The sequence below is a fragment of the Pseudomonas sp. SMV7 genome (genome assembly GCF_052041995.1).
In the GTDB taxonomy this organism is placed as follows: Bacteria; Pseudomonadota; Gammaproteobacteria; order Pseudomonadales; family Pseudomonadaceae; genus Aquipseudomonas.
The window spans coordinates 1-57,318 of sequence record NZ_JBKGGT010000008.1 but is presented as its reverse complement, the minus strand read 5'-3'; the positions used below and the strand labels follow the sequence as shown (position 1 = coordinate 57,318).

Below are 57,318 nucleotides of genomic sequence, written 5' to 3'. Positions count from 1 at the left end.
TAGCTGAAGCCGACCGGGTCGCTTTCGCCGCCATAATAGTCTTCGTCCACTGGCGGCTCATCGTCGCGATCCATGCCTACGGCAGCATAGGCCGACGGGTCGAATGGCGGCTCGTCGTCATGGGCCGGGGCCGCTTGCATCGGCGCGGGCGCAGGCGCCGGTACAGGCGCGGGCTCAGGCGCTGCCGGTTCCGACTCTTCCCATGGCAGGTCAACCACCTCTGCCACGGCAACTGGCTCCGGCTCGGGCTCGGCTTGCGGCTCGGGTTCGATAACGGGGGCAGGCTCAGCCGGCGGCACAGGTGCATCAACCAGCTGTGGTGCTGGCGCCACCGGCGCGGGTGCCTGCGGCGCTGCAGCCGCAGCGGCAGGTTGCACGGCAGCGGCTGGCGCTAGCGCGGCAACCGCCGGCGCTGCCACCGGGGTTGCTGGATCAGCTGTGGCCTGGCTGATCCCCACTGGCTTTAGCAGCGGCTTCGGCGCGTCGTCGGTGTCGGCCGGGCGGAAGGCCAGCATGCGCAGCAGGACCATTTCAAAACCACCGCGCGGGTCCGGCGCCAGGGGCAGGTCACGGCGACCGATCAGGCCCATCTGGTAATAGAACTGCACGTCCTCGGCCGGCAATGCCGCGGCCAGCGCGAGTACCCGCTCGCGATCGCCCTGGCCGTTGTCCACGGCTTCCGGCAATGCCTGGGCAATGGCCACGCGATGCAGCACATTGAGCATCTCGGCCAGCACGCCAGCCCAGTCCGGGCCCTGCTCGGCCAGGTTGCGCACGGCCTCGAGCAAGGCCCGTGCATCGCCCTCGAGCAGCGCTTGCAGCACACCATAGACCTGGCCATGGTCAAGGCTGCCAAGCATGGCCCGCACATCGGCGGCCAGCACCTTGCCTTCGCCAAAGGCGATGGCCTGGTCGGTCAGGCTCATCGCATCGCGCATCGAACCATCGGCAGCGCGGCCCAGCAACCACAGGGCATCCGTCTCGAACGGCACGTTTTCCGCAGTCAGTACGTGGCTGAGGTGTTCGACCACCCGCTCCGGGCTCATGTTCTTCAGCGAGAACTGCAGGCAGCGCGACAGGATGGTGGCCGGCAGCTTCTGCGGGTCGGTGGTGGCGAGGATGAACTTGACGTAGGGCGGCGGCTCTTCCAGCGTCTTGAGCAAGGCGTTGAACGAGTGCGTCGACAGCATGTGCACTTCGTCGATCAGGTAGACCTTGAAGCGCCCACGGCTTGGGGCGTACTGCACGTTATCCAGCAGTTCGCGGGTGTCCTCGACCTTGGTGCGGCTGGCGGCGTCGATCTCGATCAGGTCGACGAAACGGCCTTCGTCGATCTCCCGGCACACCGAACAGGTGCCGCACGGCGTCGAGGTGATGCCGGTTTCGCAGTTCAGGCACTTGGCAATGATCCGGGCGATGGTGGTCTTGCCCACGCCCCGGGTACCGGTGAACAGGTAGGCATGGTGCAGGCGCTGGTTGTCGAGGGCGTTGATCAATGCCTTGAGCACATGGGCCTGGCCGACCATTTCGCGGAACGAGCGCGGACGCCATTTACGTGCAAGGACCTGATAACTCATCGAAAAACCATCGTAGCCTGATCGAGCGGAAGATCGCTAATGCTAGCGGAGCGGGGGCAAAAATGCACCCCGCGCAGCTCGTCTAAGCTAGAAACTGTGTGTGCTGTCCAGGGAGGATACGCCTTTGCGCAGACTGCTGACCTTGTTGTTGATCTGGAGCTCGCAGAGTCTCGCCGAACAGGCGGTGCTGCGCTTTTCCGTGGCGGAAAGCTGGAGCATGCCGCTGGTGCGCATCGAAGCCGAGCAGCCAGTCGAAGGCTTGCTGTACGACCTCACCCAGGCGCTGGCCAGAGAGGTTGGCGCGCGCCCGGTGTACCACGTCATGGCCCGCCTGCGCCTGCAGGAGGCAATGGAGCAGGGTGATATCGATGTGCGTTGCTATGTCAGCACCCGCTGGTTCGCTAACCCGCCGAAGAATTTTGTCTGGAGCATCCCGTTGATGCACCAGCGCGACCTGCTGGTGGGCCGCCCGGGTGTCAGCCCGCAAATGTCCCTCGGGCAACTGCCGGCCCAGACCCTCGGCACGGTGCTGGGCTACACCTACCCAAGCCTGCAGCCTCTGCTTGAGCAAGGCCGATTGCAGCGCGAAGACAGCCGCAACCAGTTGCTGGTACTGCAGAAGTTGCAGGCCGGCCGCTATCGCTACGCGGTCAGCAACCAGCTGTCCTTGCAGTGGTTCAACCGGAGCCAGCCAAACGGGCAGCGCCTGCAGGCACTGACGGTGCTGGACGAGCAGGAGCTGGGCTGCATGGTACGCAATGACCCGGCGATACCGACCCAGGGGCTGCTGCGGGCGCTGGCGCGGATGAAGCAGTCAGGGGAAATCGAACGGATTGTGCAGCGCTATGAAGGCCTGGGTCATCAGCACGCCATGCCGGTAGCCCAACCATGAGCAGTCCCGCCCCGCAAAATCCCCTTACACCAGCGCCACCAGGGCTGCACTGAGGAACAGCCCTACCCCGAACACTGCGTGCGTCACCAGGCTCCTCAGGCAGTTACGCGCCGGTGCCGGTGTCTTCGAAGCGAAGAAGCCCGCCCCCATCGCCGGTTGCATAAGACACAGCGGCGCCACCACAGTCCCCACACCCACCATCAGCGCCGGCCACAGGGTCGGCGCCAACAACCAGCCTTCGCCGACGATCAACACCAGCAGCAGGGCGAACAGCACGCCGATGGCGTAATGGATCAGCCACCCCCACAGCCGTTCGTGGCGCACCGGCTCCGCCCGGGCAATTGCCTGATGCCGCACCCTTCCCTGCAACAGATGCCCCGCCCAGCGCCCGACCATGGCGAAGTTCGGCGTGGCAACCCCCAGGCGCCGCAGCAACAAGCCCCACCCATCCATGACCAGCGTGGCACCCACGCCAATCGGCAAGGCAGCAGAAAGCATGGCAGTAAACGTCATTGAAAAAGCCCTCGAAGATTGACGGTCGTCACTACGCCGCGCAGCATAGAAGTTGAAGTCAACTTCAAGTCAAGGGCCCGAAATGGACATTGCCGATGTCGCCAGACGTACAGGCGTACCCGCCTCGACGCTGCGTTACTACGAAAAGAAAGGCTTGCTCAAGTCACTCGCCGGGCGCGGTCAACGACGGCAGTTTGCTGCGGATGTGGCAGACCGCTTGGCACTGATAGCACTGGGGCAAGCGGCGGGGTTTTCCCTGGATGAAGTGGGAGCGATGCTGGTGGACCTGCAAGTCGACCGGCAGCTGCTGATCGCCAAGGCTGACGAACTGGATGCACGGATCAGGCGCCTGCAGGCGATGAGCAAGGGCCTGCGGCATGCGGCGCAGTGCCCGGAAGAGGATCACCTGGCCTGCCCGACATTCCAGCGGTTGATGAAGTTGTCGGCGGCGGGGCTTGGAAAAAGGCAGAACCGGTCAACGCCTGTCATGAAACACCCAGGTTAGAGCTAGTGGTACAAACCCGAACCAAATGATGGCTCATTAATATCAATAAGCCATCACTCAGTGTAGAGTGACGCGCCTCCGCACCCAGCTGTGTGCCGAGAACCGTACTCACACTCAGGAAAAGTTGCATGTCCACAGTAAGAAACCTGACCGTCGCCGCACTCATAGCGCTGACCCCTGGTTGCGCTACAGGCCCCAATTCGGTCCAGGAGTCGGAACTTGCCGGCTATCGCGCCAGAAACCTCGCGGTTGAAGAAAAGAACCCTGGGCTTGCTGCCGGCCTTGGCCTGCTTCCAGGTGGCGGTTCCTTCTACGGTCGTGCATACGGCTTTGGCGTGGTCAACCTGCTGCTCTGGCCGCTTTCCATTTTCTGGGACCCGGTGAGCGGGCATGACGCCGCGGAACTCATCAACTATCAGGCCACCAGGGCTCACGTTGCGAGCTTGAAAAAACACGATATGGACGAGTTGGACGCGCAGCTTGAGTCCGATGCGATCGACGTCAAGCGCTACACGCTCGACAAACGCAGGATCGATGAAAAGTACAACCTCTGAGGGCTTCGGCCGAACAGCGCAACGTCCGGCCTGAGGCTGACGTATCCGAGGATACGGCCTGGGTCGGCCTGCCTGGCTTGTGGCGCGGATGGGATGAAGGCCTGTCCGCTGCCGATCATTGTACGGATGTTGGGAGTGTCGGGTTGTCAGCTTGCAGGATGACGCTTCATTCGGGAGATCCTGAATGCCGTCGTAACCGGAAATGCTTCTAGCGAGGCGTCTTGAGGATTCAAGAGCCTGAAATGGAGGCAGCCCCACCAGCCACACCCCGGCACTCGATGTTCCCGCTATGGCTGCTCCCTTCCGGGCCTGACCAGGTGGCATGCAAGCATGCTCGGGAATCAATGCAGGCCTTATGGGGCAAGGGTTTCAGGCTGATGGGGGGGGGGCAGACGTTCTACCCGTGCAGACACTCAGCGCGGTCGCTCAAAACTTTGGGTGTAGCCAGCACTGTCACACTTTGGTGTCACACCCATGGCCTATCTGATCAGACGCAAAGCCGTCTACTACCTGAATCTCAAGCTACCCAAGCACCTCTTCCCGAGGTGTCACACTTTGCGTTTGAGCCTGAACATCAGGCACAGGCAGAGCGCCCTGTTCCTCGCTGCGTCCATCGTCCAACGGCTACACGGCCACCTCAGCGAGCACCCGCTAACAGACCTTCAGACGCTTGGTGGACTATGTTCACAGTGGCGGGACTCAGCCCCAACACCAGCCATTCCCGTAGCACCACGTGCGACTTCGACTAAACAGGGTGAAAGGCCACGCTACACAGCGTCAGCAGGCAGACGACCGTGCAGCACTGGTCAAGGACGCTATTGAACTGTGTGTACTTAAGGGTGCCAGCAGCCTACAGGCCGTGGCTGACTGCCTGATCGCACGGAACATACCCACTGCTCGTGGCGGGCAATGGTCACCCATTGCTGTGAAGCGTGTGATGCAGCGTCTAGGCTTGGCACTGACCAAAGTAATGAGTACCGCTGCAAGCTCGTAAGAAGCTATACCAGCGACGTTCCGGGGCGAACTCATCCGCCCTTTAGATATTCTGAAATCGTACTGTGCGGCCCGTTACGGGCCAACGAGAGGCATTAAGCACCGACCCACACTTGGCTCGATCTAACGGAGCCCTGTAATAATCCCTCCCAGATCCACCGATGATATTTGACGGCAGCTGATGCTCGGTTTGAGAGGTTACATTTTTGGTCACTGCAGAAGTAGCAATCTACCCGGCACACGGGCCTCAGCCATTCTTCGCTTGCTTATCTTTCATTCTCTCGATGGCATCAGGCAAATTCTGGATAAACTTTACCCCCACATAGAACGAACCTTTGCCTACTAACTTTGCCGCAGATGCTGCTCGCTCCATCCCCGTACCATGGGAGAAGTCATCCTTCACCTCTTTCCACGCTTCACCCATCATCTTATCTAGCTTCTCGTTGAATGAAGGCCGGCTCTTCCCACCTTCTTCCAACTCTTCGTGCGCGTCATCATCCATAGTCTCTTTCCTCGGTCGAGCAAGCCCACTGTCATGAGATGAGCTTGCTGCATAGACAATCGGCTGGTATCAGGTCTCTACAGCAGAGATGATCTTTGCCTGCCCTCGCTCCCGCTCCTTAATTTTTTCCTTTGCCTGACTCGCACTGCTAGCCCGCACACTTGCGGTTACTACTGAGGAGCTCGTGCCACGAGTGTAAGTTACTCGGAAATTCTTGTCGCTCATCCCTGCTTCTCCGTGTGATAGCAATATGCCTTGCTGCTTAGATTTATCAGCTTGGATCCAAAAGTGCAATCCCCGCTCCGCGACTTGATCGCGTTACTACCGCAGCGATCTCGTCGAATGGCGCGGCCAAAGCTCGGAGCTATCATTCTCCACATCGGACAGACTCAGCAGCAAGCTAATCACCACCAGTACTCACATCGAGAATACCCATGGATGACGACAAAGCGGCAGTAGCCGCAGACACGCTTGAATTGCTGATGATGAACCAGACAGCCATCCGGGCAGCCTTGGAAGAGCTAACTCTGTGGATCAGCCAGCGGGGCCCGACGCACATCCACACCGACGCGCTCTCAGTGCTACAGACGCTCGATACGAACGCTCAAGGCATCGGCCAAGGTATTCTCGGGTACGCTCACAGCAAGGCTGAGAGAGGGGTTATAGACACAATGAAGCCTCCTGCGGGCAGCTTTTATTTTTTCCGGCATACTTTTGACTTCTGGAAAGTGATGCCGGTCTGACACCGCAATGCCGCTTAACCTCGACCGACATCCAGATGAGTTAAAGTCAGCTACCATTCCATCCCAATAACCATATCACATGTCGTGACGACCTGATTATTGATTACGGCCTGAGCCCTATCTCCAAGAAGCGGAGCCGAGTGCGTTTCCCATTTTACAGGAAGCAATACCACGTTATTTGTTTCTGCATTATTGTTATTCCAACGAGAGAACTTCCGGAATAGCTTATCGCTCCTCATCGACATCCCCGGGGCTTGCAATGAGTATCTTGAACACCTTAGCATCAAAGGACATGGAGCTTCACTCTCTCAAGACTAGGAGAGAAATTGTGAACAACGATACAATTCGCAACATAACGCTCTGACTTCCGCAAAATCAGAGCGCTAAACACTATTCCGACACAACACAAAGTAGTTAACCGCACACTATACGCAGCGCATCAACCTGAAAGAGTCACCGGAGCCCGTCAAAGAGATGCTTAGCAGTCAAAGGCACTCGATCTATTTGACCAGCCTCAAGCACCCTAACGATAGAATGCTGCTGATCACCCTCAACCCGACCGTAGAAAAGGTAATAACGATCCCGCTCGAATGTCTGCCAAGCACGGGACTCAAAAATGTCCAACTCACAGTGACCACTAAGCTCATGCTCTGGAGACTTGAAGTTGAAAAATACTCTGCCGTAAGCACCCTTAACAATTGATGTCGGCTTACCAAAAAACAGGAAACTTTTACCCAAATAAGGCTTTATATTTCGCTGAGCTTTTTCAATCGAAACTATTAGATCATGTAACCGAATGGCATCTTCTTGCCCAAACTGAACAGCAATGTTCAAGCTTACTTGAGCCAACTGTACCAATCGCTTGACGGTCTTGAACCGCCCCGGATTTAGCAGATTTCCGTCTGCGTCGAAGAAATTCTCGAACCCTCCTCTTCCATTTACTGCTGTGCCGTTCTGAGCCTCTTTCCTTTTGGGCTTGGGATAATCGTCGTCATCGTCATCCCCTTCAGGCTCGTCATCGTCTGCAAGGCTCTTCCAACCCGCAAAGGTCACAAGGTTGATCGCTCGCTTTTCTTTGGCAGCTTCATCGCCACCACCTCCCGCGCCACCTTTCTTTCTATGCGGGCAGTCGACCGTATCAAAGCCTGGTAGGTGGAAGTAGAAGGCATCAACCCCATCCTTTCTCTTCGGTGTTTTACGAGGTCGCCTGCTGCACATGACACCGCAATCCGGACAGTAGACTCGCCCGTGGTGCTCATCATCAATGTACAGCTCAGGAGGCAACTTAGGTGAGGCTTTGAGGTCCGCTGGATCTACAGATTCTGGCTGCTGGTCGAGGGGATGGAAAGCAAGGTAAGGGATCGATATCTGCGACATACATTCCTTTGCATTCTGGGATTATACTCGCTGAGTTGAGCTCCGCCGGACAGCAAGTGCCTGCCGCCAGCAACCGAAAATCAACAAAGCGATGACGCGATCGCAACCAGCTGATCGGATTTCAACACCGACGCCGCGACCTGAATAGTAGCTTATTGCCACATAAATTTTGGCAGGTCAACTGCGAGGTTTGAGCGACTACGATTTGGAGTTTGGGCAGGAAGCCCATGAGAAGGTAGAATGGAGCACAGTGCACCACTTAGGTACTACTGCACTGGTCCACTTCGAGATTTTTGAGCGAAAAACCCTTGAGAATTCAAAGGTTTGCGTAATGGAGGCAGCCCCACCAGCCACACCCCGGCACTCGATGTTCCCGCTATGGCTGCTCCCTTCCGGGCCTGACCAGGTTAACGGGTAATCAATGCGGGGGGACCGATGGGGCCACCACTACAGAGCTCGCTGAGCAGCGAGTGGCGCCATTGTACCGGTCTTGGGAGCAGATACAACCTCTGGGGCGAGAAAAAGTCATCATTTCTCAATGACTTGTCCAGGTTGCTGCAGCCTGGCGGGCCTCTTCGCGGGCCCGCCCGCGCCCACAACGGCTGAGCAGGACTTCAAACCACTATGCCCTGCTCGGCCAGGAAGGCGACGAAGGCGTCTTCGTCCAGCACTTTCACCCCCAGTTCGCTGGCCTTGGCCAGCTTGGAGCCGGCCCCCGGCCCTGCCACCACGCAGTGGGTCTTGCCAGACACCGAACCGGCCACCTTGGCCCCCAGGCTTTCCAGCTTGTCCTTGGCAATGTCACGGCTCATGCGCTCCAGGGTGCCGGTCAGTACCCAGGTCTGGCCAGCCAGCGGCAAGCCTTCAGCGACCTTCTTCTCACTGCTCCAGTGCATGCCGAACGCCAGCAACTGCGCTTCGATGGCGCGAGCCAGTTGCTGGTTGGCTTCGACCTTGAAGAATTCACGCACGGCCTCGGCCGGCTTGGCCGCCAGGGCCTGACGCAGGTCGATGCCGTCAGCGGCGATGATCTTGTCCAGGCTGTCGAGCCGGGCAACCAGCTTTTCGGCACCGGTCGGGCCAACCGAGGCAATGTCGAGCTTGGCGATCATCCCGGCGAGGGTGGTGCTGGCCGCGAATTCCGCAGCCAGGTCACCTTCGTCCTGCAGCTGCATGCCGCTATCGAGCAGCTGTTTGATGACCTTCTGGTTGTGCTCGTCTTCGAAGAAGTTGTGAATTTCGTAGGCCACTTCCAGGCCGATGTCCGGCAGGTAGGTGAGCACTTGCGGCAGCGCCTGCTGCACGCGCGCCAGGCTGCCCAGCGAGCGAGCCAGCACCTTCGCGGTCTCCTCGCCGACGTCGGGAATGCCCAGGGCATAGATAAAGCGCGCCAGGCTCGGGCGCTTGCTGGCTTCGATGGCATCCAGCAGCTTGCGGCTGGACACCTCGGCGAAGCCTTCCAGGCCGACGATCTGTTCGAACTCCAGCTTGTACAGGTCTGCCGGCGAACCGATCAGGCCTTCGTCCACCAGTTGCTCGACGCTCTTCTCGCCCAGGCCCTCGATGTCCATGGCCCGGCGCGATACGTAGTGGATGATCGCCTGCTTGAGCTGGGCAGCACAGGCCAGGCGACCGACGCAGCGGTACACCGCGCCTTCGCTGGTGGTTTCCTTGCCTTTGCTGCGCTTGACCAGCTGGGTACGCTCGACCTGCGAGCCGCATACAGGGCATTGACTTGGCACTTGCACCGGGCGGGCATCTTCCGGGCGACGCTCCAGCACCACCTGCATCACCTGCGGGATCACGTCCCCGGCGCGACGGATGATCACCGTATCGCCAATGCGCAGGCCCAGGCGCGCGATTTCGTCCATGTTGTGCAGGGTGGCATTGGACACGGTCACGCCAGCCACCTTGACCGGCTTCAGGCGGGCCACCGGGGTTACCGCACCGGTGCGGCCGACCTGGAACTCGACGTCCAGCACCTCGGTCAGCTCTTCCATGGCGGGGAACTTGTGGGCGATCGCCCAGCGTGGCTCACGAGCGCGGAAGCCCAGCTCGCGCTGCGCAGCCAGGCTGTTGACCTTGAACACGACACCATCGATTTCGTAGGGCAGGCTGTTGCGCCGCTCGCCGATGTCGCGGTAGTAGGCCAGGCACTCTTCGATGCCGGCAGCGTGCCTGAGCTCGCGACTGATCGGCAGGCCCCAGGCCTTGAGCTGCTCGAGGATGCCGATGTGGCTGTCGCCGATGCTCTGCGACACCTGGCCGACGCCATAGCAGCAGAACTCCAGCGGGCGGCTGGCGGTGATCTTCGAATCCAGCTGGCGCAGGCTGCCGGCAGCGGCGTTGCGCGGGTTGGCGAATGTCTTGCCACCGGCCTCGGCCTGGGCGGCGTTGAGCCGCTCGAAACCGGCCTTGCTCATGTACACCTCGCCGCGCACCTCGAGCACCGCCGGCCAGCCCTCGCCCTGCAGCTTGAGCGGGATGTTGCGCACGGTGCGCACATTGGCGCTGATGTCTTCGCCGGTAGTGCCGTCACCACGGGTAGCGCCCTGCACCAACAGGCCGTCACGGTACAGCAGGCTCACCGCCAGGCCGTCGAGCTTGGGCTCGCAGCTGTAGTCCACTGCACCGGGCTGGTCGAGGCCATCGACCACACGGCGGCCGAACTCACGCAGGTCGGCTTCTTCGAAGGCGTTGCCCAGGCTCAGCATCGGCACTTCGTGGCGCACCTGGCTGAACGCGGCCAGGGCCGCGCCGCCAACCCGCTGGGTCGGCGAGTCGGGGGTCACCAGGTGTGGGTGTTCGGCTTCAAGCGCCTTGAGCTCGTTGAACAGGCGGTCGTATTCGGCATCGGGCACGCTGGGCTCGTCGAGCACATAGTAGCGGTAGTTGTGCTGGTCGAGCTGGTGACGGAGTTCGTGGATACGGGATTCGACGGTCATGGGGTTGTCTTCTCTTGCAAAGCAAAAGAGCAGCCTGGGGGCGTCCAGCACCGCCCTCAGGCTGCTCTTTCGTCTGGATCTGTCAGCGCTTCTGGGTCAGCGCACGGCGCTCGAACTCGACGATGCGCTGGCGATAGTGCTCGATGGTCTGGGCGGTCAGCACGCTGCGCTGGTCGTCCTTGAGCTCGCCATTCAGTTCGTGGGCCAGCTTGCGCGCCGCCGCCACCATCACGTCGAAGGCCTGCTTCGGATGACGCGGGCCCGGCAGGCCGAGGAAGAAGCTCACCGCACGGGTGCTGAAGTGGTCGATATCGTCCAGGTCGAATACGCCAGGCTTGACTGCGTTGGCCATGGAGAACAGCACTTCACCGTGGCCGGCCATGCTCTCGTGACGGTGGAAGATGTCCATTTCGCCGAAGCGCAGGCCACTTTCCAGAATGTTCTGCAGCAGGGCCGGGCCCTTGAAGCCACCCTCGTCGCGGGAGATCACGCTGATCACCAGCACTTCCTCGGCCGGTGGCAGCTCCTTGACGCTGTTGTTGGCAGGTGCCGGATTGCTGCTGCGGGTGTTCTCCGCAGCAAAGTCGTCATCGCTGTCGGCAAACAGGTCGGCCTCACGCGGCTCGGCGCTCAGGTTCAGGTCGCCCTGCTGCGCCTCGGCAGCCGCAGTGGCACGCTTGCTGCGCTTGCTGGCCTTGGCCGGCTTGGGTTCGCGCTCGCGGTCACGTGCAGAAGCGCTGAGCGACGGCAGGTCGCTTTCGTCCAGCTCAGGCTCCTTGTGGGTTTCCAGCACCCGCGACGGGCCAAGCACTTCGGCATTGCCCTCTTCGTCCGGCAGGTTGGCATAGCTGCGATCCAGACGGAATTTCAACTTGCCTTTGCCGCCGCGCATGCGGCGCCAGCCGTCGAAAAGAATCCCGGCAATGACAATGATGCCGATGACGATCAGCCACTCGCGCAGACCGATTTCCATGTAATCCCGTGCCTCTATAAAAATATGCTTGAAAACAAAGGGTTCAAAGCCCTTTAACACGTGGCGCCAACTCTATGTTCTGACAGGCGTTTTACCCACGCAAAAAACGAGTGACATTAAGCTAGCACGACCAAAGACAACTTTACACCGTCTGTCGCACATGGCGGGGGCATTTCGCTACAGAATATGCCCCATCGTCGCGTATCAGGCGTCGACCATGGCCATGGCCTCCTCCACATCCACGGCCACCAGCCGTGAACAGCCCGGTTCATGCATGGTCACCCCCATCAACTGGTCGGCCATTTCCATCGCGATCTTGTTGTGGGTGATATAGATGAACTGCACGCTTTCACTCATTTCCTTGACCAGGCGGGCATAGCGCCCGACGTTGGCATCGTCCAGCGGCGCATCGACCTCGTCGAGCATGCAGAACGGTGCGGGGTTCAACTTGAAGATGGCAAACACCAGCGCCAACGCAGTCAGTGCCTTCTCGCCGCCGGACAGCAGATGGATGGTGCTGTTCTTCTTGCCCGGTGGTCGCGCCATGATCGTTACCCCTGTATCGAGTAGATCTTCGCCCGTCAGTTCCAGATAAGCGCTGCCACCACCGAAAACTTTTGGGAAAAGTGCCTGTAATCCGGCATTTATCTGATCAAAGGTATCCTTGAAACGGTTGCGGGTTTCCTTGTCGATCTTGCGGATGACGTTTTCCAGGGTCTCCAGCGCTTCGACCAGGTCTGCGTCCTGAGCGTCCAGGTAACGCTTGCGCTCGGACTGCTGTTCATACTCCTCGATGGCCGCCAGGTTGATCGCCCCCAGGCGCTGGACCCGCGCGTCGAGCTGCTCCAACTCCTGCTCGGTGCCTTGCTCGGTGGCGTCGGCCTCGAGGCTGGCGAGCACGCCCTGCAAGTCGTAGCCATCGGCCAGCAGTTGTTCCTGCAGGGTCTTGCGCCGCACGTCCAGGCCCTGGCACTCCAGGCGCAACTGTTCCAGCTTGCCGCGCAGCAGCAGGGCTTGCTGCTCGGCCTGGGTGCGGCGCTTCTCGGCATCGCGCAACTCACGGTCCGCCTCGTCCATGTGCAGGCGGGCCAGGCGCATTTCTTCGTCGACGCTCATGCGCTGCTCCAGCAGCGCTTCGAGCTTCAGGCGCAATTCCTCCAGTGGCGCCGCGCCCTCCTCCAGGTTCAGGCTCAGTTGTTCCTGGCGCTCGGTCAGGCGTGCGGCCTGCTGCTCCAGGCGCTCCAGGGCCTGCCGGGTGGAATCGTGCTGGGCGCGCAGCGAGCCCAGGCGCACGGCCAGCTGGTGGGCGTGATCCTTGTGCTGGCGGGCCTCCTGGCGCACGCGGTCGAGGCTTTCGCGCAGGGTGTCGCGACGGGCCATCAACTGCTCGCGCTGCTCGGTGTCCTGGGCCATCAGCTCAAGGGCCTCCTGCAACAGCAGGCGCGCTTCGCCCAGTTGCTCGTGCTCCAGGGCGCGCTGCTCTTCCAGTTCAGCCAGTTCTTCCTGCAGGCGTTGGCGCCGCAACTCCACCTGCTCGGCGCGCGCGCGAACGGCTGACAGGCTGGCCTTGAGCTCGCCGTGCAGGCGGTTTTCTTCCTGGGTACGGCGGCGCAGCTGCTCGCGCTGCTCCTCCAGGCCCAGCTGTTGCTCGCGCAGGGCCTGCAATCGCTGCTCCAGCTGCTCCAGGGCCGCTTCCTGTTGCAGTTGTTCGTGGCCCAGGCGTTCGATTTCCTGGCCGCGTGCCAGCACCCCGCCTTCGGCCTCGGCGCCACGGCGTATGCGCAGGAAATGCCGGCCAACCCAATAGCCATCGCGGCTGACCAGGCTCTGCCCGTCACCGAGCGAGGCACGCTGCGCCAGCGCCTGCGCCAGGTCTTCCACCGGTTTGACCTGGCCCAGCCAGGGCGCCAGGCCGATCGGGCCGCTGACCTTTTCCAACAAGCTGCCGGGCAGCGACGCAGCGGCGCCGTCGGCCACCAGCAAATGCAATTCGCCCTGCTCCAGGCTGGCAAAGTCGAGGCGGTTGAAATCGTCGACCCATACGGCCTGCAAGTCGGCCCCCAGGACCGTTTCCACGGCCAGCTCCCAGCCCGGCTCCACGCGCAGCCCTTCTGCCAGGCGTGGCTGCTGCTCCAGGCCTTGGCCGTGCAGCCAGTCGGCAGCCCCTGCGCCCGGCTCCAGCGCAGCTTGCTGCAAAGCCTCAAGCGAAGCCAGGCGGCCGCCCAGGCGTTGCAGCTCACCCTGCGCCTGCTGCTGGGCCTGGGTGGCCTGTTGCAATTGTTGGCGCACGCCTTCCAGGCGCTCGACCCCTTGCTCTTCGGACAATTGCAGTTCTTCGAGCAGCATTTCGCTGCTGGCCAATTGCTCGGACAATTCGAGCATGGCGGCATCCTGCGGGTCGCTGCCCAACTGCTCGCGCTCCTCGCCCAACTTGCGCTGGCGTTCGGCCAGCCGTTCGAGGCTGGCCTCCAGCTGCACCAGGCGCGCCTGCTGCACTTCGGCCTGGCGGCGCGGCTCGGCAGAGCGGCTGTTGAAGCTGTCCCACTGCTCCTGCCAGCCGTGCATGCCCAGTTCAGCCTCTTCAAGCGCGGCGGCGGCTTCTTCGGCAGCGGCCAGGGTCATTTCCTGCTCGGGTTCGAGCATGGCCAGCTCTTCGCCCAGGGTCGCCAGCAGGGTGCGATCGTGGCCCAGGTGCGATTCGGTCTCCAGGCGCGTGCGCTCGGCTTCCTTGAAGTCGTCCTGCAACTGGCGCAGGCGCTGCTGGCCGTGCTGGATGCTTTGCTCGACCCGGGCGATATCGCCGGCCACCGAGTAGAAGCGGCCCTGCACCTGGTTGAAGCGCTCGGACAATTCGTGATGGCTGTCGCGCAGGCGCTCGATACTGGCATCGGCGTTGCGCTGCTCGGCGACCAACGCCTCATGGGCCACGTCCTGGTCGCCGATCACCGCCTCGCGCTGGCGCACCCGCGTGTCCAGGTCGCGCCAGCGCAAGGCCGACAGGCGAGCCTTCAGCTGGCGTTCCAGGGCTTTGTATTCGCGGTACTTTTCCGCCGCCTGGGCCTGCCGCTGCAGGCGTTCCAGCTGGCGCTCCAGTTCTTCGCGCAGGTCGGTCAGGCGCGCCAGGTTCTCCTGGGTGCGGCGGATGCGGTTCTCGGTTTCGCGGCGGCGTTCCTTGTATTTGGAAATGCCGGCGGCTTCCTCGATGAAGTTGCGCAGCTCCTCGGGCTTGGCCTCGATCAGCTTGGAGATCATGCCCTGTTCGATGATCGAGTAGCTGCGCGGCCCGAGGCCGGTACCGAGGAAAATGTCGGTAATGTCGCGGCGACGGCACTTGGTGCCATTGAGGTAGTAGCTGTTCTGCCCGTCACGGGTGACCTTGCGACGGATCGAGATTTCGGCGTAGGCGGCATATTCGCCGACCAGGGTGGTTTCGCTGTTGTCGAACACCAGTTCGATGCTGGCCTGGCTGACCGGCTTGCGGCCACTGGAGCCGTTGAAGATGACGTCGGTCATCGACTCGCCGCGCAGGTTCTTCGCCGAGCTCTCGCCCATCACCCAACGCACGGCATCGATGATGTTGGACTTGCCACAGCCGTTGGGGCCGACCACGGCCGCCATGTTGCTGGGGAAATTGACCGTGGTCGGGTCGACGAACGACTTGAACCCGGCCAGGCGAATGCACTTCAGGCGCATCGGTCAGCCTCGGGCCAGCGCCGCCAGTACCAGTTCGCAGCTGCGCTGGCAGTAGGCGGTGAGCACCTCGCGAATGCGCGGCAGGTCGCGGGCGACCACGGCGTCGAGCAGGCGGGCGAACAGGTCGAGGTAATCGCTCATGCTGGCCTGGCGCTGGTCCAGCGCCAGGTAGTAGGCGCGGCTCATGGCCGGCTGCAGGTTTTCCACGGTTTCCTGCAGGAACGGGTTATCGGCGAACGAATAGGCCGCGCGCATGACCGCGAAACTGTCGGCGACGAAGGCCTTGATGTCGAGCTGCTGATGGGCACGCTGCAGGCGCTGCTGGATGTCCAGGAACGGGCGCAGGTCGGCATCGGTGCGCCATTTTTGCGCGACCGCATTGCCCAGCAGGATGTAGAACTCGCTCATCAGCGCACACAGGCTGCGGACGCCGCGCTCGTCCAGCTCGGTCACGTGGGCACCACGGCGCGGCAGGATCGCCACCAGGTGCCGGCGTTCGAGGATCAGCAGCGCTTCACGCACCGAGCCGCGGCTGACGTTGAGCGCCTGGGTGACCTTCAGCTCCTGGATACGCTCGCCTGGCGCCAGTTCGCCGCGGATGATGCGTTCGGCCAGGTAATCGGCAATCTGCTCGGAGAGGCTGTCCGGGGCCTTGAACGTCATGGTTGTCCTTCAAAATCAGTGAACTGGGCACAAGCAGCGGATTGTAGCGCACTTGCCCGGTAATCGCGCAGAGGGGCCAGGCGGTTTATTTGACCCGCCAGGCAGTGCTGCGCCCGGCGCGATCTATGCTTGGCATATGGGCAATGTGAACCGTTGGGCAGCGACACGATCAATTTCCTGACCTTTGAGTCAGAAAATTATTGACCAGCAGGACAGGTCTTGCTTAGAGTCCGCCCAACAACAATAAAACCATTGCGAGGCTATCCCCGTGATCCAGTTTCTTGTCAACCAGGAGCTGCGTAGTGAGCATGCCCTGGACCCGAACATGACGGTGCTGCAGTACCTGCGCGAGCACCTGGGCAAACCTGGCACCAAGGAGGGCTGCGCCAGTGGTGACTGCGGCGCCTGCACCGTGGTGGTCGGCGAACTGACCCAGGACGACCAAGGCAACGACAGCCTGCGCTACCGCAGCCTCAATTCCTGCCTGACCTTCGTTTCCTCGCTGCATGGCAAGCAACTGATCAGTGTCGAGGGGCTCAAGCACCAGGGACAACTGCACAGCGTGCAGCAGGCCATGGCCGATTGCCATGGTTCGCAGTGCGGCTTCTGCACCCCGGGCTTCGTCATGTCGCTGTTCGCCCTGCAGAAGAACAGCAACGGCGCCGACCTGCACCAGGCCCAGGAGGCCCTGGCCGGCAACCTGTGCCGCTGCACCGGCTACCGGCCGATCCTCGAAGCTGCCGAGCAGAGCTGCCGGCAGCCGTGCCGCGACCAGTTCGATGCCCAGCAAGCCCAGACCATCAGCCGCCTCAAGGCGATTGCGCCGACCCACACCGGCGAGCTGAACAGCGGCGACAAGCGCTGCCTGGTGCCGCTGACCGTGGCCGACCTGGCCGACCTGTACAGCTCGCACCCCGAGGCGCGGCTACTGGCCGGCGGCACCGACCTGGCCCTGGAAGTCACCCAGTTCCACAAGACCTTGCCAGTGATGATCTACGTCGGCCATGTGGCCGAACTCAAGCGCATCGAGAAGACCGCCAGCCATCTGGAAATCGGCGCCGCCACCCCACTCACCGATTGTTACGGCGCGCTGAACGAGGAATACCCCGACTTCGGCGCCCTGTTGCACCGCTTCGCCTCGCTGCAGATCCGTAACCAGGGCACCCTGGGCGGCAACATCGGCAACGCTTCGCCGATCGGCGACTCGCCACCCTTGCTGATTGCCCTGGACGCGCAGATCGTCCTGCGCCAGGGCGAGCGCCAGCGGGTGATGGCGCTGGAAGACTATTTCATCGACTACCGCATCACTGCCCGCCAGGACAGCGAGTTCATCGAGAAGATCATCGTGCCACGCGCCACCTCCGACTGGGCGTTCCGCGCCTACAAGGTTTCCAAGCGCCTGGACGATGACATCTCTGCGGTGTGCGGGGCCTTCAACCTGAGCATCGAAGACGGTGTGGTCAGCGGCGTGCGCATCGCTTTCGGCGGCATGGCGGCCATCCCCAAGCGCGCCCGCGCCTGCGAGGCAGCGTTGCGCGGCAAGCCGTGGAACCAGGCCACCGTCGAGCGTGCCTGCCAGGCCCTGGCCGAAGACTTCACCCCGCTCAGCGACTTCCGTGCCAGCAAGGAATACCGCCTGCTGACCGCGCAGAACCTGCTGCGCAAGTACTTCATCGAACAGCAAACGCCGTACATCGAAACCCGGGTGACCGCTTATGTCTAACCATCACGTAGCCAAGAGCCAGGCCGAGATGGCCGCCCTGTTCAGCCAGGACCTGACCACCGGGGTTGGCCGCAGCGTCAAGCATGACAGCGCCGACAAGCATGTGTCCGGCGAGGCGGTGTACATCGACGACCGCCTGGAATTCCCCAACCAGTTGCACGTCTACGCCCGCACCTCCGATCGCGCCCATGCGCGCATCCTGCGCATCGACACCACGCCGTGCTATGCCTTCGAAGGTGTGCGCATCGCCATCACCCATGAAGACATTCCCGGCCTCAAGGACATCGGCCCAGTGGTGGCCGGCGACCCGTTGCTGGCCATCGACAAGGTCGAGTACTTCGGCCAGCCGGTGCTCGCCGTGGCTGCCCGCGATCTCGACACCGCACGCCGTGCGGCGATGGCCGCGATCGTCGAGTACGAAGAGCTGGAGCCGGTGCTGGATGTGGTCGAAGCACTGCGCAAGAAGCACTTCGTGCTCGATAGCCACACCCACCAGCGCGGCGACGCCGCTGCCGCCCTGGCCACGGCCCCGCACCGTCTCCAGGGCACCCTGCACATCGGTGGCCAGGAGCACTTCTACCTGGAAACGCAGATCTCCTCGGTAATGCCCACCGAAGATGGCGGCATGATCGTCTACTGCTCCACGCAGAACCCCACCGAGGTGCAGAAGCTGGTCGCCGAGGTTCTCGATGTGCCAATGAACAAGGTGGTACTGGACATGCGCCGCATGGGTGGCGGTTTTGGCGGCAAGGAAACCCAGGCTGCCAGCCCGGCGTGCCTGTGTGCCGTGATTGCGCGCCTGACCGGGCAGCCGACCAAGATGCGCCTGCCAAGGGTCGAGGACATGACCATGACCGGCAAGCGCCACCCTTTCTACGTCGAGTACGACGTGGGCTTCGATGACGACGGCCGCCTGCATGGCATCAACCTCGACCTGGCCGGCAACTGCGGCTACTCACCCGACCTGTCCGGCTCGATCGTCGACCGCGCCATGTTCCACTCCGACAACGCCTACTACCTGGGCGATGCCACCGTACACGGCCACCGCTGCAAGACCAACACCGCCTCCAATACCGCCTACCGCGGCTTTGGCGGCCCGCAGGGGATGGTCGCCATCGAGCAGGTGATGGACCACATCGCCCGCCATCTGGGCCGCGACCCGCTGGCCGTGCGCAAGGCCAACTACTACGGCAAGACCGAGCGCAACGTCACTCACTACTACCAGACCGTCGAGCACAACATGCTCGAGGAGATGACCGCCGAACTGGAAGCCAGCAGCGACTATGCCGAGCGCCGCGAATCGATCCGCCGCTTCAATGCCAACAGCCCGGTGCTGAAAAAAGGCCTGGCGCTGACCCCGGTCAAGTTCGGCATCTCGTTCACCGCCACCTTCCTCAACCAGGCCGGTGCGTTGATCCACATCTATACCGACGGCAGCATCCACCTCAACCACGGCGGCACCGAGATGGGCCAGGGCCTGAACACCAAGGTGGCGCAGGTGGTAGCGCAGGTCTTCCAGGTCGATCTCGGCCGTATCCAGATCACTGCCACCAACACCGACAAGGTGCCCAACACCTCGCCGACCGCCGCCTCCAGTGGCGCCGACCTGAACGGCAAGGCTGCGCAAAATGCCGCCGAAATCCTCAAGCAGCGCCTGACCGAGTTCGCCGCACGGCACTACCAGGTCACCGAGGAAGACGTCGAGTTCCGCAACGGCCATGTGCGCGTGCGCGACCAGATCATCAGCTTCGAGCAGCTGGTGCAGCAGGCCTACTTCGCCCAGGTGTCGCTGTCCAGCACGGGTTTCTATCGCACACCGAAGATCTACTACGACCGCAACCAGGCGCGTGGCCGGCCGTTCTACTACTTCGCCTTCGGCGCCGCCTGCGTGGAGGTGATCGTCGACACCCTGACCGGCGAGTACAAGATGCTGCGCGCCGACATCCTGCACGACGTGGGCGCTTCGCTGAACCCGGCCATCGACATTGGCCAGGTGGAAGGCGGCTTCATCCAGGGCATGGGCTGGCTGACCAGCGAAGAACTGGTGTGGAACGCCAAGGGCAAGCTGGTGACCAACGGCCCGGCCAGCTACAAGATCCCTGCCGTGGCCGACATGCCGCTGGACCTGCGGGTGAAGCTGGTGGAAAACCGCAAGAACCCGGAGGACACCGTGTTCCATTCCAAGGCCGTGGGTGAGCCGCCGTTCATGCTTGGCATCGCCGCCTGGTGCGCGATCAAGGACGCCGTGGCCAGCATCGCCGACTACCGCGTGCAGCCCGCCATCGATGCACCAGCAACACCGGAGCGGGTGCTGTGGGGTTGCGAGCAGATGCGCAAGGCGGTGGCTGCCGCGCAACCTGCCGAGCCGGAACTGGAAACCGTTACCCAGTAACGCCGCCGGCCCGCTTCGTGCAGGAACGGCCTTGTGCCGCGCCTACACAAAGCGGACCGCGTTGTCCTGAAGAGGATCTGCATCATGCACCAATGGATCAACGCCCTCGCCGACCACCAGTCCCGTGGCGAAGCCTGCGTGCTGGTCACCATCATCGAGGAGCGCGGCTCGACCCCGCGCAACGCTGGCTCGAAAATGGTCGTCAGCGCCACCGGCCTGTTCGACACCATCGGCGGCGGCCACCTGGAATACAAGGCGCTGCACATCGCCCGGCAGATGCTTGCGGAGCAACGCAGCACCCCGCACCTGGAGCGCTTCAGCCTCGGCGCCAGCCTGGGCCAGTGCTGCGGCGGCGTCACCGTGCTGCTGTTCGAACCCATGGCCGCGGTACAGGCGCAGATCGCCGTGTTCGGCGCGGGCCATGTCGGCCGCGCTCTGGTACCCTTGCTCGCCGCGCTGCCCTGCCGGGTGCGCTGGATCGATTCGCGCGAGCAGGAATTCCCGGCGCTGGTGCCCGACGGGGTAACCAAGGTGGTCAGCGAGGAACCGGTCGACGAAGTCGCAGGCCTGCCACCGGGCTGCTACTGCATCGTCATGACCCACAACCACCAGCTCGACCTGGAGTTGACCGCGGCCATCCTCAAGCGCAACGACTTCACCTGGTTCGGCCTGATCGGCTCGAAGACCAAACGGGTCAAGTTCGAACACCGCCTGCGCGAACGCGGCTACGACGATGCCGTGCTGGCGCGCATGCGCTGCCCGATGGGCCTGGCCGAGGTCAAGGGCAAGCTGCCCATCGAGATCGCCGTGTCCATCGCCGCCGAGATCATCGCCACCTACAACGCCTGCTTCGGCCAGCACGACGCTGCGGCCAATGCCGGCCCCATTGCCCAGTTGCTGCCGCCCTCCCGGCGCAGCCAAGCCCATTGACGAGTGTGTTATGACCGTTACCCGCAAAGCCTACCGTGCCGCCATCCTGCACAGCATCGCCGACCCGGCCGAGGTGGGCCTGGAAGCTTCCCATGAGTATTTCGAGGACGGCCTGCTGGTAGTCGACGATGGCCGTGTTCGCGCCGTCGGCCATGCCAGCGAACTGCTGCCGAGCCTGGATGCCGACATCCCGGTCGAGCACTACCAGGACGCGTTGATCACCCCTGGCTTCATCGACACCCATATCCACTTCCCGCAGACCGGCATGATCGGTTCCTACGGCGAACAGCTGCTGGACTGGCTGAATACCTACACCTTCCCTTGCGAAAAACAGTTTGCCGACAAGGATCACGCCGACCAGGTCGCGAAGATCTTCCTCAAGGAACTGCTGCGCAACGGCACCACCACTGCGCTGGTGTTCGGCAGCGTGCACCCGGAGTCGGTCAATGCCCTGTTCGAAGAGGCCGAGCGCCTCGACCTGCGCCTGATCGCCGGCAAGGTGATGATGGACCGCAACGCGCCGGACTACCTGACCGACACCGCCGAGTCCGGCTACGCCGAAAGCAAGGCCCTGATCGAGCGCTGGCATGGCAAGGGCCGCCTGCACTATGCCGTCACCCCGCGTTTCGCCCCGACCAGCACCCCGCAACAGCTGACCCTCGCCGGGCAGTTGCTCAAGGAACACCCGGGCGTGTACCTGCACACGCACCTGTCGGAAAATCTCAAGGAAATCGATTGGGTCAAGTCGCTGTTCCCCGAGCAGAAGGGCTACCTCGACGTATACGACCACTTCGAGCTGCTGGGCGAGCGCTCGGTGTTCGCCCACGGCGTGCACCTGTGCGACGAGGAATGCCAGCGCCTGGCCGAGACCGGCTCGGCCGTGGCCTTCTGCCCCACCTCCAACCTGTTCCTCGGCAGCGGCCTGTTCAACCTGCCGCAGGCCGAACGCTTCAAGGTCAATGTGGGCCTGGGCACCGACGTCGGCGCCGGAACCAGCTTCTCGCTGCTCAACACCCTCAACGAAGCGTACAAGGTGATGCAGCTGCAGGGCGCGCGCCTGCACCCGTACAAGTCGCTGTACCTGGCCACCCTGGGCGGTGCCCGGGCGCTACGCCTGGACGACCGCATCGGCAGCCTGCGCCCGGGTAACGATGCCGACTTCGTGGTGCTGGACTACAAGGCCACGCCACTGCTGGACTACCGGATCCAGCAGTCCAACAGCATTGAAGAGACGCTGTTCGTGCTGACCACCCTGGGCGACGATCGCACCGTGCGCGAAACCTACGCCGCCGGGCGTTGCGTGCACCAGCGTTAAGGTTCTTTTGCCAGGCCTCGGTACAGCGAGCCGCCGATTGCAGCACCGATCAGCGGCGCTACCCAGAACAGCCACAGCTGTTGCAGCGCCCAGCCACCGACAAACAAGGCCGGCCCCGTGCTGCGCGCGGGGTTGACCGAGGTATTGGTCACCGGGATCGAGATCAAGTGAATCAGCGTCAGGGCCATGCCGATGGCGATTGGCGCAAAGCCTGCCGGCGCGCGCACGTCGGTGGCGCCCATGATCACCACCAGGAACATCGCCGTCATCACTACCTCACTGACAAAGCCTGCCCCCAGCGAGTAGCCGCCGGGCGAGTGGTCGGCGTAGCCATTGGAGGCCAGGCCTGATGACAGTTCAAAACCTGCCTTGCCACTGGCGATGAAATAGATGACCGCTGCCGCCAGGATCGCACCGGCCACCTGGGCGACCACGTAGGGCAGCAGCTCCCTGGCCGGAAAGCGCCCACCCACCACCAATCCGAACGACACCGCGGGGTTGAGATGACAGCCAGAGATATGGCCAATGGCGAACGCCATGGTCAGCACGGTGAGACCGAAGGCGAAAGCCACACCGAGAACACCAATGCCAATGGGGGAACTGGCTGCGAGCACCGCACTGCCACAGCCACCCAGCACCAGCCAGAAGGTGCCAACCAGCTCGGCACCCATGCGCACACCCAGAGACGTAGTCATGGACCTCTCCTCAAGTAGTTGAACGCAAAATGCGCAAGCCCAACCACATTGAAAAGGGGTTTGCAACTAGTAAATCTATCAGGTGTACGGCCAAAGGCCAGCAAGAAAAAGGGCCGCATGGCGGCCCCTTCGCTTCCAGGCAAACGATCAACCCTTGGCGGCTACCTTGGGCTTCTTCAGCAGGTGCGAAAACACCGCATGCAGGTCGTCCGAGGCGCTTTCCTCGTCCAGGTTCAGCTTGCTGTCGATGTGGTCCATGTGGTGCATCATCAGGCTCACGGCCTGCTCGGCATCACGCGCTTCGATGGCATCGATCAGCTGCATGTGTTCGTCGTACGAGCAGTGCGAGCGGTTGCCGCTTTCGTACTGGGCAATGATCAGCGAGGTCTGCGATACCAGGCTGCGCTGGAAGCTGACCAGCGGCGCGTTACCCGCAGCCTCTGCCAGCTTGAGGTGGAACTCGCCGGACAGGCGGATGCCGGCGCCCCGGTCACCACGGGAAAAACTGTCGCGCTCGTCACGCACCATCTGCCGCAGTTCGTTGAGCTGCTCTGGCGTGGCGTGCTGCACCGCCAGCTCGGTGATGGCCCGCTCGACCATGCGCCGCGAGAAGAACACCTGACGGGCTTCCTCCACCGTGGGGCTGGCCACCACTGCGCCACGGTTCGGCCGCAGCAGCACCACGCTTTCGTGGGCCAGGCGCGACAAGGCACGGCGGATGATGGTGCGGCTGACGCCGAAGATCTCGCCCAGCGCTTCCTCGCTCAACTTGGTGCCCGGAGCCAGACGCTGCTCGAGGATCGCCTCGAAAATATGCGCGTAGACGATGTCGTCCTGGGTACCACTGCGGCCGGCCTTGCCGTTGCGCGCAGGTTTCTTCAGAGGTTGCAGCTGTTCGTTCATGGGCTCTCGAGGCACGAAGGAAAGTATGGCGCCATTGTACACAGGCTGAGCCGATTCTGCAGGTGGCCTTTTACCTATATAGCCGTTGTACGCCACATTGCGCACACAAAAGATAAAACATTATTTGCATTCTTTGTACACAAAAGCATAATCCCCCGAGCAGCTTCTTGACCTGCAAGTCAACAAAAGCGGTCAGACGTCTGCCTTCCCTCGCGGGGCCGCCAAGTGCATTGCGCAGGAACCGGGCCCAAGAACAACAAGAAAGACTTGAGGAGTACCTGCTGTGGAAAGCCGCAAATCCGAAGCCCCTACGCTGGATCTCGCCCCACCGCTCGAAACGAGCTGGCTGGAGCGGATTTTCAAACTCAAGCAACACGGCAGTACCGTCAGGACCGAACTGATCGCCGGGGTGACCACCTTCATCACCATGGCCTACATCATCTTCGTCAACCCCAACATCATGGCCGACGCCGGCATCGACCACGGCGCCGCCTTCGTCGCCACCTGCATCGCCGCCGCGCTGGGCTGCCTGCTGATGGGCCTGTATGCCAACTGGCCGGTGGGCCTGGCGCCCGGCATGGGCCTCAACGCCTTCTTCACCTACACCGTGGTCGGCACCATGGGCTACAACTGGGAAACGGCACTCGGGGCAGTGTTCGTCTCCGGCGTGCTGTTCATGTTCCTGACCTTGTCGAAAGTGCGCGAATGGTTGCTCAACAGCATCCCGGTCAGCCTGCGCCATGCCATGGGGGCCGGCGTCGGACTGTTTCTCGGGCTGATCGGCCTGAAGACCGCTGGCATCATCGTCGACAGCCCCGCCACCCTGATCAAGCTGGGCTCGCTGCACGAGCCGGGGCCGCTGCTGGCGGCGCTGTGCTTCCTGCTGATCGCCATCCTCAGCTACAAGCGGGTGTTCGGCGCGATCCTGATCAGCATCATCGGTGTCACCCTGGCGGGCTGGGGCCTGGGCCTGGTCAAGTTCGGCGGGGTGATGTCGATGCCGCCGAGCCTGGCCCCGACCTGGATGGCCATGGATGTCGCCGGGGTGTTCAACGTCAGCATGATCAGCGTGGTGCTGGCATTCCTCTTCGTGCACATGTTCGACACCGCTGGCACCCTGATGGGCGTGGCGCAGCGGGCCAACCTGGTGGCGCCGGACGGGCGCATCGAAAACCTGTCGCGGGCGCTGAAGGCCGACAGTGCTTCGAGCGTGTTCGGTGCCGTGGTCGGTGTGCCGCCGGTGACCAGCTATGTGGAGAGTGCTGCGGGGGTTGCCGCAGGTGGCCGCACCGGGCTGACGGCAGTGGTGGTCGGCGTGCTGTTCATTGCCGCGATGTTCTTCGCGCCACTGGCCGGGATGATTCCCGCCTACGCGACTGCCGGTGCGCTGATCTACGTGGCGATGCTGATGATGGGCAGCATGGCCCACATCCATTGGGACGAGGCTACCGACAGCATCCCGGCGATAGTGACGGTGATCATGATGCCGCTGACCTTCTCCGTCGCCGATGGTATCGCCCTGGGCTTCATCAGCTACGTGGCGCTGAAGGCGGGTACCGGCAAGTACAAGGAAATCTCGGCCAGCCTGTGGGTGCTGTGCGCGATCTTCATTGCCAAGTTCGTGTTCCTCTGACCCCTGCTGCACCAACCAAGGGCGCTTCGGCGCCCTTTCTTCATTTGCCCGGCATCAATCTGCTGTGGCTCTGGCAGGAGCGGATTCATCCGCGAAGCAGGCGGCGCGATGGCTGGCACCGGCTGTGCCGGTGATCGCGGCTGAAGCCGCTCCGGCAAGGGCCCGCGCTACCGATCAGATGGCAGCTGGCTGGCCGGCGACAAATAGCAGACGAAAAAAAGCCCGCCAGTGTGAGAGCGGGCCAAGGACCTACGAAGATTCTTCTAGCGACCAACTAGCTTCCACGATAGGTCGAATAGCTGTACGGCGAGATCAGCAGTGGTACGTGGTAGTGCTCTTGCTGCTGGTCAATGCCAAAACGCAGCACGACAACATCCAGGAACGCCTGGGCCGGCAGTTGCACGCCGCGGGCGCGGTAGTAATCGCCGACGCTGAACTGCAGCTGGTAGACGCCGGTGCGGTAGTCGTCACCCTGCAGCAGCGGCGCGTCGACGCGGCCATCGCTGTTGGTCACGGCAGTGGTCACCAGCTCCAGCTGCTGGCCTTCGACACGGTACAACTCGACCTTGATCGAGCTGCCCGGGCAGCCATGCGCGGCATCCAGTACGTGTGTGGTCAAACGTCCCATTGCTTGTCGCCTCTTGTTCAATCTGTGGGCAAAAAATACACGGCCAGCATCACGGCAAAGGCCGTCGATGCACGGGAAGGCCACCATTAAGACATTTGAGCGAAAGATTGTACACAATTTTTTAAACCCATTCGCTTGACCAGGCGTTTCGCGCCCAGCCGCTTCCTTTTGCTGGCAAATACACGGGCAACTCAGGCTCCGAGCCGACGACAACGTCACAAGCTGACCAATCAGGCAGGTTTCTTGCAATGAAATTCCGGGCCGCTGCCAAGCGACAAAAGGGCAGAAATGCGGAAAAACAGGCTTACAAAAGATTTCAGAAGTTGTATACAATCAGCCCATCCGGTGGTGCGACATCCCGACGCGGCCCGCCCACCCCCGCACAAACGCACAAGAAGGAAGACTGCAGTGAGCGCTGACTATCCTCGCGACCTGATCGGTTACGGCAACAACCCTCCTCACCCGCAATGGCCGGGCAACGCTCGCATCGCGCTGTCTTTCGTCCTCAACTATGAAGAAGGCGGCGAACGCAACATTCTGCACGGGGACAGGGAATCTGAAGCGTTCCTCTCTGAAATGGTCGCCGCCCAGCCGCTGCAGGGCGTGCGCAACATGAGCATGGAATCGCTCTACGAGTACGGCAGCCGCGCCGGCGTGTGGCGCCTGCTGAAGCTGTTCAAGGACAGCGGCGTCCCGCTGACCATCTTCGCCGTGGCCATGGCCGCCCAGCGCCACCCCGACGTGATCCGTGCCATGGTCGAAGCCGGCCATGAGATCTGCAGCCACGGCTACCGCTGGATCGACTACCAGTACATGGACGAGGCCCAGGAGCGCGAGCACATGCTCGAAGCCATCCGCATCCTCACCGAAATCACCGGCGAACGCCCGCTGGGCTGGTACACCGGCCGCACCGGCCCGAATACCCGCCGCCTGGTGATGGAGGAAGGTGGCTTCCTCTACGACAGCGACACCTATGACGACGACCTGCCCTACTGGGAGCCGAACACCCCCACCGGCAAGCCGCACCTGGTGATCCCCTACACCCTCGACACCAACGACATGCGCTTCACCCAGGTACAAGGCTTCAACTGCGGCGAGCAGTTCTTCCAGTACCTCAAGGACGCCTTCGATGTGCTGTACGCCGAAGGTGCCGAAGCACCGAAAATGCTGTCGATCGGCCTGCATTGCCGCCTGGTCGGGCGCCCGGCGCGCCTGGCCGCGCTGAAGCGCTTCGTCGACTACGCCAAGAGCCATGACCAGGTCTGGTTTGCCCGTCGCGTGGACATCGCCCGCCACTGGCATACCACCCACCCGTACCAGAAAGAGAACGCCTGATGACCGCTTTCAAGACCCTCAAGCCATCCGCCCTGGACCGTGAAGCCTTCGTCAAGGCCTTCGCCGACATCTACGAGCACTCGCCGTGGGTTGCGGAAAAGGCCTACGACCTGGGCCAGCTGGCTGAACTGGACGAGATCGAGGCGCTGCACCAGCGCATGAGCGACATCCTGCTCAGCGCCAGCCACGCCGAGCAGCTGGCGCTGATCAACGCGCACCCGGACCTGGCTGGCAAGGCGGCTATCCAGGGCGAACTGACCGAGTCGAGCACCAACGAGCAGGCCGGCGCCGGTATCCACCAGTGCACCGCCGAAGAATTCGCCCGTTTCACCGAGCTGAACGACGCCTACAAGGCCAAATTCCAGTTCCCGTTCATCATGGCGGTAAAAGGCAGCAACCGGCACCAGATCCTCGCCGCTTTCGAACAGCGCATCCACAACGACGCCGATGCCGAATTCAAGGAAGCCCTGGCGCAGATCAACCTGATCGCCCTGTTCCGCCTGCTGCAGCTGTAACCGGCGCGGCAACGCTTGAACCTGAACCAGAACAACGAACATAGAAGAGATATCCGCATGCGCACCCTGATGATCGAGCCCCTGAGCAAAGAAGCCTTCGCCCCCTTCGGAGACGTGATCGAAACCGATGGCAGCGACCACTTCATGATCAACAACGGCTCGACCATGCGCTTCCACAAGCTCGCCACGGTGGAAACCGCCGAGCCTGAAGACAAGGCGATCATCAGCATCTTCCGCGCCGACGCGCTGGACATGCCGCTGACCGTGCGCATGCTGGAACGCCATCCGCTGGGCAGCCAGGCTTTCATCCCGCTGCTCGGCAACCCCTTTCTGATCGTGGTCGCGCCGGTTGGCGATGCACCTGTATCAGGCTTGGTCCGGGCCTTCCGCAGTAATGGCAGGCAGGGCGTTAATTACCATCGCGGCGTCTGGCACCACCCGGTGCTGACGATCGAAAAGCGGGATGACTTCCTGGTGGTTGATCGCAGCGGTTCTGGCAACAACTGCGACGAGCATTACTTCACCGAGGAACAGATGCTGATCCTCAATCCCCACCAATAAGAAAAGGTCGGTCATGCAACGGCCCAGCCTGAGCGGGTGACCGGCAAGAGGTACATACTGTGGAAGCACACCTTCACGAATGGCTGAACCTGAGCATTCGCTGGGTTCACATGATCACCGGTATCGCCTGGATCGGTGCATCGTTCTATTTCGTCTGGCTGGAAAACAACCTGAACCGGAGCAATCCGCGCGAAGGGCTGTCGGGTGACCTCTGGGCCATCCACGGCGGTGGTATCTACCACCTTGAAAAGTACAAGCTGGCGCCGCCGAAAATGCCCGAGAACCTGCACTGGTTCAAATGGGAAGCCTACTTCACCTGGATGTCCGGTATCGCCCTGCTGTGCGTGGTGTTCTACTGGAACCCGGCGCTGTACCTGCTGGCCCCTGGCAGCAGCCTGAGCGGTGCCGAGGGCGTGGCCATCGGTATCGGCTCGCTGATCGCCAGCTGGTTCATCTACGACTTCCTGTGCGACTCGCCCCTGGGCAAGAAGCCAGCGCTGCTCGGCGGTGTGCTGTTCGTGCTGATCATCGCCGCGTGCTGGGGCTTCAGCCTGGTGTTCAGTGGCCGTGGTGCGTACCTGCACACCGGCGCGATCATCGGCACCATCATGGTCGGCAACGTGTTCCGCATCATCATGCCGGCGCAGCGCCAGCTGGTGGCCGCGATCGAGAACAACACCACCCCTGACCCGGTACTGCCGGCCAAGGGCCTGTTGCGCTCGCGCCACAACAACTACTTCACCCTGCCAGTGCTGTTCATCATGATCAGCAACCACTTCCCGAGCACCTACGGCAGCCAGTACAACTGGCTGATCCTGGCCGGTATTGCAGTAGCCGCGGTACTCATCCGCCACTATTTCAACACCCGCCATGACAGCAACAAGTACGCCTGGACCCTGCCGGTCGGCGCCCTGGCGATGATCTGCCTGGCCTACGTGACCGGCCCCAAGCCGATCGCCAGCAGCCCTGAGCAGGCCGCAGCGAAGGTCGAGTACCAGCCGCTGCCGGCGACCGCTGTCGGTGGCAAGACCGCTGCCGAGCAACGTGCCGAGGACGCCGCCAAGGCTGCCGCTGCGCCCGCCGCGCCCGCCGAAGCCCCAGCCCAGGCCACGGCCCAGGCAGGCGGCGAGAGCTTCGACAAGATCCACAATGTCATCCAGGAACGCTGCACCGTGTGCCACTCGTCCAAGCCGACCAGCCCACTGTTCAGCAGCGCGCCTGCCGGCGTGATGTTCGACACCCCGCAGCAGATCCAGGCCCAGGCCGCGCGCATCCAGGCGCAAGCGGTCGCCAGCCAGATCATGCCGCTGGGCAACATCACCCAGATGACCACCGAAGAGCGCAAGCTCGTCGGTGACTGGATCGCCAAAGGCGCGCCGGTCAACTGAAACACCCCTGTCGGGACAACACCGCTTCCTGTGGGAGCGGGTTTACCCGCGAAGAGGCCGGCACATCCGGCCTCGAACCCGAAGATTGATGCAACAAGCAAGCATCGAGCGTCAGCCCCAGGCGGGAACCCCAGGCTCTGCACAGCGTGAGCCTGCCGCTTGGTGCCGGCGCTTGGATCCGAGAATAAAAACAAAACTCGAGGTGCTGCATGTCCGAGTCACGCAAGGCGTATATCCCTGTTGCGCCGCCGCGAGAGCCCTTGCCCCTGCTCCAGCTGATCCTGGTTGGCCTGCAACATGTCCTGCTGATGTACGGCGGCGCGATCGCCGTCCCCCTGATCATCGGCCAGGCCGCCGGCCTGTCCCGTGAAGAAGTCGCTTTCCTGATCAACGCCGACCTGCTGGTAGCGGGTGTCGCCACCATCATCCAGTCATTCGGTATCGGCCCGGTGGGCATCCGCATGCCGGTGATGATGGGGGCCAGTTTCGCTGCCGTCGGCAGCATGGTGGCCATGGCCGGCATGCCCGGCGTGGGCCTGCAGGGGATCTTCGGCGCGACCATCGCCGCCGGGTTCTTCGGCATGCTGATCGCGCCGTTCATGTCCAAGGTCGTACGGTTCTTCCCACCCCTGGTCACCGGCACGGTGATCACCTCGATCGGCCTGTCGCTGTTCCCGGTGGCAGTCAACTGGGCCGGTGGCGGCCAGCAGGCAGGCACCTTCGGTGCGCCGATCTTCCTGTTGGTGGCCGGCCTGGTGCTGGCGGTGATCCTGCTGATCAACCGCTTCATGCGTGGGTTCTGGGTCAACGTGTCGGTGCTGGTCGGCATGGGCCTGGGCTACATCCTCGCCGGCGCCATCGGCATGGTCGACCTGTCGGGCCTGGGCCAGGCACCGTGGCTGCAAGTGGTCACCCCACTGCACTTCGGCATGCCGACCTTCAGCCTGGCACCGATCCTGTCCATGTGCCTGGTGGTGGTGATCATCTTCGTCGAGTCCACCGGCATGTTCCTGGCGCTGGGCAAGGTGACCGGCCGCGAAGTCACCCCAGGCATGCTGCGTCGCGGCCTGTTGTGCGACGCCGGGGCCTCCTTCGTCGCCGGCTTCTTCAACACGTTCACCCACTCCTCGTTCGCCCAGAACATCGGCCTGGTGCAGATGACCGGGGTACGCTGCCGCTACGTCACCGTGGTGGCCGGCGCGCTGCTGATCCTGCTCAGCCTGCTGCCCAAGGCGGCCTTGCTGATTGCCTCGATCCCGCCTGCGGTACTGGGCGGCGCCTCCATCGCCATGTTCGGCATGGTTACCGCCACCGGGATCAAGATTCTGCAAGAGGCGGACATCGGCGACCGCCGCAACCAGTTGCTGGTTGCCGTGAGCGTCGGCTTCGGGCTGATCCCCGTGGTGCGCCCGGAGTTCTTCGCCCAGATGCCGCAGTGGATGGAACCCATCACCCACAGTGGCATTGCCATGGCCACGGTCAGTGCCCTGGTGCTGAACGTGCTGTTCAACATCCTCGGCGGTGCCGATCGCGCGGCGCACAACGCCTGCCACCAGCACTGAAGCAAGCCGCCTCAAGCAACAGGGGGCGGCGCATTGCCGCCCCTGCCTCGACCTCGTCGTAAACGCTGCACCGTCGGCCCGCCGGAATGGGCCGCCCGGGGCGCCTGTGCGCCAAAAGAACCCAACAAAAACAATAAGTCCGGGAACCACAACATGAAACGCATCACCTCGTCCCTCTTGCTGGGCAGCAGCCTGCTGGCCACCCTCCCCGCCCACGCCGGGGAATGGCTGCAGTGGCACGGCGAAAGCCTGACCTACCTGTACGGCAAGGACTTCAAGGTCAACCCCCGCATCCAGCAGACGATCACCTTCGAGCACGCCAACAAATGGAAGTACGGCGACACGTTCATGTTCGTCGACAAGGTCTTCTACAACGGCAAGGCCGACCCGGGCAAAGGCGTCACCAGCTACTACGGCGAGTTCAGCCCGCGCCTGTCGCTGGGCAAGATCACCGGTCACACGTTCGAGCTGGGCCCGATCAAGGATGTGCTGGTCGCCATGACCTACGAGCGCGGCGAGGGCGACAACGAGGCCTACCTGATCGGCCCCGGCTTCGACCTGGCCATCCCCGGCTTCAACTATTTCACCCTGAATTTCTACCTGCGTAACACCGAAGGCAGCCGCCCCGGTGACAATGTCTGGCAGATCACCCCGGCCTGGTCCTACACCGTGCCGGTGGGCAAATCCGACATTCTGATCGACGGTTACATGGACTGGGTGGTGGACAACGACCAGACCCGTCGCGGGACCTACCACGCCAACCTGCAATTCAACCCGCAGGTCAAGTACGACCTGGGCAAGGCCCTTGGCCTGGGCGCCAAGCAGCTGTACGTGGGCATCGAGTACAGCTACTGGAAGGACAAGTACGGCATCGACAGCCAAGGCAACCTCGACAGCAACCAGAGCGTTACCAGTGCACTGGTCAAGGTGCACTTCTGAAAAACTGACCAAACGCACAAGTTTGGTCCGTCACGCTCCAGGACGGAGCACTTGAGGCAAGGCGCGCAAGCCAGTAATCTGCGCGCCCCCTCGATCAGGGCAGAAGGGATTCTGCCTGCGTTTACTGACCGCTCAGTCAATGAATTCGGGCGGTTGGCCAACGTGTTGCCAGCCTGAAAGACCCTTTTCATCCGTTCAGAACGAAGTCGAGCAGGAAGGTTTTGCCAGCCCGGGAAAGTTGGCTCAACCCTTGCCAAACAGCTGTGGCCTATCGAAAAAAACTGACTCGAAAGACAAAAAAAGCGCGATAACGCGCTGACAACAGATCAATCAAGGGAGCGAAACTCGCAATGCGTACCATCAACAGCCTGATCCTCGCCGGCGGCCTGCTGGCCTGCGGCACCACCTTCGGCGGCGACCTGCTGCAATGGCAGAACAACAGCCTGACCTACCTGTGGGGCAAGAACTTCAAGGTCAACCCGGCGATCCAGCAAACGGTTACCTTCGAGCATGCCGACGCCTGGAAGTACGGCGACAACTTCATCTTCGTCGACAAGATCTTCTACCAGGGCCAGAAAGACGCGGGCAATGGCCCGAATACCTACTACGGCGAGATCAGCCCGCGGCTGTCCTTCGGCAAGATCTTCGACCAGAAGCTCGAGTTCGGCCCGGTCAAGGACGTGTTGCTGGCGATGACCTACGAGTTCGGCGAGGGTGACACCGAGGCGTACCTGATCGGCCCCGGCTTCGACCTGGCTATCCCCGGCTTCGACTACTTCCAGCTGAACTTCTACAACCGCACCACCGATGGCAGCCGTGCCGGCGACAACGTGTGGCAGATTACCCCGGTGTGGTCGTACACCATCCCGGTCGGTTCTTCCGACGTGCTGATCGACGGCTTCATGGACTGGGTGGTGGACAACGACGAGAACCGTCGCGGCACCTACCAGGCTAACCTGCACTTCAACCCGCAGATCAAGTACGACCTGGGCAAGGCCTTGCACCTGGGTGAGAAGCAGTTGTACGTGGGTGTGGAATACGACTACTGGAAGAACAAGTACGGCATCAAGGACTCCGATGCCTTTACCACTGACCAGAACACCATGAGTTTCCTGGTGAAGGTGCACTTCTGATCGACTGATCCCCGACGGCGCCGTTATCCAACGGCGCCTTCAACTCGCACTTGTACGCATAAGCTTACAGGCCTTTCGGCACTTTCCAACTTGCGATAAAGTTGCCTATAAAGTATGCGCTTGAATAGCGATAGCGCCAGCGCCAGCATCACTGGCAACGATTTCACCTGGCACTGCAGCCTATGCCAAAGGTCCATACCAGCTCGACAAACAAGCCTTCGCCTCCTGACGTCGGTCAATGCACTGCGGGAAATCCCTGTCATGCCGGCGCACAACTTCTTGCACTAAAAACCGGCACGCTCAACGCACCGGCAATTTTTGACATTTTTTTTGCAAGCCATGAACTAACCTGCTTTTCTTCGCACAACAAAAGAAAGAAAACAGGCCAACTTCATGCGTAACACACTCGCTGCGCCATGGCGCTATCTGCTGTTAAACTGCGTACTCTGGTTCGGTATCTTCCTGCTCACACGCTTCCTGTTGCTGATCACTCATCTGGATGAGGTCGGTGGCAACTATGTGTCCATATTCTTCGACGGGGCAATCTACGACCTGAGCTTCCTGGTATATGCCGCATTGCCGCTAGGCCTGTACCTGTCGCTGTGTCCGAATGCCCTCTGGCGCACCCGCGCCCATCGCTGGCTGCTCGGTGCATCGCTGGTAGTCAGCCTGTTCGTCATGCTGTTCGTCGCGGTGGCAGAATGGCTGTTCTGGGACGAATTCGGCGTGCGCTTCAATTTCATCGCGGTCGACTACCTGATCTACTCCAAGGAGGTTCTGGACAACATCCGCGAGTCCTACCCGCTGCCGACACTGCTCAGCGCCATCGCCGTGGTTGCGTTGGTACTCGCCCTGATGCTGCGCAAGCCACTGTCCCAGGTGCTTGACGGCCCGCTCGCGAGCGGACGCCAGCGCCTGTTGGGTATCACCCTGCTGGCGGTACTGGGCGGTATGAACGGGTTGCTGGTCGACCAGCAATTTCCACGCGGCGAAGGTGGCAACGCCTACCAGCGTGAACTCGCCAGTAACGGCCCCTACCAGTTCTTCGCTGCGTTCCGTAACAACGAGCTGGACTACTCGCAGTTCTACGCCAGCATCGGTGCCAGTGACATCGGCGCGCAGATGCACCAGGAACTGGCCGAACCCAATGCCAGCTTCCAGGGGACGCAGCCCGAGGACATCCGCCGCCACATCAGCGCCAACGGCCAACCACGCAGGTTGAATGTCATTCTGGTGACTATCGAGAGCTTCAGTGCCAAGTACATGGGCAGCAACGGCGATCCGCGCAACCTGACACCGAATCTCGACGCCCTGCGTCGCGAGAGCCTGTACTTCAACAATTTCTACGCCACCGGCACCCGCACCGACCGGGGACTGGAAGCCATCACCCTGGCGATCCCGCCCACGCCAGGCCGCTCGATCGTCAAGCGCATCGGCCGTGAAAGCGGCTACGCCAGCCTTGGTCAGCAGTTGGCAGCCAAAGGCTACGACGCCGTGTTCGTCTACGGCGGACGCGGTTACTTCGACAACATGAATGCCTTCTTCAGCGGCAACGGCTACCGCATCGTCGACCAGAGCAGCGTCGATGAGAGCGATATCAGCTTCAAGAACGCCTGGGGCATGGCCGACGAAGACCTCTACCGGCAAACACTCAAGCTCGCCGATGCCGACTACGCCAGGCAGAAGCCATTTTTCCTGCAACTGATGACCACTTCGAATCACCGCCCCTACACCTACCCGGACGGCCGCATCGATATTCCTTCCGGTGAAGGACGCGAAGGTGCGGTGAAATACACCGACCATGCCATTGCGCAGTTCCTCGCGCAGGCCAAGGGCAAGCCGTGGTTCGACAACACCCTGTTCGTCTTCGTCGCCGACCATACGGCAGGCAGCGCAGGCGTCGAGGACCTGCCGGTGAACAACTACCAGATCCCGCTGTGGATCTACGCACCGAAACTGATCGCCCCCCGCGAAGAGGCCAAGCTGGCCAGCCAGATCGACCTTGCGCCTACCTTGCTGGGCCTGCTCAACTTCGACTACACCTCGACGTTCTTCGGCCGCGATCTGCTCAAGGACGACACCCTGCCACCACGCGTGTTGATCGGCAACTACCAGCATCTGGGCCTGTTCGACGGCAACGACCTGGCCATCCTCAGCCCGCGCGGCGGCATGCGTGTGCATGAGGATGCGCTGGGCAACAGCCGTGAAAGCCGGGCAACCCAGGACAACCCGCTGATCCGCCGCGCCATTGCCTATTATCAGAGTGCTGCCTACGGTTTCAGCGAGGGCCTGCTGGCCTGGAAGCCGAACCAGAGCGGCATGGCAGTCAACCCCTGACCGCCCGCCACAACTTACCGACCATGCTGACCGCGGCCAGTACCACGGCCCCGGCCAGCACGCCGGCCACGCCATTGAGCAAATTACTGGTCAGCACACCACCGCGCCCTTCGCTGAACGCCTCGATGGCGTGATGCAGCGGCACGATGCCATGCACCAGGATCCCGCCGCCGACCAGGAACATCGCCGCAGTACCGATCACCGACAGGCTCTTCATCATGTACGGCGCGGCCCACAAGATGCCGTTACCCACGGCCTGGGCCAGGCGGGATGCCTTGCGGGTCATCCACAGCCCGAGGTCATCGAGCTTGACGATGCCCCCCACCAGCCCGTACACACCGATGGTCATGACCACCGCAATGCCCGCCAGCACGATGACCTGTTGGCTCAATGGCGAATCGGCAACGATGCCCAGGGTAATGGCGATGATTTCCGCGGAAAGGATGAAGTCGGTGCGCACCGCGCCCTTGATCTTGCTTTTCTCGTACGCCACCAGGTCGACCTTGGCATCCGCCACCGCCTCCTTGCGCGCCTCATGCTGCGCCTCGTCCTCTGCCTTGCTGTGCAGGAACTTGTGCGCCAGCTTCTCGAAGCCCTCGAAGCACAGGTAGGCCCCGCCCAGCATCAGCAGCGGCGTCACCGCCCAAGGTATGAACGCACTGATCAACAGCGCCGCCGGTACCAGGATGGCCTTGTTCAGCAGCGACCCTTTGGCCACCGCCCACACCACCGGCAGTTCGCGGTCGGCACGCACGCCAGTGACCTGCTGGGCGTTCAGTGCCAGGTCATCGCCCAGCACACCTGCGGTCTTTTTTGCCGCTACCTTGGTCATCAGCGAGACGTCATCGAGCACCGTGGCGATGTCGTCGATCAGTACCAGTAGACTGCTTCCTGCCATGTTTGTCTGCTTCCGGATGAATGAATGCTGCCGATTCTAGCCCAAAGCCGCTGCCTTGAGCCCCCGTCGAGCCCGGTGCTACCATGCCCGATCCCTCTTAGAGGTGGCCAGACACGAGGAAGATCCCTGACCATGAGCACCATTCGCGAGCGCAACAAGGAACTGATCCTGCGCGCGGCCAGCGAGGAATTCGCCGACAAGGGCTTCGCCGCCACCAAGACCAGCGATATCGCGGCCAAGGCCGGCCTGCCCAAGCCGAACGTGTATTACTACTTCAAGTCCAAGGACAACCTCTACCGCGAGGTGCTGGAAAGCATCATCGCGCCGATCATGCAGGCGTCGACCCCGTTCAATGCCGACGGTGACCCGAAAGAAGTGCTGAGTGCCTACATTCGCTCGAAGATCCGCATTTCGCGCGACCTGCCGCATGCGTCCAAGGTGTTCGCCAGCGAGATCATGCACGGCGCCCCGCACCTGTCGCCGAACCAGGTAGCGCAGCTGAACGAGCAGGCCCGGCACAACATCGAGTGCATCCAGCGCTGGATCGACCGCGGGCAGATCGCCCATGTCGACGCGCATCACCTGATGTTCAGCATCTGGGCAGCGACCCAGACCTATGCCGATTTCGACTGGCAGATCTCGGCGGTGACCGGCAAGGCCAAGCTGGCCGACAGCGATTATGACGCGGCAGCCGAAACCATCATCCGCATGGTGCTCAAGGGTTGTGAGCCCGAAGTAGCCTGAGCCCCCAAAGGCCATTCGCGGGCACGCCCGCTCCCACAGGATCACCACAGTTCGGAAGCCTGTGGGGGCCCTGTGGGAGCGGGCGCGCCCGCGAAAGGTCGGAACAGGTAATAGAGCGCTAGGCTGCTACCCCAGCATCCGCGCGCAACCCCACCTCCTCGATCGCACTGATCGCACACTGCTCATCGATATCCGAGGTATCGCCGCTGATCCCCACCGCACCCAGCACCTTGCCGTCCTGATCACGCACCAGCACGCCACCCGGCGCCGGCACCACCGGCCGTTCACCCAAGCCGTTCAGTGCGGCAAAGAACGCTGGCCGTTGCTGCGCATCCAGCGCCAGCAAGCGCGAGCCCTTGCCCAGCGCAATCGCGCCCCAGGCCTTGCCAGTGGCCACCTGCGGGCGGATCAGGCTGGCACCGTCTTCACGCTGCAGCGCCAGCAGGTGGCCGCCGGCGTCCAGCACCGCCACGGTCAACGGAGCAGCATTGATCTTGCGGCCCGCCGCCAGCGCGGCATTCACCAGGCTGACCGCGACTTTCAGGTTCAAAGCGTTCATGGAAAGGTCCTCTTCTTGTTGTGAGAAGCCCTGAGGGCAGTTGAAAACAATAGGACCAATAGAACACAACGAGTTGATTTTTTGTATACAATATTTTGAAACGATCGTATGCGATGGCGCAAACGCCCGTTTTCTTGGGCGCTCGAACGAAAGCATCCGCTGCCGACGAAAACCCGTTGACCTGAGCGGCCAGCCATGAATACACTCTGGCGCAAAGCAAGTTGTATACAATTACAAAATCGATGAGGCACAAACCATGAGCAAAATGAGAGCAATCGATGCAGCCGTTCTGGTCATGCGCCGTGAAGGTGTAGATACCGCGTTCGGCATCCCGGGGGCTGCCATCAACCCGTTGTACTCGGCCCTGAAGAAAGTCGGTGGCATCGATCACGTCCTCGCTCGTCACGTCGAAGGCGCCTCGCACATGGCCGAGGGTTATACCCGCGCCAACCCGGGCAACATCGGCGTGTGCATCGGTACCTCCGGCCCGGCCGGCACCGACATGGTCACCGGCCTGTACAGTGCCTCGGCCGACTCCATCCCGATCCTTTGCATCACCGGCCAGGCGCCGCGCGCGCGCCTGCACAAGGAAGACTTCCAGGCAGTCGACATCACCAACATCGTCAAGCCGGTGACCAAGTGGGCCACTACCGTTCTGGAGCCAGGCCAGGTGCCTTATGCGTTCCAGAAAGCCTTCTATGAAATGCGCACCGGCCGCCCAGGCCCGGTACTGATCGACCTGCCGTTCGACGTGCAGATGGCCGAGATCGAATTCGACATCGACGCCTACGAACCGCTGCCCGTGCACAAGCCGTCCGCCACCCGCGTACAGGCCGAAAAAGCCCTGGCCCTGCTCAATGACGCCGAGCGCCCGTTGCTGGTCGCCGGTGGTGGCATCATCAACGCCGACGCCAGCGACAAGCTGGTCGAGTTCGCCGAACTGACCGGTGTACCGGTCATCCCGACCCTGATGGGCTGGGGCACCATCCCCGATGACCACGCGCAGATGGTCGGCATGGTCGGCCTGCAGACCTCGCACCGCTATGGCAACGCCACCCTGCTGAAATCCGACCTGGTGTTCGGCATCGGTAACCGTTGGGCCAACCGCCACACCGGCTCGGTCGACGTCTACACCGAAGGCCGCAAGTTCATCCACGTCGACATCGAACCGACCCAGATCGGCCGCGTGTTCACCCCGGACCTGGGTATCGTTTCCGACGCTGGCAAGGCGCTGGACGTGTTCCTCGAAGTGGCCCGTGAGTGGAAGGCTGCAGGCAAGCTGAAGTGCCGCAAGGCCTGGCTGGAAGACTGCCAGCAACGCAAGGCCAGCCTGCAGCGCAAGACCCACTTCGACAACGTGCCGGTCAAGCCGCAGCGCGTCTACGAAGAAATGAACCAGGTGTTCGGCAAGGACACCTGCTACGTCAGCACCATCGGCCTGTCGCAGATCGCCGGTGCGCAGTTCCTGCACGTGTACAAGCCACGCCACTGGATCAACTGCGGCCAGGCCGGCCCGCTGGGCTGGACCATCCCTGCCGCCCTGGGCGTGGTCAAGGCCGACCCGAAACGCAAGGTGGTCGCGCTGTCGGGTGACTACGACTTCCAGTTCATGATCGAAGAGCTGGCAGTGGGCGCGCAGTTCAACCTGCCGTATGTGCACGTGCTGGTGAACAACGCCTACCTGGGCCTGATCCGTCAGGCGCAGCGTGGCTTCGACATGGATTACTGTGTACAACTGGCGTTCGAGAACATCAACGCCACCGACGCCGCCACCTACGGTGTCGACCACGTTGCCGTGGTCGAGGGCCTGGGCTGCAAGGCCATCCGCGTGTTCGAGCCGGCAGACATCGCCCCTGCCCTGCTCAAGGCACAGAAGATGGCCGAAGAGTTCCGCGTGCCGGTGGTGGTCGAAGTGATTCTCGAGCGCGTGACCAACATTTCCATGGGCACCGAGATCAACGCGGTCAACGAATTCGAAGACCTGGCCCTGGTCGGAAACGACGCGCCAACCGCCATCTCGCTGCTCGACTGATCGCCTGACGCCCCCGCGCCGGCCCCTGTTGCAGGGGCGCCGGGGGCCTTCACCGCAAGGAGACACACCATGCCTCGCTTCGCTGCCAACCTGTCCATGCTGTTCACCGAGCAGGACTTCCTGGCCCGCTTCAAGGCTGCCGCCGATGCTGGTTTCAGCGGCGTCGAATACCTCTTCCCGTATGACTACAGCGCCACCGAGATCAAGCAGCAGCTGCAGGCCAACGGCCTGACCCAGGTGCTGTTCAACCTGCCGGCCGGCGACTGGGCCAAAGGCGAGCGTGGCATCGCCTGCCACCCGGACCGCGTCGCGGAGTTCCGCGCCGGGGTGGACAAGGCCATCGAATACGCCAAGGTGCTGGGCAACACCCAGGTCAACGCCCTGGCCGGCATTCGCCCACAAGGCCCGGACTGCGCCACCGTGCGCAAGACCTTCGTGGAGAACCTGCGCTACGCCGCCGACAAGCTGAAAGCCGCCGGGATCCGCCTGGTCATGGAAATGATCAACACCCGCGACATCCCCGGCTTCTACCTGAACACCACCAAACAGGCCCTGGAAATCCAGGCCGAAGTGGGCAGCGACAACCTGTTCCTGCAGTACGACATCTACCACATGCAGATCATGGAAGGTGACCTGGCGCGGACCATGGAAGCCAACCTGAAGCTGATCAACCACATCCAGCTGGCCGACAACCCGGGGCGCAACGAACCTGGCACCGGCGAGATCAACTACCGCTTCCTGTTCGAGCACCTGGACCGCATCGGCTACCAGGGCTGGGTGGGCGCGGAGTACAAGCCGCTGACCACCACCGAAGCGGGCCTGGGCTGGCTGAAGACCCATAACGCAATTTAAGAAACAACGCGGAACACTGTGGGAGCGGGCGTGCCCGCGAACACCGGCGAAGCCGGTGCCACCCACCGAGTTGTCTGCTTCGCGGGCAAGCCCGCTCCCACAGGGGGGCCAAGGCTCGCTTGAGATATCACAAATACAAAGAGGCACATTCTCATGGCTAAAATCGGTTTCCTCGGCACCGGCATCATGGGCAAGCCCATGGCGCAGAACCTGCAGAAAGCAGGCCACAGCATCTTCGTTTCCACCCACCACGACGCGGCCCCGGCCGACCTGATCGCTGCTGGCGCAGTGGCCCTGGCCAACCCGAAGGAAGTGGCCCAGGAAGCCGAGTTCATCATCATCATGGTGCCGGACACCCCCCAGGTCGAAAGCGTCCTGTTCGGTGAAAACGGCGTGGCCGAAGGCGTCGGCCCGAACAAGGTAGTGATCGATATGAGCTCGATCTCGCCGACCGCGACCAAAGCCTTCGCCGAGAAGATCAAAGCCACTGGCGCCGCCTATCTGGACGCCCCGGTATCCGGTGGCGAAGTGGGTGCCAAGGCCGCGACCCTGAGCATCATGGTAGGTGGCTGCCCGAAGGCCTTCGAGCGCACCCTGCCGCTGTTCGAAGCCATGGGCAAGAACATCACCCGCGTGGGTGGCAACGGCGACGGCCAGACCGCCAAGGTGGCCAACCAGATCATCGTTGCGCTGAACATCCAGGCGGTGGCCGAAGCCCTGCTGTTCGCCGCCAGGAATGGCGCCGACCCTGCCAAGGTGCGTGAAGCGCTGATGGGTGGCTTCGCCTCGTCGAAGATCCTCGAAGTGCATGCCGAGCGCATGATCAAGGGCACCTTCGACCCAGGTTTCCGCATCAACCTGCACCAGAAGGACCTCAACCTGGCCCTGCAAGGCGCCAAGGAACTGGGCATCAACCTGCCCAACACCTCCAATGCCCAGCAAGTGTTCAACACCTGCCAGGCCCTGGGCGGCGGCAACTGGGACCACTCGGCGCTGATCAAAGGCCTGGAGCACATGGCCAACTTCTCGATCCGCGACGACAAGTAATTTGAATCCGGGGGCTGCTGCGCAGCCCGATCGCGACACAAGGCCGCTCCTACAAGCGGTACGCGATCCCTTGTAGGAGCGGCCTTGCGTCGCGAAAGGGGCGCAAAGCGCCCCCAGGATTCCAGATCAACACCGCTGAACCTGCGACCACAGTCTCAGCGGTGAACCCGAGCAACACCCGCCCCTGGTTCGGCCTGCACGGAGGCAGTTCCAGGGGCGTTCTTGATTGTGCAGAACAACAATAAACTGGGAGCCTGCCATGTCGGTCGATCCGCAAAAACTTCTCCGCGAGCTGTTCGACACAGCCATCGCCGCCGCCCACCCGCGCCAAGTCCTCGAACCCTACCTGCCCGCCGACCGAAGCGGCCGGGTCATCGTCATCGGCGCCGGCAAGGCCGCTGCCGCCATGGCCGAAGTGGTCGAGAAAAGCTGGCACGGCGAAGTCTCCGGCCTGGTCGTCACCCGCTACGGCCATGGCGCCAACTGCCAGAAGATCGAAGTGGTCGAAGCCGCCCACCCGGTCCCCGATGCCGCCGGCCTGGCCGTGGCCAAGCGCGTGCTGGACCTGGTCAGCAACCTCGGCGAAGACGACCGCGTCATCTTCCTGCTGTCTGGCGGTGGCTCGGCGTTGCTGGCCCTGCCTGCCGAGGGCCTGACCCTGGCCGACAAGCAGCAGATCAACAAGGCGCTGCTCAAGTCCGGCGCCACCATCGGCGAGATGAACTGCGTGCGCAAGCACCTCTCGGCGATCAAGGGCGGCCGCCTGGCCAAGGCCTGCTGGCCGGCCACGGTCTATACCTATGCCATTTCCGATGTACCGGGCGACCTCGCCACGGTGATCGCGTCCGGCCCCACCGTGGCCGACCCGAGCACCTCGGCCGATGCCCTGGCCATCCTCAAGCGCTACAACATCGAGGCCCCCAAAGCGGTCATCGACTGGCTCAACAACCCAGCCTCGGAAACCGTCAAGGCCGATGACCCGGCCCTGGCGCGCAGCCACTTCCAGCTGATCGCCAAGCCCCAGCAGTCGCTCGAGGCAGCTGCGGTCAAGGCGCGCCAGGCCGGGTTCAGCCCGCTGATCCTCGGCGACCTGGAAGGCGAGTCGCGCGAAGTGGCCAAGGTGCATGCCGGCATCACCCGGCAGATCGTCCAGCATGGCCAGCCGCTGAAGGCGCCGTGCGTGATTCTCTCCGGCGGCGAAACCACCGTCACCGTACGTGGCAATGGCCGTGGCGGGCGCAACGCCGAATTCCTGCTCAGCCTGACCGAAAACCTCAAGGGCCTGCCAGGGGTGTATGCCCTGGCCGGCGACACCGACGGCATCGATGGCTCGGAAGAAAACGCCGGCGCCTTCATGACCCCGGGCAGCTACGCCCGCGCCGAAGCGCTGGGCCTGTCGGCCAGCGACGAGCTGGACAACAACAACGGCTACGGCTACTTCGCCGCGCTGGATGCGCTGATCGTCACCGAGCCAACCCGCACCAACGTCAACGACTTCCGCGCCATCCTGATTCTCGAGACTGCCCAATCATGACGCCTGATAAAAAAGTGAAGATCCTCGCCACCCTCGGCCCTGCGATCAAAGGCATCGACGACATCCGCCAACTGGTCGAAGCCGGGGTGAACATCTTCCGCCTCAACTTCAGCCACGGCGAACACGCCGACCACGCGCTGCGCTACCAGTGGATTCGCGAAGTCGAGCAGCAACTGAACTACCCGCTGGGCATTCTCATGGACCTGCAAGGGCCGAAGCTGCGCGTCGGCCGCTTTGCCGAAGGCAAGGTCCAGCTGCAACGCGGCCAGGCCCTGCGCCTGGACTTGGACAAGGCCCCGGGCGACAGCCGCCGGGTGAACCTGCCGCACCCCGAAATCATCGCCGCGCTCGAGCCAGGCATGGACTTGCTGCTCGACGACGGCAAGCTGCGCCTGCGCGTCACGGCCAAGCACAGCGACGCCATCGACACCGAAGTGCTGGCCGGTGGCGAGCTGTCCGACCGCAAGGGGGTCAACGTGCCGCAAGCGCTACTCGACCTTTCGCCGCTCACCGAGAAAGACCGCCGCGACCTGGCCTTCGGCCTGGAACTGGGCGTGGACTGGGTGGCCCTGTCGTTTGTCCAGCGCCCGCAAGACATCACCGAAGCACGCCAGCTGATCGGTGACCGCGCCTACCTGATGGCGAAGATCGAGAAACCCTCGGCGGTCGAGCAACTGCAAGCCATCGCCGAGCTGTCCGACGCGATCATGGTGGCCCGTGGCGACCTCGGCGTGGAAGTGCCGGCGGAAAGCGTGCCACAGATCCAGAAGCGCATCATCGGCACCTGCCGCCAGCTGGGCAAACCGGTGGTGGTGGCCACCCAGATGCTCGAATCCATGCGCTTCTCGCCGGCCCCGACCCGTGCCGAAGTCACCGACGTGGCCAACGCCGTGGCCGAAGGTGCCGATGCGGTGATGCTGTCGGCCGAGACCGCTTCCGGTGACTACCCGCTGGAAGCCGTGCAGATGATGAGCAAGATCATCCGCCAGGTGGAGCATGGCCCGGACTACCAGGCCCAGCTCGACGTGGGTCGGCCGAAGGCCGAAGCCACCGTGTCGGACGCCATCAGCTGCGCGATCCGCCGGATCAGCGGCATCCTGCCGGTGGCGGTGCTGGTCAACTACAGCGAGTCCGGCGCCTCGACCTTGCGAGCTGCGCGCGAGCGCCCGCGGGCACCGATCCTCAACCTGACGCCGAACCTGAACACCGCGCGCCGCCTGAGCGTGGCGTGGGGCGTACATTCGGTGGTCAATGACCGCCTGCGCCAGGTCGATGAAGTCGTGTCTACCGCGCTGGAAATTGCCCAGGCGCAAGGCATGGCCAGCCGTGGCGACACGCTGCTGATTACTGCTGGTGTGCCTTTCGGCAAGCCGGGGTCGACTAACACGCTGCGGATCGAGACCTTGATCTGAATCACCGCCTCTCTCCTGTGGGAGCGGGCGTGCCCGCGAAGAGGCCAGCAGGGACAACCCTGTTGCCTGAGCTGACGCATTCGCGGGCACGCCCGCTCCCACAGGGTCGGTGGTGTTGCACACAACTGCGGAAAACCCGAGGCCCAAAGAGGCCCACCGCTCCCCATCAACCTCACTGACTGCCCCGATGTACACCAAGAATTTCGTCAACCCGTGCCCCGACTGGGCCACGGCGCTGCTCAACGGCTTCAGCCAGGTGCTGCTGCTGCGCAATCCCCTGTGCGGCCTGTGCTGCCTGCTGGCTATCCTGCTCACTGCGCCCAACCTGGTGGGTGGCGCCCTGCTCGGCGCTCTCGCCGGGCTGCTCACCGCCCAGGCCCGCGGCTACGACCGCGCCGATCGCCAGGCCGGCTTGTACAGCTACAACGGCGTGCTGATCGGCATCCTGATCAGCGCCGTGCTGCCCTGGTCGGCCATCCTGCCACCGCTGATCATCGCCGCCGGTGGCCTGTCCAGCATCATCACCCAGCAATGGCGCAAGCGTGGCGGCAAGCTGCTGGTCGCCTACACCGCCCCCTTCGTGCTGCTCGGCTGGGTCACCCTGCTGATCGCCGCGCCCGCGCCCGCAGGCTTCGTCGAAGCCGACCCACTGTATGCCCTGGCGCGTGGTGTGGGGCAGATCTTCCTGCTCGACCAGCCGCTGGCCGGCCTGCTGATCATCGTCGGCATGTTCATTGCCAACCCCTATGCCGCCCTGTGGGCCGTGCTCGGTTCGGCCATCGGCGGCGGCCTGGCGCTGCTCACCGACCAGGCACAGGCTGCGTGGCTGGGCCTGTACGGCTTCAACGCGGCACTGGCAGCACTGGCCTTCAGCAGGCAAGGCGAAAAGCCCTGGGTGACGTTGCTGGCCATCGTCCTCGCCCTGCTGATGCAACCCCTGTTCAAATGGCTACCGCTGCCAGGCCTGACCGCGCCCTTCGTCGCCGCCTGCTGGCTGATGCACCTGGGCAGCCACCTGGCACAACCCAGGCAGCGCAACGCCAGCCGCTTGCACAGCTGAAAGGCAACCCCTAGGCTCAGCCCATCGCCATTTTGGAACGAGCTCATGAACAACCCCGCGAGCCTGCGCGAGCGGCTCTTCGTCATCGTCTTCCAGACCGACACCGTGGCTGGAAGACGCTTCGACAAGGTCCTCCTGCTGATCATCCTGGCCAGCCTGGTCACGGTCATCCTCGATAGCATCGACGAAGTACATCAAGGCTATGCCGGCCTGCTGGCCGCCATCGAGTGGGGCTTCACCGCGATCTTCCTCGCCGAGTACCTCACCCGCCTGTACTGCTCGCCCAGGCCGCTGCGCTATGCCTTCAGCTTCTACGGCCTGGTCGACCTGCTGGCGATCGTGCCGGGGATCATCGCCCTGTACTACAGCGACGCCCAGTACCTGCTGATCATCCGCGTGATCCGGATGCTGCGGATCTTCCGCGTGCTCAAGCTCAGCCCGTACCTCAAGCAGGCGCATTACCTGATCGACGCACTGCGCGGCAGCAAGCAGAAGATCATCGTGTTCCTGGTCACCGTCTCCACCCTGGTGACGGTGTTCGGCACCCTGATGTACGTGATCGAGGGGCCGCAGCATGGCTTCACCAGCATTCCCAAAGGTATCTACTGGGCCATCGTCACCCTGACCACCGTGGGCTTTGGCGATATCGTGCCGAAGACCCCGCTGGGGCAGGTGATTTCCTCGCTGGTGATGATCATCGGTTATTCGATCATTGCCGTGCCGACCGGGATATTCACCGCCGAGCTGGCCAATGCCATGCGCGGCGAGCAGGTGCAACACGATTGCCCGGCCTGCCGCAAGAAAAGCCATGAACCTGCGGCAGCGTTCTGTTCCCGCTGTGGCAATGCGCTGTTTCCCAAACAATGAAGTTGCCTGTTCCGGCCCTGTCGCCAGAGCAGGCAGAAGCATAACCAAAGTGTTTTTTGTTCTTTAACCGCCACGGACCTGCCCGCTATAGTCGCAGGCAAATTGCCAACACCTTCTCGATAACAAGGAAGCAACGTGAAAAAACTCTTCACCGCCTCGCTGCTCGCCGCAGGCCTTGCCTTGGGCAACCTGGCCCAGGCCGCCCCCACCCTGCTCAACGTCTCCTACGACGTGATGCGCGATTTCTACAAGGACTACAACCCGGCCTTCCAGAAGCACTGGGAAGCCGAGCACAACGAGAAGGTCAACGTGCAGATGTCCTTCGGCGGCTCGAGCAAACAGGCGCGTGCAGTGATCGACGGGCTGCCGGCCGACGTCATCACCATGAACATGGCCACCGACATCAATGCCCTGGCCGACAACGGCAAGCTGGTGCCGGACAACTGGGTAAGCCGCCTGCCGAACAACAGCGCGCCGTTCACCTCGGCCACCGTGTTCATCGTGCGCAAGGGCAACCCGAAAGCCCTGAAGGACTGGCCCGACCTGCTCAAGGACGGCGTGCAGGTGATCGTGCCCAACCCGAAGACGTCGGGTAACGGCCGCTACACCTACCTGTCGGCCTGGGGCTATGTACTCAAGCAGGGCGGCGACGAGAACAAGGCCAAGGCCTTCGTCGGCAAGCTGTTCAAGCAGGCGCCTGTGCTCGACACCGGTGGCCGCGCCGCGACCACCACGTTCATGACCAACCAGATCGGCGACGTGCTGGTGACCTTCGAGAACGAAGCCGAGATGATCGCCCGCGAATTCGGCCGCGACCAGTTCGAAGTGGTCTACCCGAGCGTATCGGCCGAAGCCGAGCCGCCGGTGAGCGTGGTCGACAAGGTCGTGGCGCGCAAAGGCACCCAGGCAGTGGCCGAGGAATACCTGAAGTACCTGTGGTCGCCAGCGGCCCAGGAAATTGCCGCGCAGAACTACCTGCGCCCGCGTGATGCAACGGTACTGGCCAAGTACACCGACCGCTTCCCGAAAGTGGACTTCCTGTCGGTGGAGAAGACCTTCGGCGACTGGCGTACCGTGCAGAAGACCCACTTCAATGATGGTGGGGTGTTCGACCAGATCTACACCAACAATCAGTAATTGATGTAAGCCTTACCGGCCTCTTCGCGGGCAAGCCCGCTCCCACAGGATTACCACAGGCCTGAATGCTGTGGGGTCCCCGTGGGAGCGGGCTTGCCCGCGAAAGGGCCGGTACAGGCGACATTAGACCTGACGGAATACCAGGGCCTTCAAGCCCCCCGCCGGGTCCACGTCAGGAAATTCCGGCGGGTTCTCCAGCCGCTCGACAAACGCCAGCGACGGCGCCTGCTGCGCCATGCCCTCGATCAGAAACTCCGGCCCGATCCCCGGGTCGTTCACGCACGCCAGCACCGTCCCGCCCTGGTTCAACAGCTCCGGCAAGCGCCGCAGGATCTTCGCGTAGTCCTGGGTCAGCACGAAGCTGCCGCGCTGGAAGGTCGGCGGGTCGATGATGATCAGGTCATAAGGCCCGTACTTGCGCACCTTGCCCCACGACTTGAACAGCTCGTGCCCCAGGTATGCCACGCGCGACGGGTCATGGCCATTCAGCCGATGGTTGTCGCGCCCGCGCGACAGGGCCGACTTGGCCATGTCCAGGTTCACCACCTGCTCGGCGCCCCCGGCGATTGCCGCCACCGAGAAGCCGCAGGTATAGGCGAACAGGTTCAGCACGCGTTTGCCCTCCGCCTGTTCACGCACCCAACGTCGGCCATGGCGCATGTCGAGGAACAGGCCGTTGTTCTGCCGCACGCCCAGGTCCAGCAGGTAGGTCAGGCCGTCTTCGATCACTTCGCGTTGCTGGCACGGCTCGCCCAGTAGCCACTGGCTCGGGCTGTCGGGCAGGTAACGGTGCTGGATGAGGATGGCCTGGCCGCTCCACTGTGGGCGCTCGGCGAGGCTGCGCAACATGGCTTCCAGTTCGGCCAGCTGGCCTTCGGCCGGCTCGCGGAACAGCGCCACCGACAGCACACCCTGCAGCCAGTCGACGGTGACCTGCTCCAGGCCCGCCCAGCAGCGGCCACGGCCGTGGAACAGCCGGCGGGTTTCCTGCGGGGCAGGGTCGAGGGCAGTGAGCAGGTGGTGCTCAAGAGTCTGGATTGGCGAAGTCATCAGGGGTCGCAAGCTGGCAAAAAGCGCCATTCTACCTTGCGCGCCCGTTCCCGGGTAAACCCGCGGCCACAGGGGCTGCGCCGGCCCTGCAAGCGGGTTTACCCCCTCATTCCTCGGCCACAACCCGAGCAGGCCGGAACCACCAGCCCTGCTGCATCCCCGCCGCCGCCAACAGGATCAGCGCCACCCCCAGCCATTGCAGCGGTGCCAGACGATGCCCAAAGGCCACCCAGTCGACCAGTATCGCCGCAATCGGGTAGATGAACGACAGCGCCCCGGTCAACGCCGTCGGCAAGCGCTGGATGGCGCTGTACAGCAGCACATACATCAAGCCCGTATGCACCATGCCCAAGGTCACCAGGCTGGCCAGCGCCGGCACTTCGCCCGGCAACCCGCCCAGCTTGACCCAGGGCGCCAGCAACAGCACCCCGGTAGCCACCTGGATCAACGCGATCAGGTGCGGTGGGGTGCCGCTCAGGCGTTTGATGATCAGTGCCGCGATGGCATACAGGAAGGCCGCCCCCAGCGCCAGGGCAATGCCCAGCAGATAATCGTCACCCCCACCCTGCCCGCTGCCATGGGCACTGACGATCGCCAGCATGCCGAGGAACGCCACGCTCAGCCAGGTGACCTTGGCCAGGGTGATCCGTTCGCCCAGGAACACGGCCGCCAGCCCCACCAGCATGAACGGCTGCACGTTGTACACCGCCGTGCCGATGGCAATCGATGCTCGCGAATAGGACGCGAACAACAGCACCCAGTTGCCGACGATTGCCACACCGCTGGCAATCGCCAGCAGAAATGCCGTGCGGCTGATCACGCCTGGCCGCAAGAAGCCAAAGCCTGCGCAGATGGCCAGCAAGGTCACGGCGCCGAACACGCAACGCCAGAACACCACCTCGAGCACCGGCTGGCCAGACACCAGCACGAACCAGCCAATGGTCCCGGAAATCAGCATGGCGGCGACCATTTCCAGCGAACCACGGCGCAACGAACTGTCCATTTCACACCTCCTGTCGATGATGGCAACAGTATGCAAATGTTTCCGGGAGGCCTTCCAGCGGATATCGAAGGTAGATTTGCGAAGCTACCTTTACTATCAAGGCAAATCATCCGAACGACCTTACGAGGTGACCATGACCGATGCCATCGACCAATTGCTGATCAATGCACTGATGGAAGACTCACGCCGTTCGCTCAAGGCCCTGGCGCAGATCAGCGGGTTGTCTGCGCCCAGCGTCAGTGAACGCTTGCGCCGCCTGGAGGAGCGTGGCGTGTTGCGTGGTTACACCGTGGAGGTCGACCCACGCGCGTTCGGCTACCAGTTGCAGGCGATCGTGCGCATCCGCCCGCTGCCCGGGCAGTTGCAGGAGGTGGAGCGGCAGATCATCGCCATCCCCGAGTTCACCGAGTGCGACAAGGTCACCGGCGAGGATTGCTTCATCGCCCGCCTGCATGTGCGTTCGATGGAGCAGCTGGATACCCTTCTTGACCGGCTTAACACGCTGGCCGAAACCAATACCGCAATCATCAAGAAAAGCCCGGTGAAGCGGCGGCTGCCGCCAATGGAGTGAGCCAAGTCTGAGCCGACCGCTCCGCAGGCAAAGCGGAGAACAGGTCGGCTGAGAAAAAATCTGACTATTTTTTGTACACAAGAATGTCACCATAAGTGCCATTTTTGTGTGCACTTTCCAACTTGGCGCCCCAATACGTTACACCACGCCCACCTTAAAGTTTGACCAATCGATCAACTAAACACTACGCAAAAAATTTAAACCTGTTCAATCGGTCAATTTATATTTGACGCATTTCATAAAGTTATCGGCAATAACGACAGATTCAGAATAATGGCATCTGCCTAGTTGGTTCTCCTATGGCATGGAACTCGCTTTTGTGTGTTCGTGTTTTGTATACAAGTTGAACAAAACATAAATACACAAGAACCCGCGACGCCGCCCCAACAGCGGCCGCCGCGCCCTGAACCCAGTGATGCCAACGCTGCACCGACGAGATGGCGAGCCCGTGCGCATGCCCGCTCATCGCAGTCCACGTGCATCAGGAGCCCGCCGGAATGAGTACCAGCCTCGACCTTGCCCCTGAACTATCCGTCGCCAGCACCCACCCCGCCTCGCCACTTGCCGACAGCCAGCCGACACTGGCCCTGAGCCCACGCCTGCATAATCGCGACCTCGCCCCGACGCGCCTGCACGGCCGCCGCTGGGGCCGCTACAGCATCTTTGCGCTGTGGACCAACGATGTGCACAACATCGCCAACTACTCGTTCGCCATGGGCTTGTTCGCCCTCGGCCTGGGTGGCTGGCAGATATTGCTGTCGCTGGCCATCGGCGCAGCGCTGGTGTACTTCTTCATGAACCTGTCCGGCTACATGGGGCAGAAAACCGGCGTGCCGTTCCCGGTCATCAGCCGCATCGCCTTCGGCATCCACGGTGCGCAGATTCCGGCACTGATCCGCGCGGTCATCGCCATCGCCTGGTTCGGCATCCAGACCTACCTGGCATCGGTGGTGCTGCGCGTGCTGCTGACTGCCGTGTGGCCGCACCTCGCCGCCTACGACCATGACAGCATTCTCGGCCTGTCGAGCCTGGGCTGGGTGTGCTTCGTATCGATCTGGCTGGTGCAGCTGGTAATCCTCGCCTACGGCATGGAGATGGTGCGCCGCTACGAGGCCTTCGCCGGCCCGGTGATCCTGCTGACGGTTGCCGCCCTGGCGGTGTTCATGTACCTCCAGGCCGACGCGCGCATCGCCTGGTCGGTGGCCGCGCCGCTGAGCGGCTACGAGATGTGGCGCAACATCTTTGCCGGCGGCGCCTTGTGGCTGGCGATCTACGGCACCCTGGTGCTGAACTTCTGCGACTTCGCCCGCTCCTCGCCCTGCCGCAAGACCATTCGCGTGGGCAACTTCTGGGGCCTGCCGGTGAATATCCTGGTGTTCGCCATGATCACCGTGGTGCTGTGCGGTGCGCAGTTCCAGATCAACGGCCAGGTCATCGACAGCCCGACGCAGATCGTCGCCAGCATCCCCAGCACGCCGTTCCTGGTGCTCGGCTGCCTGGCCTTCCTGATCGTCACCGTGGCGGTGAACATCATGGCCAACTTCGTCGCGCCGGCCTTCGTGCTCAGCAACCTGGCGCCGCGCCACCTGAACTTCCGCCGTGCCGGGCTGATCAGCGCCACCCTGGCGGTGCTGATCCTGCCGTGGAACCTGTACAACAGCCCGCTGGTGATCGTGTACTTCCTGTCCGGCCTGGGCGCGCTGCTTGGCCCGCTGTACGGGGTGATCATGGCCGACTACTGGCTGCTGCGCAAAGGCCGCATCAACGTGCCGGAGCTGTACACCGAGCACCCGGCCGGGGCCTACCACTACAGCAAGGGCATCAACCTGCGCGCCGTGGCCGCCTTCGTGCCGGCCGCACTGCTGGCCATCGTCCTGGCCCTGGTGCCCAACTTCCATGGCATCGCGCCGTTCTCCTGGCTGATCGGCGCCGGCATCGCCGCTGCGGTGTACCTGCTGATCGCGCCACGCAACCGCCAGTACCACGACGTCAGCGGCGAATGCATCGCCGTCGACCACAGCAGCCACTGACCAGGGAGGGCTACACATGCGTATCCTGATTGCCAACGTCAACACCACCGCAGCCATCACCGAAGCCATCGCCGAACAGGCCCGCAGCGTGGCCGCGCCCGGCACCGAAATCATCGGCCTGACCCCGTGGTTCGGCGCCGAATCGGTGGAAGGCAATTTCGAAAGCTACCTGGCCGCCATCGCCGTGATGGACCGGGTGCTGGCCTACGAGGGCCCGTACGATGCGGTGATCCAGGCTGGCTATGGCGAGCATGGCCGCGAGGGCCTGCAGGAGTTGCTGGACGTGCCGGTGGTGGACATCACCGACGCCGCCGCCAGCACCGCGATGTACCTGGGCCACGCCTATTCGGTGGTCACCACCCTGGACCGCACCGTGCCGCTGATCGAAGACCGCCTGAAGTTGTCCGGGCTGTATGACCGCTGCGCCTCGGTGCGCGCCAGTGGCCTGGCGGTGCTGGAGCTGGAAGCCGACCCGCAGCGCGCCGTGGCGGCGATCGTCGAGCAGGCCGAACGCGCCGTGCGTGACGACAAGGCCGAGGTGATCTGCCTGGGTTGCGGCGGCATGGCCGGGCTGGACGAGCAGATCCGCCTGCGCACGGGCGTGCCGGTGGTGGATGGCGTCAGCGCCGCGGTCACCGTTGCCGAAGCGCTGGTGCGCATGGGCCTGAGTACCTCCAAGGTACGCACCTATGCCACGCCGCGGGCGAAGAAGGTACTGGGTTGGCCGATGCGCTGCGGTCGTTGACCCTGGTACGGCCAATCCGTCACCTGCAGATCAGGTCGGGCAGCCCCGAGCCCGACCATCCAGCCCCTGGCGCACGTTGCGGCTGAGCAGGCTGGCCTTGCCGTCGTGCCAGGTCAGCTTGAGCACGTAGAGGGTATCGAAATCGTCACCGTTCCAGTCCTCGGTGATCACCCGCTGGTCGCCCAGGGCCTTGCCGGCCACAGTGTTGATCAGCTCGGGGAGGTAGCCGTGCGACCAGGCGGTGTAGACGGTCGCGTTGCGGTACTTGTCGCGCAGCAGCTCGTCGGCCAGCGCTTCGGTGTCGTTGGCGCCGTAATCGATGTTCACCGGCAGGCCCAGGCGAATGGCGCTGGGGGTGATGGTCATCAGCGGGCGGATGTAGCTGTAGCTTTCCTGCTTGCTGCCTTCCTCGACATGCCGCGACGGGTTGGCGGCGAATACGTAGTCGGCCTTGCCGAAGCGTTCGGGCAGCATGCTGGCCAGATCCAGGGCCCGGTTGAGGCCCTGGCAGTTCAATTGGCCCAAGCCCTCTTCCGGCTTCTCGGCGTGGCGCAGGAACACCAGGGTTTGCGTGCCATCCGCCGGTTGCGCACGGCTTTCGACAGCCTCCAGCAACAGCGGCACGGCGGCGGTGCTGAGCACCAGGCCCAGCAGCAGGTGGCGATGACGGGAAACGAACGCAGGCAACTTGATCAAGGCGAGACACCCTTTGGAGTGGGTGCCATCCTTGGCAACGAGTGAGGGTCAGAGTGCCCTGAACCCGTTTGGTTCCTCCCTGAGGTCAGGTGCCGTCCCTGGACAAGGCCATGCTAGGCAATGGGTGTTGCCGAATTGTGTAGGGCAAAAGAACCTGCGGTTGCATGCGCCTGGCGGATGGCCGGGCGCTTTCAGTCATCCCGCGTCAGCACTTCCAGCAACTCGATCTCGAAGGTCAGGTCCGAATGCGGCGGGATCGCGCCCACGCTGCGCTCGCCATAGGCCAGCTGCGCCGGCACCTGCAGCCTGCGCTTGCCACCCACGCGCATGCCCATCAGGCCTTGGTCCCAGCCCTTGATGACCCGGCCGGTGCCGATCACGCACTGGAACGGCTTGCCGCGCGACCAGGACGAGTCGAACTCGCTGCCATCGGCCAGCCAGCCGGTGTACTGGGTGGTGATCAGGGCGCCTTTGACGGCGGCCTTGCCGTCGCCTTCGACGAGGTCGGTGATCTGCAGTTCTTGGCTCACGGGAACACTCCAACGCTGGAAACAAAGCCGCCCTTTTCTCAGGAATGCGCCTGTTTGGCAAGTTCGCATGGCATTGATGCCAGTGCACCCGCTGCCACAAGCCTGAATCAGCCGAGCTGCTCGAAGGCCTCCTGCCCGGTCAATTCCCGGGTCTGGTTGGCGAAGCAATACCAGGCGGGTTTCTGTTCAACAAAAATCTGCAGGTCGAACGCCCATTCCTGGTCACCGTCAAGCAGGCCGACCGGCACGGCATGGAAGTCGTTGGCCTTGAGCCGGTAGTACAGATGTGTGCCGCACTGGCCGCAGAAACCGCGCTGAGCCCAATCGGACGAATCGTAGACGCTGGGCGCACGCCCTTCGATTACCGGTGGCTGGCTGCAGTGCACCACCAGCAGCGGGCCACCAGTCCACTTGCGGCACATGCTGCAATGGCAGGCGCTGATGTGAGTGTTGTCGACGATAGCGGTAAGCCGGGTGGCGCCGCACAGGCAGGTGCCGTGTTTTTCCAGGGACATGGCTGGCTCCTTCAGCTGAAGATGGGCCAGCAATTATAGACGCCTGTGCCGGCCACATCGCCGGCACAGGCAGCGCAAGGCGGATGCCAGGGTCAGATGGACACCGTACCACGCAGGTACAATGCTGCCCGCCCGCTGATGATGACCCTGCCGTTGCCCGGCACTTCGCATTGCAGGCGCCCTTTGCGCGCACCACCCTGCTCGCAGCTGAGCACCTGCTTGCCCAGGCGCTCGGCCCATATCGGCGCCAGTGAGGTGTGCGCCGAACCGGTCACCGGGTCTTCGTTGACGCCCACTCGCGGGCCGAACCAGCGGGTAACGAAATCAAAGCCGCGGCCTGCCGCCGTCACTGCGATGCCGCGCACGTCGAAGCGCGCCAGGGCGACGAAGTCCGGCTTCAATCGATCGAGCAACAAGGCATCGTCGATCACCACCACATAGTCATCGCTGCGGAACACTGCTTGCGCCTGGCTCAGCCCGAGCGCCTGCAGCAGGCCCGCGGGAATTTCCACGGCGAGCGGTTGCCTGGCTGGAAAGTCCATGGCCAGCAGCCCATCGCCGCTGCGGCTGACACGCAGTTCGCCACTGCGGGTGTTGAAGCGCAGCACTTGCGCCTGCTCGCCCAACTGCTCGAACAGCACATAGGCCGACGCCAGGGTGGCATGGCCGCACAGGTCGACTTCGACCGTGGGGGTGAACCATCGCAGGTCGAAGGTTTCACCGTTACGCACGAAATAGGCAGTTTCCGACAGGTTGTTCTCTTCTGCGATGCGCTGCAGTACCTCGTCCGGCAACCAGCTTTCCAGCGGAATCACAGCGGCCGGGTTGCCACCGAAGGGCTTGTCGGAAAAGGCATCGATCTGGAAGATCTCGAGTTGCATGCAAACGCTCCTTATGGCCGGGCAGTGCCGGGGGTATCGAATGGGTCAGGGTAGAACGGGGGTCAGCACCGGCTCACCGGCAAAGAACGCCTGCAAGTTGCGCAGCACCAAGGTTACCGTGTCGCGTGCCGCCTCTGGCGACTGGCCGGCCACATGGGGCGTGAGCACGGTATTGGCAAGGGCCTTGAGCGCATCCGGCACCTGTGGCTCGTCATCGAACACATCGAGCGCGGCGCCGGCCAGCCGGCCCTGCTGCAGCGCGGCAACCAGCGCCTGGGTGTCGACTACGCTGGCGCGGGCGATGTTGACCAGGTAGCCCTTGGCGCCCAGCGCATCGAGCACCGGGGCGTCGACCAGATGGCGGGTATCGGCACCGCCGGGGGTAGCCACCAGCAGGATGTCGACGGCCTCGGCCAGGTGCAGCGGGCTGTCGTACCAGGTGTAGGGCAGATCCTGGCGTGGCGTGCGGCTGTGGTAGCTGATGGGCATGTCGAAGCCCTGATGGGCGCGCCTGGCGATGGCCTGCCCGACCGCACCGAGGCCGAGAATACCCAGGCGCTTGCCAGTCACCGAGGGGCTGATCACTCGGTTCCATTTGCCGTGGCGGATACTGGCATCGGCGCGGGGAATGTCGCGCAACAGCGCCAACAGCAAGGCCATGGCATGGTCAGCGACTGCGCTGGCGTTGGCCCCGGCGCCATTGGTGACAATGATGCCGCGGGCGGCGGCGGCGGCCAGATCGACCTGCTCGTAGCCGGCGCCGATCACACAGATGATCTGTAGTCTGGGCAGGTTCTGGATTTCGGCGGCAGTCAGGCCCAGCGGGCCGCGGGTGAGTACCGCATCGATTTCATCGGCGTGGTGTTGAATGGCCTCGGCGCGCAGTTGCGGTGAGGGGGCACGAATCAATTGGTAGCCAGCCTGCTCCAGCAGGGGCAGGTAATCGTCGACGGTTTCTACCAGAACCAGGACTGTCTTGCGCATGCCACCTCCGGATCAGTTCGAGGTGGCATTATGCGGAATGACCAACCAGTACAGTCAACCGAAATAACGAGGCAAAACTGCACTGTTCTGCTTAGTTTGGCTTCCTGCCCCTGTCTTGCTCCTGCTCTTGCTCCTGCTCTTGCTCTTGCTCTTGCTCTTGCTCTTGCTCTTGCTCTTGCTCTTGCTCTTGCTCTTGCTCTTGCTCTTGCTCTTGCTCTTGCTCTTGCTCTTGCTCTTGCTCTTGCTCTGCTT

At 62.9% G+C, this 57,318-nt stretch carries 50 protein-coding genes and 1 other RNA gene (1 of these 51 only partly in view); 30 read left to right on the top strand and 21 right to left on the bottom strand.

Annotation, left to right across the window (positions count from 1 at the left end):
- Window positions 1–1,577, bottom strand: the 5' portion of a protein-coding gene (gene dnaX, locus ACLEJP_RS12115) for a DNA polymerase III subunit gamma/tau (protein ID WP_440806680.1). It extends 487 nt beyond the left edge of the window; only the first 1,577 of its 2,064 coding nucleotides appear in the window; the start codon lies at window positions 1,575–1,577; the stop codon falls past the left edge of the window.
- 124 nt (window positions 1,578–1,701) lie between these two features.
- Between dnaX and ACLEJP_RS12110 the strand changes: the two genes are divergently transcribed.
- The gene (locus ACLEJP_RS12110; RefSeq protein ID WP_440806679.1) at window positions 1,702–2,469 is read left to right on the top strand and encodes a substrate-binding periplasmic protein; all 768 of its coding nucleotides are present in this window, start codon (window positions 1,702–1,704) and stop codon (window positions 2,467–2,469) included.
- Window positions 2,470–2,493: 24 nt separating this feature from the next.
- On the opposite strand, the gene ACLEJP_RS12105 is transcribed toward ACLEJP_RS12110, so the two are convergent.
- A complete protein-coding gene (locus ACLEJP_RS12105) occupies window positions 2,494–2,982 on the bottom strand; it encodes a DUF2938 domain-containing protein (RefSeq protein ID WP_440806678.1) in 489 nt (162 codons plus the stop codon).
- A gap of 82 nt (window positions 2,983–3,064) precedes the next feature.
- Here ACLEJP_RS12105 and ACLEJP_RS12100 point away from each other — a divergent pair, with 82 nt between their 5' ends.
- The 3 genes from ACLEJP_RS12100 to ACLEJP_RS12090 all read left to right on the top strand — a co-directional run bounded on the left by ACLEJP_RS12100 (window position 3,065) and on the right by ACLEJP_RS12090 (window position 5,035).
- Window positions 3,065–3,487 carry a helix-turn-helix domain-containing protein gene (locus ACLEJP_RS12100; RefSeq protein ID WP_440806676.1) on the top strand — a complete coding sequence of 141 codons (423 nt, stop codon included), beginning with the start codon at window positions 3,065–3,067 and terminating at the stop codon, window positions 3,485–3,487.
- 128 nt (window positions 3,488–3,615) lie between these two features.
- Window positions 3,616–4,041 carry a hypothetical protein gene (locus tag ACLEJP_RS12095; protein ID WP_225778610.1) on the top strand — a complete coding sequence of 142 codons (426 nt, stop codon included), beginning with the start codon at window positions 3,616–3,618 and terminating at the stop codon, window positions 4,039–4,041.
- Between the two features lie 733 nt (window positions 4,042–4,774).
- A complete protein-coding gene (locus ACLEJP_RS12090; RefSeq protein WP_440806674.1) occupies window positions 4,775–5,035 on the top strand; it encodes a recombinase family protein in 261 nt (86 codons plus the stop codon).
- Between the two features lie 246 nt (window positions 5,036–5,281).
- Here the strand turns inward: ACLEJP_RS12090 and ACLEJP_RS12085 are convergent, their stop codons facing one another.
- The gene (locus ACLEJP_RS12085) at window positions 5,282–5,536 is read right to left on the bottom strand and encodes a hypothetical protein (protein ID WP_315694582.1); all 255 of its coding nucleotides are present in this window, start codon (window positions 5,534–5,536) and stop codon (window positions 5,282–5,284) included.
- Window positions 5,537–5,970: 434 nt separating this feature from the next.
- Here ACLEJP_RS12085 and ACLEJP_RS12080 point away from each other — a divergent pair, with 434 nt between their 5' ends.
- Window positions 5,971–6,279: a hypothetical protein gene (locus ACLEJP_RS12080; protein WP_440806672.1), complete on the top strand. Its 309-nt coding sequence runs from the start codon at window positions 5,971–5,973 to the stop codon at window positions 6,277–6,279.
- Between the two features lie 453 nt (window positions 6,280–6,732).
- Here the strand turns inward: ACLEJP_RS12080 and ACLEJP_RS12075 are convergent, their stop codons facing one another.
- The 6 genes from ACLEJP_RS12075 to ACLEJP_RS12050 all read right to left on the bottom strand — a co-directional run bounded on the left by ACLEJP_RS12075 (window position 6,733) and on the right by ACLEJP_RS12050 (window position 15,930).
- Window positions 6,733–7,656, bottom strand: coding sequence for a hypothetical protein (locus tag ACLEJP_RS12075; protein ID WP_440806670.1), 924 nt, complete (start codon window positions 7,654–7,656; stop codon window positions 6,733–6,735).
- Between the two features lie 341 nt (window positions 7,657–7,997).
- An RNA gene (ffs, locus tag ACLEJP_RS12070) (signal recognition particle sRNA small type) lies at window positions 7,998–8,094 on the bottom strand.
- Between the two features lie 176 nt (window positions 8,095–8,270).
- Window positions 8,271–10,601: an NAD-dependent DNA ligase LigA gene (gene ligA / locus ACLEJP_RS12065; RefSeq protein WP_440806667.1), complete on the bottom strand. Its 2,331-nt coding sequence runs from the start codon at window positions 10,599–10,601 to the stop codon at window positions 8,271–8,273.
- Between the two features lie 82 nt (window positions 10,602–10,683).
- Entirely contained in the window at window positions 10,684–11,574 is an 891-nt protein-coding gene (gene zipA / locus ACLEJP_RS12060) for a cell division protein ZipA (RefSeq protein ID WP_440806665.1), read from the bottom strand.
- 204 nt (window positions 11,575–11,778) lie between these two features.
- A complete protein-coding gene (gene smc / locus ACLEJP_RS12055) occupies window positions 11,779–15,267 on the bottom strand; it encodes a chromosome segregation protein SMC (RefSeq protein WP_440806662.1) in 3,489 nt (1,162 codons plus the stop codon).
- Between the two features lie 3 nt (window positions 15,268–15,270).
- Window positions 15,271–15,930 (bottom strand): GntR family transcriptional regulator, encoded by a 660-nt coding sequence (locus tag ACLEJP_RS12050; RefSeq protein WP_289135834.1) that lies wholly within the window; start codon window positions 15,928–15,930, stop codon window positions 15,271–15,273.
- 268 nt (window positions 15,931–16,198) lie between these two features.
- Here ACLEJP_RS12050 and xdhA point away from each other — a divergent pair, with 268 nt between their 5' ends.
- From xdhA to guaD, 4 genes are all read left to right on the top strand, one after another.
- The gene (xdhA, locus tag ACLEJP_RS12045; RefSeq protein ID WP_440806659.1) at window positions 16,199–17,653 is read left to right on the top strand and encodes a xanthine dehydrogenase small subunit; all 1,455 of its coding nucleotides are present in this window, start codon (window positions 16,199–16,201) and stop codon (window positions 17,651–17,653) included.
- Complete coding sequence (gene xdhB / locus ACLEJP_RS12040) at window positions 17,646–20,045, top strand: xanthine dehydrogenase molybdopterin binding subunit (RefSeq protein WP_440806657.1); 2,400 nt, start codon at window positions 17,646–17,648, stop codon at window positions 20,043–20,045. Before xdhA ends, xdhB begins: the two co-directional genes overlap by 8 nt.
- An 84-nt stretch (window positions 20,046–20,129) precedes the next feature.
- Window positions 20,130–20,975 (top strand): xanthine dehydrogenase accessory protein XdhC, encoded by an 846-nt coding sequence (xdhC, locus tag ACLEJP_RS12035; RefSeq protein ID WP_289135828.1) that lies wholly within the window; start codon window positions 20,130–20,132, stop codon window positions 20,973–20,975.
- A 10-nt stretch (window positions 20,976–20,985) separates the two neighbouring features.
- Window positions 20,986–22,290 carry a guanine deaminase gene (gene guaD / locus ACLEJP_RS12030; protein WP_440806655.1) on the top strand — a complete coding sequence of 435 codons (1,305 nt, stop codon included), beginning with the start codon at window positions 20,986–20,988 and terminating at the stop codon, window positions 22,288–22,290.
- On the opposite strand, the gene aqpZ is transcribed toward guaD, so the two are convergent.
- A complete protein-coding gene (gene aqpZ / locus ACLEJP_RS12025; RefSeq protein ID WP_440806653.1) occupies window positions 22,287–22,985 on the bottom strand; it encodes an aquaporin Z in 699 nt (232 codons plus the stop codon). The genes guaD and aqpZ overlap by 4 nt on opposite strands.
- Before the next feature lie 147 nt (window positions 22,986–23,132).
- Window positions 23,133–23,888 carry a GntR family transcriptional regulator gene (locus tag ACLEJP_RS12020; RefSeq protein ID WP_186674849.1) on the bottom strand — a complete coding sequence of 252 codons (756 nt, stop codon included), beginning with the start codon at window positions 23,886–23,888 and terminating at the stop codon, window positions 23,133–23,135.
- Window positions 23,889–24,171: 283 nt separating this feature from the next.
- Between ACLEJP_RS12020 and ACLEJP_RS12015 the strand changes: the two genes are divergently transcribed.
- Window positions 24,172–25,521, top strand: a complete 1,350-nt coding sequence (locus ACLEJP_RS12015; protein WP_170030995.1) for an NCS2 family permease — start codon at window positions 24,172–24,174, stop codon at window positions 25,519–25,521.
- A 274-nt stretch (window positions 25,522–25,795) separates the two neighbouring features.
- On the opposite strand, the gene uraH is transcribed toward ACLEJP_RS12015, so the two are convergent.
- The gene (gene uraH, locus ACLEJP_RS12010) at window positions 25,796–26,149 is read right to left on the bottom strand and encodes a hydroxyisourate hydrolase (RefSeq protein ID WP_440806651.1); all 354 of its coding nucleotides are present in this window, start codon (window positions 26,147–26,149) and stop codon (window positions 25,796–25,798) included.
- A 408-nt stretch (window positions 26,150–26,557) separates the two neighbouring features.
- Between uraH and puuE the strand changes: the two genes are divergently transcribed.
- The 8 genes from puuE (at window position 26,558) to ACLEJP_RS11970 (ending at window position 35,919) form a co-directional block, all read left to right on the top strand.
- On the top strand, window positions 26,558–27,484 hold the full coding sequence (gene puuE, locus ACLEJP_RS12005) for an allantoinase PuuE (RefSeq protein WP_440806649.1): 927 nt from the start codon (window positions 26,558–26,560) through the stop codon (window positions 27,482–27,484).
- A complete protein-coding gene (uraD, locus tag ACLEJP_RS12000; protein WP_440806646.1) occupies window positions 27,484–27,999 on the top strand; it encodes a 2-oxo-4-hydroxy-4-carboxy-5-ureidoimidazoline decarboxylase in 516 nt (171 codons plus the stop codon). The genes puuE and uraD overlap by 1 nt, the downstream gene beginning before the upstream one ends.
- Before the next feature lie 57 nt (window positions 28,000–28,056).
- A complete protein-coding gene (locus ACLEJP_RS11995; protein ID WP_056801462.1) occupies window positions 28,057–28,560 on the top strand; it encodes an ureidoglycolate lyase in 504 nt (167 codons plus the stop codon).
- Between the two features lie 59 nt (window positions 28,561–28,619).
- Window positions 28,620–29,948 (top strand): urate hydroxylase PuuD, encoded by a 1,329-nt coding sequence (locus tag ACLEJP_RS11990; RefSeq protein ID WP_440806644.1) that lies wholly within the window; start codon window positions 28,620–28,622, stop codon window positions 29,946–29,948.
- 209 nt (window positions 29,949–30,157) lie between these two features.
- Window positions 30,158–31,510: a nucleobase:cation symporter-2 family protein gene (locus ACLEJP_RS11985; protein WP_170031005.1), complete on the top strand. Its 1,353-nt coding sequence runs from the start codon at window positions 30,158–30,160 to the stop codon at window positions 31,508–31,510.
- A gap of 153 nt (window positions 31,511–31,663) precedes the next feature.
- Window positions 31,664–32,449: an outer membrane protein OmpK gene (locus tag ACLEJP_RS11980; RefSeq protein ID WP_440806641.1), complete on the top strand. Its 786-nt coding sequence runs from the start codon at window positions 31,664–31,666 to the stop codon at window positions 32,447–32,449.
- 350 nt (window positions 32,450–32,799) lie between these two features.
- A complete protein-coding gene (locus ACLEJP_RS11975) occupies window positions 32,800–33,582 on the top strand; it encodes an outer membrane protein OmpK (RefSeq protein WP_289135815.1) in 783 nt (260 codons plus the stop codon).
- Between the two features lie 393 nt (window positions 33,583–33,975).
- Window positions 33,976–35,919: an LTA synthase family protein gene (locus ACLEJP_RS11970; RefSeq protein WP_440806639.1), complete on the top strand. Its 1,944-nt coding sequence runs from the start codon at window positions 33,976–33,978 to the stop codon at window positions 35,917–35,919.
- On the opposite strand, the gene ACLEJP_RS11965 is transcribed toward ACLEJP_RS11970, so the two are convergent.
- On the bottom strand, window positions 35,909–36,817 hold the full coding sequence (locus tag ACLEJP_RS11965) for a DUF808 domain-containing protein (RefSeq protein WP_289135811.1): 909 nt from the start codon (window positions 36,815–36,817) through the stop codon (window positions 35,909–35,911). The genes ACLEJP_RS11970 and ACLEJP_RS11965 overlap by 11 nt on opposite strands.
- Before the next feature lie 132 nt (window positions 36,818–36,949).
- Between ACLEJP_RS11965 and ACLEJP_RS11960 the strand changes: the two genes are divergently transcribed.
- Entirely contained in the window at window positions 36,950–37,561 is a 612-nt protein-coding gene (locus ACLEJP_RS11960; protein ID WP_013973538.1) for a TetR/AcrR family transcriptional regulator, read from the top strand.
- Between the two features lie 118 nt (window positions 37,562–37,679).
- Here the strand turns inward: ACLEJP_RS11960 and ACLEJP_RS11955 are convergent, their stop codons facing one another.
- Window positions 37,680–38,120, bottom strand: coding sequence for a GlcG/HbpS family heme-binding protein (locus ACLEJP_RS11955; protein ID WP_170031013.1), 441 nt, complete (start codon window positions 38,118–38,120; stop codon window positions 37,680–37,682).
- 256 nt (window positions 38,121–38,376) lie between these two features.
- Here ACLEJP_RS11955 and gcl point away from each other — a divergent pair, with 256 nt between their 5' ends.
- The 8 genes from gcl to ACLEJP_RS11915 all read left to right on the top strand — a co-directional run bounded on the left by gcl (window position 38,377) and on the right by ACLEJP_RS11915 (window position 48,061).
- Complete coding sequence (gene gcl, locus ACLEJP_RS11950) at window positions 38,377–40,152, top strand: glyoxylate carboligase (protein ID WP_170031015.1); 1,776 nt, start codon at window positions 38,377–38,379, stop codon at window positions 40,150–40,152.
- A gap of 69 nt (window positions 40,153–40,221) precedes the next feature.
- On the top strand, window positions 40,222–41,004 hold the full coding sequence (gene hyi / locus ACLEJP_RS11945) for a hydroxypyruvate isomerase (protein ID WP_440806633.1): 783 nt from the start codon (window positions 40,222–40,224) through the stop codon (window positions 41,002–41,004).
- Between the two features lie 153 nt (window positions 41,005–41,157).
- Complete coding sequence (locus tag ACLEJP_RS11940) at window positions 41,158–42,051, top strand: 2-hydroxy-3-oxopropionate reductase (RefSeq protein ID WP_170031019.1); 894 nt, start codon at window positions 41,158–41,160, stop codon at window positions 42,049–42,051.
- Between the two features lie 259 nt (window positions 42,052–42,310).
- Window positions 42,311–43,585, top strand: coding sequence for a glycerate kinase type-2 family protein (locus ACLEJP_RS11935; protein WP_440806630.1), 1,275 nt, complete (start codon window positions 42,311–42,313; stop codon window positions 43,583–43,585).
- Complete coding sequence (gene pyk, locus ACLEJP_RS11930) at window positions 43,582–44,997, top strand: pyruvate kinase (protein WP_440806627.1); 1,416 nt, start codon at window positions 43,582–43,584, stop codon at window positions 44,995–44,997. The genes ACLEJP_RS11935 and pyk overlap by 4 nt, the downstream gene beginning before the upstream one ends.
- Window positions 44,998–45,184: 187 nt before the next feature.
- On the top strand, window positions 45,185–46,057 hold the full coding sequence (locus tag ACLEJP_RS11925; RefSeq protein WP_440806624.1) for an urea transporter: 873 nt from the start codon (window positions 45,185–45,187) through the stop codon (window positions 46,055–46,057).
- A gap of 45 nt (window positions 46,058–46,102) precedes the next feature.
- Window positions 46,103–46,924, top strand: a complete 822-nt coding sequence (locus ACLEJP_RS11920; RefSeq protein WP_440806623.1) for an ion transporter — start codon at window positions 46,103–46,105, stop codon at window positions 46,922–46,924.
- Between the two features lie 135 nt (window positions 46,925–47,059).
- Window positions 47,060–48,061 (top strand): sulfate ABC transporter substrate-binding protein, encoded by a 1,002-nt coding sequence (locus tag ACLEJP_RS11915; RefSeq protein ID WP_289135793.1) that lies wholly within the window; start codon window positions 47,060–47,062, stop codon window positions 48,059–48,061.
- A gap of 123 nt (window positions 48,062–48,184) precedes the next feature.
- Here the strand turns inward: ACLEJP_RS11915 and ACLEJP_RS11910 are convergent, their stop codons facing one another.
- Window positions 48,185–49,141 (bottom strand): class I SAM-dependent methyltransferase, encoded by a 957-nt coding sequence (locus tag ACLEJP_RS11910; protein WP_440806621.1) that lies wholly within the window; start codon window positions 49,139–49,141, stop codon window positions 48,185–48,187.
- A gap of 76 nt (window positions 49,142–49,217) precedes the next feature.
- Complete coding sequence (locus tag ACLEJP_RS11905) at window positions 49,218–50,114, bottom strand: DMT family transporter (RefSeq protein ID WP_440806620.1); 897 nt, start codon at window positions 50,112–50,114, stop codon at window positions 49,218–49,220.
- A gap of 133 nt (window positions 50,115–50,247) precedes the next feature.
- On the opposite strand from ACLEJP_RS11905, the gene ACLEJP_RS11900 reads away from it, so the two are divergent.
- The 3 genes from ACLEJP_RS11900 to ACLEJP_RS11890 all read left to right on the top strand — a co-directional run bounded on the left by ACLEJP_RS11900 (window position 50,248) and on the right by ACLEJP_RS11890 (window position 53,460).
- Window positions 50,248–50,685, top strand: a complete 438-nt coding sequence (locus tag ACLEJP_RS11900) for an Lrp/AsnC family transcriptional regulator (RefSeq protein WP_406819439.1) — start codon at window positions 50,248–50,250, stop codon at window positions 50,683–50,685.
- A gap of 497 nt (window positions 50,686–51,182) precedes the next feature.
- Complete coding sequence (locus ACLEJP_RS11895) at window positions 51,183–52,715, top strand: NCS1 family nucleobase:cation symporter-1 (protein WP_440806617.1); 1,533 nt, start codon at window positions 51,183–51,185, stop codon at window positions 52,713–52,715.
- Window positions 52,716–52,731: 16 nt separating this feature from the next.
- Window positions 52,732–53,460: an aspartate/glutamate racemase family protein gene (locus ACLEJP_RS11890; protein WP_440806614.1), complete on the top strand. Its 729-nt coding sequence runs from the start codon at window positions 52,732–52,734 to the stop codon at window positions 53,458–53,460.
- Between the two features lie 30 nt (window positions 53,461–53,490).
- Here ACLEJP_RS11890 and ACLEJP_RS11885 read toward each other — a convergent pair whose 3' ends face one another.
- The 5 genes from ACLEJP_RS11885 to ACLEJP_RS11865 all read right to left on the bottom strand — a co-directional run bounded on the left by ACLEJP_RS11885 (window position 53,491) and on the right by ACLEJP_RS11865 (window position 57,066).
- Window positions 53,491–54,153 carry a histidine phosphatase family protein gene (locus tag ACLEJP_RS11885; RefSeq protein WP_440806877.1) on the bottom strand — a complete coding sequence of 221 codons (663 nt, stop codon included), beginning with the start codon at window positions 54,151–54,153 and terminating at the stop codon, window positions 53,491–53,493.
- 194 nt (window positions 54,154–54,347) lie between these two features.
- Window positions 54,348–54,686, bottom strand: coding sequence for an FKBP-type peptidyl-prolyl cis-trans isomerase (locus tag ACLEJP_RS11880; RefSeq protein ID WP_440806611.1), 339 nt, complete (start codon window positions 54,684–54,686; stop codon window positions 54,348–54,350).
- Window positions 54,687–54,793: 107 nt separating this feature from the next.
- Window positions 54,794–55,201 carry a GFA family protein gene (locus tag ACLEJP_RS11875; RefSeq protein WP_440806609.1) on the bottom strand — a complete coding sequence of 136 codons (408 nt, stop codon included), beginning with the start codon at window positions 55,199–55,201 and terminating at the stop codon, window positions 54,794–54,796.
- Between the two features lie 92 nt (window positions 55,202–55,293).
- Window positions 55,294–56,082, bottom strand: a complete 789-nt coding sequence (locus ACLEJP_RS11870; RefSeq protein WP_440806607.1) for a PhzF family phenazine biosynthesis protein — start codon at window positions 56,080–56,082, stop codon at window positions 55,294–55,296.
- 45 nt (window positions 56,083–56,127) lie between these two features.
- Window positions 56,128–57,066, bottom strand: a complete 939-nt coding sequence (locus ACLEJP_RS11865; protein ID WP_440806605.1) for a 2-hydroxyacid dehydrogenase — start codon at window positions 57,064–57,066, stop codon at window positions 56,128–56,130.
- Window positions 57,067–57,318 lie beyond the last annotated feature (252 nt).

Bases quoted from the DNA above. Each gene is read 5' to 3' on its own strand.
- ACLEJP_RS12105 (WP_440806678.1), bottom strand. From the start codon at position 2,982: ATGACGTTTACTGCCATGCTTTCTGCTGCCTTGCCGATTGGCGTGGGT.
- ACLEJP_RS12100 (WP_440806676.1), top strand. From the start codon at position 3,065: ATGGACATTGCCGATGTCGCCAGACGTACAGGCGTACCCGCCTCGACG.
- ACLEJP_RS12095 (WP_225778610.1), top strand. From the start codon at position 3,616: ATGTCCACAGTAAGAAACCTGACCGTCGCCGCACTCATAGCGCTGACC.
- ACLEJP_RS12085 (WP_315694582.1), bottom strand. From the start codon at position 5,536: ATGGATGATGACGCGCACGAAGAGTTGGAAGAAGGTGGGAAGAGCCGG.
- ACLEJP_RS12080 (WP_440806672.1), top strand. From the start codon at position 5,971: ATGGATGACGACAAAGCGGCAGTAGCCGCAGACACGCTTGAATTGCTG.
- ACLEJP_RS12075 (WP_440806670.1), bottom strand. From the start codon at position 7,656: ATGTCGCAGATATCGATCCCTTACCTTGCTTTCCATCCCCTCGACCAG.
- ligA (WP_440806667.1), bottom strand. From the start codon at position 10,601: ATGACCGTCGAATCCCGTATCCACGAACTCCGTCACCAGCTCGACCAG.
- zipA (WP_440806665.1), bottom strand. From the start codon at position 11,574: ATGGAAATCGGTCTGCGCGAGTGGCTGATCGTCATCGGCATCATTGTC.
- smc (WP_440806662.1), bottom strand. From the start codon at position 15,267: ATGCGCCTGAAGTGCATTCGCCTGGCCGGGTTCAAGTCGTTCGTCGAC.
- ACLEJP_RS12050 (WP_289135834.1), bottom strand. From the start codon at position 15,930: ATGACGTTCAAGGCCCCGGACAGCCTCTCCGAGCAGATTGCCGATTAC.
- xdhB (WP_440806657.1), top strand. From the start codon at position 17,646: ATGTCTAACCATCACGTAGCCAAGAGCCAGGCCGAGATGGCCGCCCTG.
- xdhC (WP_289135828.1), top strand. From the start codon at position 20,130: ATGCACCAATGGATCAACGCCCTCGCCGACCACCAGTCCCGTGGCGAA.
- guaD (WP_440806655.1), top strand. From the start codon at position 20,986: ATGACCGTTACCCGCAAAGCCTACCGTGCCGCCATCCTGCACAGCATC.
- aqpZ (WP_440806653.1), bottom strand. From the start codon at position 22,985: ATGACTACGTCTCTGGGTGTGCGCATGGGTGCCGAGCTGGTTGGCACC.
- ACLEJP_RS12020 (WP_186674849.1), bottom strand. From the start codon at position 23,888: ATGAACGAACAGCTGCAACCTCTGAAGAAACCTGCGCGCAACGGCAAG.
- uraH (WP_440806651.1), bottom strand. From the start codon at position 26,149: ATGGGACGTTTGACCACACACGTACTGGATGCCGCGCATGGCTGCCCG.
- uraD (WP_440806646.1), top strand. From the start codon at position 27,484: ATGACCGCTTTCAAGACCCTCAAGCCATCCGCCCTGGACCGTGAAGCC.
- ACLEJP_RS11995 (WP_056801462.1), top strand. From the start codon at position 28,057: ATGCGCACCCTGATGATCGAGCCCCTGAGCAAAGAAGCCTTCGCCCCC.
- ACLEJP_RS11985 (WP_170031005.1), top strand. From the start codon at position 30,158: ATGTCCGAGTCACGCAAGGCGTATATCCCTGTTGCGCCGCCGCGAGAG.
- ACLEJP_RS11980 (WP_440806641.1), top strand. From the start codon at position 31,664: ATGAAACGCATCACCTCGTCCCTCTTGCTGGGCAGCAGCCTGCTGGCC.
- ACLEJP_RS11975 (WP_289135815.1), top strand. From the start codon at position 32,800: ATGCGTACCATCAACAGCCTGATCCTCGCCGGCGGCCTGCTGGCCTGC.
- ACLEJP_RS11970 (WP_440806639.1), top strand. From the start codon at position 33,976: ATGCGTAACACACTCGCTGCGCCATGGCGCTATCTGCTGTTAAACTGC.
- ACLEJP_RS11965 (WP_289135811.1), bottom strand. From the start codon at position 36,817: ATGGCAGGAAGCAGTCTACTGGTACTGATCGACGACATCGCCACGGTG.
- ACLEJP_RS11960 (WP_013973538.1), top strand. From the start codon at position 36,950: ATGAGCACCATTCGCGAGCGCAACAAGGAACTGATCCTGCGCGCGGCC.
- ACLEJP_RS11955 (WP_170031013.1), bottom strand. From the start codon at position 38,120: ATGAACGCTTTGAACCTGAAAGTCGCGGTCAGCCTGGTGAATGCCGCG.
- gcl (WP_170031015.1), top strand. From the start codon at position 38,377: ATGAGCAAAATGAGAGCAATCGATGCAGCCGTTCTGGTCATGCGCCGT.
- hyi (WP_440806633.1), top strand. From the start codon at position 40,222: ATGCCTCGCTTCGCTGCCAACCTGTCCATGCTGTTCACCGAGCAGGAC.
- ACLEJP_RS11940 (WP_170031019.1), top strand. From the start codon at position 41,158: ATGGCTAAAATCGGTTTCCTCGGCACCGGCATCATGGGCAAGCCCATG.
- ACLEJP_RS11935 (WP_440806630.1), top strand. From the start codon at position 42,311: ATGTCGGTCGATCCGCAAAAACTTCTCCGCGAGCTGTTCGACACAGCC.
- pyk (WP_440806627.1), top strand. From the start codon at position 43,582: ATGACGCCTGATAAAAAAGTGAAGATCCTCGCCACCCTCGGCCCTGCG.
- ACLEJP_RS11925 (WP_440806624.1), top strand. From the start codon at position 45,185: ATGTACACCAAGAATTTCGTCAACCCGTGCCCCGACTGGGCCACGGCG.
- ACLEJP_RS11920 (WP_440806623.1), top strand. From the start codon at position 46,103: ATGAACAACCCCGCGAGCCTGCGCGAGCGGCTCTTCGTCATCGTCTTC.
- ACLEJP_RS11910 (WP_440806621.1), bottom strand. From the start codon at position 49,141: ATGGCGCTTTTTGCCAGCTTGCGACCCCTGATGACTTCGCCAATCCAG.
- ACLEJP_RS11905 (WP_440806620.1), bottom strand. From the start codon at position 50,114: ATGGACAGTTCGTTGCGCCGTGGTTCGCTGGAAATGGTCGCCGCCATG.
- ACLEJP_RS11900 (WP_406819439.1), top strand. From the start codon at position 50,248: ATGACCGATGCCATCGACCAATTGCTGATCAATGCACTGATGGAAGAC.
- ACLEJP_RS11895 (WP_440806617.1), top strand. From the start codon at position 51,183: ATGAGTACCAGCCTCGACCTTGCCCCTGAACTATCCGTCGCCAGCACC.
- ACLEJP_RS11890 (WP_440806614.1), top strand. From the start codon at position 52,732: ATGCGTATCCTGATTGCCAACGTCAACACCACCGCAGCCATCACCGAA.
- ACLEJP_RS11875 (WP_440806609.1), bottom strand. From the start codon at position 55,201: ATGTCCCTGGAAAAACACGGCACCTGCCTGTGCGGCGCCACCCGGCTT.
- ACLEJP_RS11870 (WP_440806607.1), bottom strand. From the start codon at position 56,082: ATGCAACTCGAGATCTTCCAGATCGATGCCTTTTCCGACAAGCCCTTC.
- ACLEJP_RS11865 (WP_440806605.1), bottom strand. From the start codon at position 57,066: ATGCGCAAGACAGTCCTGGTTCTGGTAGAAACCGTCGACGATTACCTG.